Annotated in this window: 45 protein-coding genes (2 of these 45 only partly in view); 30 read left to right on the top strand and 15 right to left on the bottom strand. The window is 54.1% G+C overall.

The window, feature by feature from the left end; all coding sequences use genetic code 11:
• From CFELI_RS12520 to CFELI_RS12505, 4 genes are all read left to right on the top strand, one after another.
• Window positions 1–607 carry the 3' end of a DUF5979 domain-containing protein gene (locus tag CFELI_RS12520; protein WP_338078740.1) on the top strand. 2,444 nt of this gene lie to the left of the window's left edge, so the window shows 607 of its 3,051 coding nt (coding positions 2,445–3,051); the start codon falls outside the window, past its left edge; the stop codon is at window positions 605–607.
• A 173-nt stretch (window positions 608–780) separates the two neighbouring features.
• Entirely contained in the window at window positions 781–1,713 is a 933-nt protein-coding gene (locus CFELI_RS12515; protein ID WP_277105100.1) for a hypothetical protein, read from the top strand.
• Between the two features lie 577 nt (window positions 1,714–2,290).
• The gene (locus CFELI_RS12510) at window positions 2,291–2,629 is read left to right on the top strand and encodes a 6TM ABC transporter family protein (RefSeq protein ID WP_277105101.1); all 339 of its coding nucleotides are present in this window, start codon (window positions 2,291–2,293) and stop codon (window positions 2,627–2,629) included.
• 52 nt (window positions 2,630–2,681) lie between these two features.
• On the top strand, window positions 2,682–3,362 hold the full coding sequence (locus CFELI_RS12505; RefSeq protein WP_277105102.1) for an ATP-binding cassette domain-containing protein: 681 nt from the start codon (window positions 2,682–2,684) through the stop codon (window positions 3,360–3,362).
• Here CFELI_RS12505 and CFELI_RS12500 read toward each other — a convergent pair.
• Window positions 3,325–3,867 (bottom strand): phosphatase PAP2 family protein, encoded by a 543-nt coding sequence (locus tag CFELI_RS12500; RefSeq protein WP_277105103.1) that lies wholly within the window; start codon window positions 3,865–3,867, stop codon window positions 3,325–3,327. The genes CFELI_RS12505 and CFELI_RS12500 overlap by 38 nt on opposite strands.
• A gap of 226 nt (window positions 3,868–4,093) precedes the next feature.
• Between CFELI_RS12500 and CFELI_RS12495 the strand changes: the two genes are divergently transcribed.
• On the top strand, window positions 4,094–4,576 hold the full coding sequence (locus CFELI_RS12495) for a hypothetical protein (protein WP_290258973.1): 483 nt from the start codon (window positions 4,094–4,096) through the stop codon (window positions 4,574–4,576).
• Window positions 4,577–4,620: 44 nt separating this feature from the next.
• Complete coding sequence (locus tag CFELI_RS12490; protein WP_290259046.1) at window positions 4,621–5,670, top strand: IS3 family transposase; 1,050 nt, start codon at window positions 4,621–4,623, stop codon at window positions 5,668–5,670.
• Window positions 5,671–6,117: 447 nt separating this feature from the next.
• On the opposite strand, the gene CFELI_RS12485 is transcribed toward CFELI_RS12490, so the two are convergent.
• Both CFELI_RS12485 and CFELI_RS12480 read right to left on the bottom strand, forming a co-directional pair.
• Entirely contained in the window at window positions 6,118–6,531 is a 414-nt protein-coding gene (locus CFELI_RS12485) for a group II intron maturase-specific domain-containing protein (protein WP_277104785.1), read from the bottom strand.
• A 159-nt stretch (window positions 6,532–6,690) separates the two neighbouring features.
• A complete protein-coding gene (locus tag CFELI_RS12480; RefSeq protein ID WP_290259044.1) occupies window positions 6,691–7,017 on the bottom strand; it encodes a reverse transcriptase domain-containing protein in 327 nt (108 codons plus the stop codon).
• Window positions 7,018–7,526: 509 nt separating this feature from the next.
• Here CFELI_RS12480 and CFELI_RS12475 point away from each other — a divergent pair.
• Window positions 7,527–8,006: a hypothetical protein gene (locus tag CFELI_RS12475; protein WP_277104787.1), complete on the top strand. Its 480-nt coding sequence runs from the start codon at window positions 7,527–7,529 to the stop codon at window positions 8,004–8,006.
• A gap of 79 nt (window positions 8,007–8,085) precedes the next feature.
• Here the strand turns inward: CFELI_RS12475 and CFELI_RS12470 are convergent, their stop codons facing one another.
• The 3 genes from CFELI_RS12470 to CFELI_RS12460 form a co-directional block, all read right to left on the bottom strand.
• Window positions 8,086–8,382, bottom strand: coding sequence for a hypothetical protein (locus CFELI_RS12470; RefSeq protein WP_277104788.1), 297 nt, complete (start codon window positions 8,380–8,382; stop codon window positions 8,086–8,088).
• 138 nt (window positions 8,383–8,520) lie between these two features.
• The gene (gene glf, locus CFELI_RS12465) at window positions 8,521–9,684 is read right to left on the bottom strand and encodes a UDP-galactopyranose mutase (RefSeq protein ID WP_277104789.1); all 1,164 of its coding nucleotides are present in this window, start codon (window positions 9,682–9,684) and stop codon (window positions 8,521–8,523) included.
• Complete coding sequence (locus tag CFELI_RS12460; protein WP_277104790.1) at window positions 9,677–9,856, bottom strand: hypothetical protein; 180 nt, start codon at window positions 9,854–9,856, stop codon at window positions 9,677–9,679. Before CFELI_RS12460 ends, glf begins: the two co-directional genes overlap by 8 nt.
• A 283-nt stretch (window positions 9,857–10,139) precedes the next feature.
• On the opposite strand from CFELI_RS12460, the gene CFELI_RS12455 reads away from it, so the two are divergent.
• Complete coding sequence (locus tag CFELI_RS12455; RefSeq protein WP_277104791.1) at window positions 10,140–12,071, top strand: N-acetylmuramoyl-L-alanine amidase; 1,932 nt, start codon at window positions 10,140–10,142, stop codon at window positions 12,069–12,071.
• A gap of 990 nt (window positions 12,072–13,061) precedes the next feature.
• Here the strand turns inward: CFELI_RS12455 and CFELI_RS12450 are convergent.
• A complete protein-coding gene (locus CFELI_RS12450; RefSeq protein ID WP_290258967.1) occupies window positions 13,062–14,615 on the bottom strand; it encodes an IS1380 family transposase in 1,554 nt (517 codons plus the stop codon).
• A gap of 75 nt (window positions 14,616–14,690) precedes the next feature.
• Complete coding sequence (locus CFELI_RS12445; protein WP_277105183.1) at window positions 14,691–15,992, bottom strand: DUF7926 domain-containing protein; 1,302 nt, start codon at window positions 15,990–15,992, stop codon at window positions 14,691–14,693.
• 1,072 nt (window positions 15,993–17,064) lie between these two features.
• Here CFELI_RS12445 and CFELI_RS12440 point away from each other — a divergent pair.
• The 4 genes from CFELI_RS12440 to CFELI_RS12425 all read left to right on the top strand — a co-directional run bounded on the left by CFELI_RS12440 (window position 17,065) and on the right by CFELI_RS12425 (window position 21,294).
• Window positions 17,065–19,008 carry a glycosyltransferase gene (locus CFELI_RS12440; protein WP_277105182.1) on the top strand — a complete coding sequence of 648 codons (1,944 nt, stop codon included), beginning with the start codon at window positions 17,065–17,067 and terminating at the stop codon, window positions 19,006–19,008.
• Between the two features lie 61 nt (window positions 19,009–19,069).
• On the top strand, window positions 19,070–19,546 hold the full coding sequence (locus tag CFELI_RS12435; RefSeq protein WP_277105186.1) for a phosphatase PAP2 family protein: 477 nt from the start codon (window positions 19,070–19,072) through the stop codon (window positions 19,544–19,546).
• The gene (locus CFELI_RS12430) at window positions 19,530–20,510 is read left to right on the top strand and encodes a decaprenyl-phosphate phosphoribosyltransferase (protein ID WP_277105181.1); all 981 of its coding nucleotides are present in this window, start codon (window positions 19,530–19,532) and stop codon (window positions 20,508–20,510) included. The genes CFELI_RS12435 and CFELI_RS12430 overlap by 17 nt, the downstream gene beginning before the upstream one ends.
• Window positions 20,511–21,039: 529 nt before the next feature.
• Window positions 21,040–21,294 (top strand): helix-turn-helix transcriptional regulator, encoded by a 255-nt coding sequence (locus CFELI_RS12425; protein WP_277105180.1) that lies wholly within the window; start codon window positions 21,040–21,042, stop codon window positions 21,292–21,294.
• Window positions 21,295–21,351: 57 nt separating this feature from the next.
• Here the strand turns inward: CFELI_RS12425 and CFELI_RS12420 are convergent, their stop codons facing one another.
• Window positions 21,352–21,819: a hypothetical protein gene (locus CFELI_RS12420; RefSeq protein WP_277105179.1), complete on the bottom strand. Its 468-nt coding sequence runs from the start codon at window positions 21,817–21,819 to the stop codon at window positions 21,352–21,354.
• A 283-nt stretch (window positions 21,820–22,102) separates the two neighbouring features.
• Here CFELI_RS12420 and CFELI_RS12415 point away from each other — a divergent pair, with 283 nt between their 5' ends.
• The 15 genes from CFELI_RS12415 (at window position 22,103) to CFELI_RS12345 (ending at window position 44,086) form a co-directional block, all read left to right on the top strand.
• Window positions 22,103–23,953, top strand: a complete 1,851-nt coding sequence (locus tag CFELI_RS12415) for an arabinofuranosyltransferase AftB family protein (protein WP_277105178.1) — start codon at window positions 22,103–22,105, stop codon at window positions 23,951–23,953.
• A gap of 454 nt (window positions 23,954–24,407) precedes the next feature.
• Entirely contained in the window at window positions 24,408–25,424 is a 1,017-nt protein-coding gene (locus tag CFELI_RS12410; RefSeq protein WP_277105177.1) for an alpha/beta hydrolase, read from the top strand.
• A gap of 715 nt (window positions 25,425–26,139) precedes the next feature.
• Entirely contained in the window at window positions 26,140–28,065 is a 1,926-nt protein-coding gene (locus CFELI_RS12405) for an alpha/beta hydrolase-fold protein (RefSeq protein WP_277105176.1), read from the top strand.
• Window positions 28,065–28,559, top strand: a complete 495-nt coding sequence (locus tag CFELI_RS12400; RefSeq protein WP_277105175.1) for a DUF732 domain-containing protein — start codon at window positions 28,065–28,067, stop codon at window positions 28,557–28,559. Before CFELI_RS12405 ends, CFELI_RS12400 begins: the two co-directional genes overlap by 1 nt.
• 6 nt (window positions 28,560–28,565) lie before the next feature.
• The gene (locus tag CFELI_RS12395) at window positions 28,566–29,477 is read left to right on the top strand and encodes a cutinase family protein (protein WP_277105174.1); all 912 of its coding nucleotides are present in this window, start codon (window positions 28,566–28,568) and stop codon (window positions 29,475–29,477) included.
• Between the two features lie 286 nt (window positions 29,478–29,763).
• Window positions 29,764–30,030, top strand: a complete 267-nt coding sequence (locus tag CFELI_RS12390) for a hypothetical protein (RefSeq protein WP_277105173.1) — start codon at window positions 29,764–29,766, stop codon at window positions 30,028–30,030.
• Between the two features lie 438 nt (window positions 30,031–30,468).
• Window positions 30,469–32,310, top strand: coding sequence for a FadD32-like long-chain-fatty-acid--AMP ligase (locus CFELI_RS12385; protein WP_277105172.1), 1,842 nt, complete (start codon window positions 30,469–30,471; stop codon window positions 32,308–32,310).
• Between the two features lie 764 nt (window positions 32,311–33,074).
• Window positions 33,075–37,904 carry a type I polyketide synthase gene (locus CFELI_RS12380; RefSeq protein WP_277105185.1) on the top strand — a complete coding sequence of 1,610 codons (4,830 nt, stop codon included), beginning with the start codon at window positions 33,075–33,077 and terminating at the stop codon, window positions 37,902–37,904.
• A 21-nt stretch (window positions 37,905–37,925) separates the two neighbouring features.
• A complete protein-coding gene (locus CFELI_RS12375; RefSeq protein WP_277105171.1) occupies window positions 37,926–39,479 on the top strand; it encodes an acyl-CoA carboxylase subunit beta in 1,554 nt (517 codons plus the stop codon).
• Window positions 39,479–39,895, top strand: a complete 417-nt coding sequence (locus CFELI_RS12370; protein WP_277105170.1) for an NUDIX hydrolase — start codon at window positions 39,479–39,481, stop codon at window positions 39,893–39,895. The genes CFELI_RS12375 and CFELI_RS12370 overlap by 1 nt, the downstream gene beginning before the upstream one ends.
• Window positions 39,888–40,118 carry a hypothetical protein gene (locus CFELI_RS12365; RefSeq protein ID WP_277105169.1) on the top strand — a complete coding sequence of 77 codons (231 nt, stop codon included), beginning with the start codon at window positions 39,888–39,890 and terminating at the stop codon, window positions 40,116–40,118. Before CFELI_RS12370 ends, CFELI_RS12365 begins: the two co-directional genes overlap by 8 nt.
• Before the next feature lie 385 nt (window positions 40,119–40,503).
• Window positions 40,504–42,231 carry an RNA-binding domain-containing protein gene (locus CFELI_RS12360; protein WP_277105168.1) on the top strand — a complete coding sequence of 576 codons (1,728 nt, stop codon included), beginning with the start codon at window positions 40,504–40,506 and terminating at the stop codon, window positions 42,229–42,231.
• 99 nt (window positions 42,232–42,330) lie between these two features.
• Window positions 42,331–42,819: an AlbA family DNA-binding domain-containing protein gene (locus CFELI_RS12355; protein WP_277105167.1), complete on the top strand. Its 489-nt coding sequence runs from the start codon at window positions 42,331–42,333 to the stop codon at window positions 42,817–42,819.
• Entirely contained in the window at window positions 42,816–43,043 is a 228-nt protein-coding gene (locus CFELI_RS12350; protein WP_277105166.1) for a DUF2283 domain-containing protein, read from the top strand. Before CFELI_RS12355 ends, CFELI_RS12350 begins: the two co-directional genes overlap by 4 nt.
• Window positions 43,040–44,086 carry an ADP-ribosylglycohydrolase family protein gene (locus tag CFELI_RS12345; RefSeq protein ID WP_277105165.1) on the top strand — a complete coding sequence of 349 codons (1,047 nt, stop codon included), beginning with the start codon at window positions 43,040–43,042 and terminating at the stop codon, window positions 44,084–44,086. Before CFELI_RS12350 ends, CFELI_RS12345 begins: the two co-directional genes overlap by 4 nt.
• On the opposite strand, the gene pepN is transcribed toward CFELI_RS12345, so the two are convergent.
• On the bottom strand, window positions 44,076–46,577 hold the full coding sequence (gene pepN, locus CFELI_RS12340; RefSeq protein WP_277105164.1) for an aminopeptidase N: 2,502 nt from the start codon (window positions 46,575–46,577) through the stop codon (window positions 44,076–44,078). The genes CFELI_RS12345 and pepN overlap by 11 nt on opposite strands.
• Before the next feature lie 1,151 nt (window positions 46,578–47,728).
• On the opposite strand from pepN, the gene CFELI_RS12335 reads away from it, so the two are divergent.
• The gene (locus CFELI_RS12335; RefSeq protein ID WP_277105163.1) at window positions 47,729–48,433 is read left to right on the top strand and encodes a DUF559 domain-containing protein; all 705 of its coding nucleotides are present in this window, start codon (window positions 47,729–47,731) and stop codon (window positions 48,431–48,433) included.
• A gap of 2 nt (window positions 48,434–48,435) precedes the next feature.
• Here the strand turns inward: CFELI_RS12335 and CFELI_RS12330 are convergent, their stop codons facing one another.
• The 5 genes from CFELI_RS12330 to trmB form a co-directional block, all read right to left on the bottom strand.
• A complete protein-coding gene (locus CFELI_RS12330; protein WP_277105162.1) occupies window positions 48,436–48,780 on the bottom strand; it encodes a DUF3054 domain-containing protein in 345 nt (114 codons plus the stop codon).
• A gap of 72 nt (window positions 48,781–48,852) precedes the next feature.
• Window positions 48,853–49,896: a lysylphosphatidylglycerol synthase transmembrane domain-containing protein gene (locus tag CFELI_RS12325; protein WP_277105161.1), complete on the bottom strand. Its 1,044-nt coding sequence runs from the start codon at window positions 49,894–49,896 to the stop codon at window positions 48,853–48,855.
• A complete protein-coding gene (locus CFELI_RS12320; protein WP_277105160.1) occupies window positions 49,886–52,519 on the bottom strand; it encodes an MMPL family transporter in 2,634 nt (877 codons plus the stop codon). The genes CFELI_RS12325 and CFELI_RS12320 overlap by 11 nt, the downstream gene beginning before the upstream one ends.
• Before the next feature lie 14 nt (window positions 52,520–52,533).
• Complete coding sequence (locus tag CFELI_RS12315) at window positions 52,534–53,223, bottom strand: NYN domain-containing protein (protein WP_277105159.1); 690 nt, start codon at window positions 53,221–53,223, stop codon at window positions 52,534–52,536.
• Window positions 53,223–53,996, bottom strand: coding sequence for a tRNA (guanosine(46)-N7)-methyltransferase TrmB (gene trmB / locus CFELI_RS12310; RefSeq protein ID WP_277105158.1), 774 nt, complete (start codon window positions 53,994–53,996; stop codon window positions 53,223–53,225). Before trmB ends, CFELI_RS12315 begins: the two co-directional genes overlap by 1 nt.
• Before the next feature lie 681 nt (window positions 53,997–54,677).
• Here trmB and CFELI_RS12305 point away from each other — a divergent pair.
• Together CFELI_RS12305 and CFELI_RS12300 are read left to right on the top strand one after the other, a co-directional pair.
• Window positions 54,678–56,522 (top strand): phosphoenolpyruvate carboxykinase (GTP), encoded by a 1,845-nt coding sequence (locus CFELI_RS12305; RefSeq protein WP_277105157.1) that lies wholly within the window; start codon window positions 54,678–54,680, stop codon window positions 56,520–56,522.
• A 277-nt stretch (window positions 56,523–56,799) separates the two neighbouring features.
• Window positions 56,800–57,671: the 5' portion of a GAF domain-containing protein gene (locus CFELI_RS12300; protein ID WP_277105156.1), read on the top strand. The gene runs 7 nt beyond the window's last position; only the first 872 of its 879 coding nucleotides appear in the window; its start codon is at window positions 56,800–56,802; the stop codon falls past the right edge of the window.

Raw genomic sequence — 57,671 nt, 5'->3', positions numbered from 1 at the left:
CTTTACTGTGACTGCTAAGTGGCAGGATAAGGGTGTTGAGGTTGTTCGTGAGCTCACGCTGGCTCCTGGCGTGGAGCAGGTGATTAACAATGTTCCGGTCGGCGCTGAGGTGATGTTTACTGAGCGTCTTCCTGAGAACACGGCTTTAGCTTCGTGGAACGTTCCTGAGTTCCTTGGTGGCGAGCAGGTGGTTGATCATAAGAACGGTTCTGCTGTTGTCCGTGTGACTGCGGGTAGTTTTGTTGAGGGGATCAAGGTGGAGCTGCGTAACACTGCGAATCCTCCGGCGTGGTGGTTGCTGCTCGGCGCGATTCCGCTGGTCGCTGCGGTTTCTCCACGTCTCCCTGTTCCTCCTGCTGTTTCCCCGCAGGCCCCGAACAGTGCGGTGGCGCCGCGTGGCCCACAAGGTTCTTACGTGGCTTCGCCGGAGTCCGCGCAGGTACTGGCGAAGACCCCTGAGCAGAAGGCGAAGGGTGTTGTGAAGGAACCTGCCGCGAAGAAGGGTCTTGCTAATACTGGCGCGAATGTGCTGTGGGTTCTGCTTGGCGGTCTGCTTCTTGCTGCGCTGGGTGGCATCCTGATTGCGTTGCGACGTCGGGAAAGCTAGTCTGCGAATAGCACCTGCTCATAGGTTGTGACTGCACCCCCCTTTTGGGTTTATTCCCTAGGGGGGTGCAGTTTTTTGCTTAAAAAGAACAAGCATTTAATGGTCATTATTTTCACTTTTTGGCACACTGGTAGGTACCAGATTTTATTGTGGATACAGAACGAAGGTGTGTGATGAAAAGTCGGCTTGTTTTTATTCTCACGCCCATGCTCGTCCTCATGGTGCTGAGCTGCCTGTGGGCTGCGATGATACTGCCTGGATTGCCGAGTAATGAGCGTGTATTTTTAGGCTCCGATGCTCGTATTGTTGTGGCGGTTTTCCTGCTCGCCCAGCTGATTAATCTGTTTTTGCTGTGGATTTTAGACCGCTTTGGTTTCTTGCGTAGTGCCCATGCCGGTTTCCATGGCGGTGGTGTGGTCTTTACTCAGGCAGTTTTGGCTTTCAGTTTGATATGGCTTTGCTATAGCCTTAAGCATTCCCTGCAGTTGGGTGCTAGTTCTGTGGTGATGGTCCTTGGCTTGGCTTTTCTGCTTGCGCTCGCGGTTTCCTACGCTAGTGCCGCCCTGGTGCCACGCGACACTCAGGATGCGGAAGCGTCTTTCGCCAGTGATGTTTCTCATGTGACCAGTTCTGCCACGCAGTGGGTGAGTTTTGCGGGGTTTTCCACCGCGATGGGCGTTTTCCTTTCCGTGTTCATGATCGGACTTTTTGTGTTCTCACTGGTACTAAACATTCCGTTTGTTACCGTCACCACGGTTCTGGTTGCCGTGATCCTTGTGGACTTGTCGTATTTTCATGTGCGCCTCGACGACACAGGTTTTCACTACCGCGCTTTGTTTGGTTTCCCCGCGAAGCATATTCCTTTATCGAAGATTCACAGGATTAGCCTCACCACTGTGCACATCGGCGATTGGGGCGGTTGGGGATTTCGAGGTATTGGAAAGAAAATCGGCTTAATCACGAGGGAGGGACAGGGTATTCAGCTGGATCATTCCGATGACCGCATCTTAGTTGTTTCCTGTGAGAATGCCAGCGACGCTGTTGCGGTTTTCCATAACCTCTCCTCCCCTTCCCCTTCCGATGAAGCTTCTTCCTCCCACCTTTAAATAACAACGTCTACGTAGCAGCCCCCTCGTGGATTTTACGTAGACGTTTTTCAGGGTTGGAAAATAAATTTACGGGCACTGAATTTTCTCATCGTCTCTGTGATGAAAACATACGACTGCCTTCGTGGCATGCAGCGTGGCGAACTCAACCCTCGCCCTCACACACCTTGGGGCATGGGCGCTTTGTTATGCATAAGAGAAATATTAATTCGACATAGAGCACGTGCTACATGTAAAACCGCAGGTCAATTTTTCACTTGTGTGCTGAAAGTCGAATCAGTATTTTTGAATCAATCCCCACGTATTCATAGGCATACTTATTAGCCACTGCGTACTGGACTTTTCACCCAATCACTTCACTTACGCCTCAACCCCGTACCCATTTCCCACACGCAGGGCATCAGGTGGTACCTGCAGCTTGCTTCTGTCGTTATAACGAAACAGGCAATGTATTGCCCAGACATGTTGGGAATTCCACACACGCAACAACCGGCCCCCACCATTTGGTGAGGGTAACCTAACCTTTTATTATTAGCTGGAAAAGTAGTATGCGCACCCCCAACAAGGAAAACTCACCATGCGTTTATCTGAGGTCCACCCATTCCTCCGCAGAATCGGCGTGTCACCAGTTCTTTTTCTACCAGCGGTAGTCCTCGGACTTCTCGCTACAGGCACCTCAATTGCAGTTGCCTTTCTCAGCGCTGCGGTGTTTCGCGCAATTTTAAATGAAGCAGAAATTGTGCACACCTTCTCCCTCATTGCAGGCCTTACCGCACTACTTCTTCTACGCCCTGTTACCGAGGCATTATCTTTAAGCACACAAAACCGGCTGGGAACCACTCTTAAACTTGCTCTGCGCGAAGCTATCACTCACGGGTGTAACGCAGCAGGCCCCATGCGCAGCCTCAGCTACTGATTGTCCACTGAGTTTTGAGCGTGTTGATTTTTCTTATGACTCATCGACGCTGGTGCTTGATGATTTTTCAATGGCGATCCAGCCACATGAAATCATTGGGGTGGTTGGTGCTTCTGGGGCTGGGAAAACGACGGTTGCTCGTTTAGCTTTACATTTTCTTGATCCTCGTGCTGGCCGGGTGTGTTTCCACGGTGCGGATATCCGGCAGTTCGATCCGGATACTTATCGCGACAATATTGCCCTTGTCCCCCAAGAAAGCTATGTTTTTGCAGGAAGCGTGGCTGAGAATTTAAGGATTGCTGCTCCTTTAGCTACTGATCAGCAGTGTTGGGAGGCATTGGAGGCAGCGGAATTAGCTGGGAAGATACGAGAGATTGGTGGGTTGGAGGCGCAGTTAGGCGACGCTAGTGACTCAACAACGGCACTGTCTGGGGGTGAAAAGCAGCGGTTGGGGATCGCCCGTGCTTTTATCCGCCAATGCCCGCTGGTGTTGTTGGATGAGCCTTTGGCGAATCTCGACCCCAGCCTGGAGCACTCCATTGCTGGGCAATTGCGGCGGTTGTGCGCGGATAGGACGGTTATGATCATTGCGCACCGATTGCACACAATTGCTATCGCGGATCGCATTGTGCTGTTAAAGGATGGGTCAGTGCTTGCTTCCGGCAGTTATGAGCAGATGCGCACCCACCCTGAGTTTATCCGCCTTTTTGCACGTCAGTTGGATGCCGAGTAGAAATTTTCCGCAGCACTGCGGCGGTGATGAGGGTGAAGGTTGCTCCTATAAGCGCACCGGCGATGACGTCGCTAAGCCAGTGCACTCCCACATACAGTCGGGAGGTGGCAATGCCTAACGCCAGCACCCCCGCCACTACACTCACCCAACGGTGCGCAGTGCCGCGCATACCTATCCACACCACCACCGCGCAGGCTGTTGCTGCCGCCGCATGCCCCGAGGGGAAGGAAAAGGTCGACACTTCCACCAGCCACCCGTCTTCCGGCGGGCGGGGGCGCTGGATCAACACTTTCACAAGTTCCGCCACAATGCTGGTGCCGATCACCGCCAGCGCAGGCAGCCCAGCGCGGGCAAAGGGTACACCGCGGACAAACAGAACAATGCTTGCAATCAGGCTGGCAGCGCTTAAAAACAGCGGGCGACACACGGTGGTGAGCATGACAATAACGGGGGTAAGCGTGTGGTGGCGCATCGACACCCACAGCTCGTACACAGCCTGATCCATGCCCCTTATGCTAACTCACCCCACCCTGCCTGCTCGGGGCCTCAATAACGTTGAGTATTGGGGTAAACCGAAGGTGCGATTCCACAAAAGCAAGCATTATAGCTTTCGAGTAACCGAACCATCAGAACTTTGAACTTCCACCGTGAAATCTCTTTTCCAAGTATGCGGTTCCAAACCTACCGCAATAATTGTCAGACTACTTGTGAATGGTTTCTAGGAAGGATTCATGAGTATGGAAGTTCATGTTGTGGCTTCGTCGTTTACCCCCGCGCAGCAGCGTGAGATTGCGTTGCGTTATGTCAAGCTACGGCGGGGTGAGAAGACTCCTTATGCTGAAAGTTTAGGGCTGCGTCCGCATGTGATTCGGAAGTGGATTTCTGCGTTGGCTGATGGTGATCTCGACAATGAGCGTTTTCCCCGTAAGACTGGGAGTATGACAAAGCGTGATATTTCAGAGGTACAACGACTCCGAGAGCTTTTAGCCCAGCAGCAAGCCCAAGCCGAGCGGGAACAGGAAAAGTTGGTTCGTAAGCTTGCTGAACATAGCGCTCAAGCTGAGCGTGATCGGAAAGAATTTGCCCGCCAACTTGCATTAAAAGATGCTGAGGCTAGTAAGTGGGAAAAGGCTGCTGATGCGTTGGGAAAAGCTATTGCCGTCTTGCACGATCTTGGCGAGCCACACGGCAAGGCGGAAAAATCCTCACAGTAGAACAACAAGAACGTTTCGATGCGTTCGTAACCGAAGATCTTTCCTTGTTCTACGCTTTGGTTGATTTGACCATACCAAAAACACGATGCCACAAGCTTACTGGGCTTGCGCCTTCTAGCCTGCATGAACGCCTTCATCCAGGCTATCGACGCAAGCACAACCCCACCCCGCATCGGTTGCGGCGTAAAGACGTGATGCTCACAGACCAGGAACGTACACTGATCTGCAAACAACTTGATGCCACACCAGAAGTACCCATCCAACAGGTGTACTACCAGCAGTGGGATCACGGGCAGGTCTTGGCAAGTTTAAGCAGCTACTACCGTATGTCAAAGACACCTACGTGTGTCAGCCGTGGACCTAAAACCACCGCTGTGCGTGTGAGTAAAACACCGCGGACAACCCCGCCACAGCTTGTTGCGACCAAACCGTATCAAACCCTGGTGTGGGATATCACCACACTGCCACTACTTACACGAGGGCACAATACGTATCTGCACTGTGTTGTGGACCTGTATTCACGCGCCATCGTCGGATGGGGTATTGATGACCAGCCCAACACCACTGTCGCCGAAGAAATCTTCACCCAGATCATCGCCACTGCTACCAAACAAGGCCATCAGGTTGAAATGATCCATTCCGATAACGGGACTTCAATGAAATCAAGAAAAATGCAGCAATTCTGCCAAACCCATGGCATTGTTCGATCACATTCACGCCCACGCATCAGTGACGATAACCCCCACGTGGAATCATCCTTTGCCACCTTGAAAAACGATCCCACCTACCCGAAAGTTTTCGAGGATAAAAACCACGCCCGAAACTGGATACGCACCTGGGTAGACTACTACAACACCACACGCGCGCATTCAGCACTCGAGTTTTTCACCCCACACCAAATACTAACCAACACCTGGAAAGGAACCTGGGCAATACGCAACTCCGCCAAACAACGGCTCTACGAACAAAACCCCACACGATTTAGACACCAACGCCCACGCGTACGCACGCCTGAACCTGAGGTCTACTTCAATCTCACCAACACCCCCGAGCACCAAGGAAACACAACCCTCATCAACGAATTAATGCAATAACACACACCTACAAAACACCCCCAACTACCCCCAATTTTCACAAGTAATTGACAATAAGCGCGGGTACACATACGTAATTCCACTTTTGGAATGCCACACGATAATTTTCACAATATTGCATTGAAGGAAAAATGTACGGTGACCATTGATACGCATGCGCACTTGGAGCCATTGTTAATGACGCACTAAAACACAAGAGCACACATACGACTACTTTTCTAAATGATATTGTCATGCAAATCACACTACTTTACCCAATGAGGTATCCGCAATAGTTATTGAGGTTTCTCACTAGGATTCGTTGTTGTTTAGGTGTAGGACTACTAGTACAGTCGTAACGAGCGCTGTGATGTTATGAGTGAATCTTGAGAAATCGAGTAGGGGGCGGGGTTGCCCCGCCTCCCTCTCACACCACCGTACGTGCGGTTCATCGCATACGGCGGTTCCTTATACCCGTTGATAAGAATAACTGTGTTTCCAGCGGAAGGTTTCCCATCGTTGGATAAAGGATTTCAAACCGTGGTCTTCCCAATACTGGTTAGTCAAAGAACGCGTCAGAATCCACGAGCCAGCAACACGCCAGTAGCCTTTGCTACTGTTGCCCCACTCGTAGGCTTTACTGCGCGGAATTCCTAGTGCCACTAGATTCCGTGTCCGTGTGCGCGGGCGTTTCCAGTGTTTCCACATAATCTGACGTAACCGCTTACGGGTATGTTCCAACAACTGTTGAAGAAATCGTTGCATATCCGCAAGATGGAAATATCCAATCCAACCAGTCATAAAACAATTGATACGATCAATCCGATATTCCATCGACACACTCCACCGACTTGAAGTTAACTCACGTAGGCGGGCTTTCACACGTTTAACAGACCGCGGGGCTAAGCGAAGGGCGTAGCCCCCACCTCTTTTGGGTAAAACGCATACCCTAAAAGTTCAGCCTTACACGCATGACGAATCGATGACTTTTCCTGATTCACCTTTAATTTCAATCTGCCCTCAAGAAACTTCGTCGCCTGCTCAAGAGCACGACCAGCCGCACGTTTCGATCGGACGAAGACCTAAAATATCATCGGCATAACGAACAAACCTCGTCTGCTTCGACCACATCCATTGGTCAAAATCATCCAACATAATATTGCTCAACAGCGGCGACAGTGGCGATCCCTGCGGAGTGCCTTCCGTTGACGCCGTCACAACACCATCAGCCAATACGCCCGCATTCAAATACGCCCGTATTAACTTCAAAACGCGCTTATCCCCGACAACACGAGCCACCCTGGCCATCAACATGTCATGATTGACCGTATCAAAATACTTCGATAGATCAACCTCAACAACCCACACAAAACCCTGATTAACAAGTGGGTTTTCTTGTCTGGGCTTGACGTAACACATCTATAAGAATGGCTTTTAGCAGAAACAACTTGAAGCGCTCCGTGGATATAACGACAGCCTTATGCCTTGAGAAACGTGTACATCACGCGCGATAGCAGCGATACTGGTTGCATCATAAAGACTGCTTCAGCGCATGATTGCTTGTGCCCAACAGGTTGCAACACGCTGGTGTGGACGGCGATCACGAGAGCCTACGGTGCACGTGAAGCCAAGCGGAGATAGTGCGGGCAGTAGAAATTGGGGCAAAAGTATGGTAGAAACGCAAGCACGCGGGACCTCCTCTCATAATAGTTTTCTCTGTCAATTACCATTCTGAGTAAGAACCCCTCCTGCTTCGCGTTGACGTTCCACCCACAAAAACACTATAATCACCGGCCAGCGTTTCATACACATTTTCCTGGTAACAAAAAACTCGCAGTATCCGGCATTTTAACCGATACAAAAAATTAGGGATATTATTGCCAAAAGGTACCGAGAGTGAGCCAGGAAACAACATAACAGCGAATACTTTTCCGCTACTGCGTCTTCGCCTGCTTCCCCCCAATCAAAGAAAGGTCACTGATCTGATGGAGCTACTTAAAATTCCTCTGTGGGAAATCCCTCATGATAGCACTCTTGATCAAGACCATTATTTTGTTCGGACTCGACTATTTAACGATACCGTGATCGCGGAGTTTGGCCTCCGGGAACTGCGAAGCTTCTTCGGAATCAAAAGCCTCAACTGTCTCAAACAGCAATTTCTCAAGTGGCATGAGATTGGAGCATATCAATGGAATGCGCAGGAGTTCATTCACGAAGAATTGAAACCCTTCAAGCACTATTTTGAAGCCTCCAAAATTGAAGAGTGTTATGCACCCCAACCCCTACCTGAACCAATTGACGGGGCAATTAGATGGGGTATGAAAAAATCCACACAATCGGATCCTCCAACCCAGTAAATTTCGAGTGGGTTTTTCCAGCAACGCTTCACCATCACCGATATACCGGTTTGTCAGCTTATGAAATTGTTCTCTTCCGTCAAGCGTAAGCTAACATATCGCTGCCGCGGGAAACTTCGCGGCACGGGTTTATTCCCGCAACCGCATTGAGAAGTTCATGAATGATGTGGTCTGCTTTTTCTTCCGCACCATCTGCGTCTGGTGCGGAAAAATTACATTCGAAAGACAATTGCCCTGGGCGTGCCGTGTGCTTGATTGTGGGAGACAACCCTGCAAAGTACGGCTGATTCAACACTGTGCGAAAATCCACAAGTGCTAGGTCGATATTCTCTGCCGGATCAATATACATAAAAGTTTGCAACGTGAACTGTTCCATCTTCGACCTAGCTCCTTTCTGGATCAAACAATCAATGTTGGTGTATCAGCGGATTACACGAAATACACCTTCACCGGGTCGCTTCCACCACCTTGGGGTGCGACTAGGCTCAAACAGCAGGTTGTCTCTCCACATTGATTAGCTCAACTCGTCGACAAGCTTGTTATCAAACATGCTCAACGCAGAGGCGATCGCCATGTGCATGTCCAAGTACTGGTAGGTGCCTAGGCGACCGCCAAAGTACACCTTATTGTTGGTGGTTTCGGCGTCGGCAAGCTCGCGATACTTCAGCAGCATCTCACGATCGCTTGGCGTATTAATTGGGTAATACGGCTCGTCGCCCTCCTCAGCGAAGCGGGAATACTCCTTCATAATCACCGTCTTGTCCTTCGGGTGGCGATCATCCCGCTCAGGATGGAAGTGACGGAACTCGTGGATGCGGGTGTAGGGGAACTCAGCATCGTTGTAGTTCATCACCGGGGTGCCCTGGAAATCGCCGGTGGGCAGCACCTCAGTCTCAAAATCGAGGGTGCGCCAGCCCAGCTTTCCTTCCGAATAATCAAAGTAGCGGTCCAGTGGGCCGGTGTACACGACAGGGGCATCGGGGTTTGCCGCACGAATCTCGTCGCGCACCTCAAACCAGTCAGTATTAAGGCGCACCTCAATATTTTCGTGCGCAGCCATGTTCTCCAGCCACTTCGCATAACCCTCGACTGGCAAGCCCTCGTAGGTGTCGTTGAAGTAGCGGTTGTCAAAGTTGTAGCGCACAGGCAGGCGAGTGATATTACCTGCTGGCAGCTCCTTGGGGTCGGTCTGCCACTGCTTGGCGGTGTAGTCGCGGATGAACGCCTCGTACAGTGGGCGTCCGATCAGCGAGATTGCCTTCTCCTCCAGGTTGGTGGCGTCCTCACTGTTGATCTCGCTTGCCTGCTCCGCGATCAGCGCACGCGCCTCATCAGGGCTGTAGTACTTACCGAAGAACTGGCAGATCAGCCCCAGGCCCATCGGGAACTGGTACGCCACACCCTTGTGCATTGCGAATACGCGGTGCTGGTAGCCGGTGAAGTCCGTGAACTGGTTCACGTACTCCCACACGCGCTGGTTGGAGGTGTGGAACAGGTGTGCACCATACTTGTGAATCTCGATGCCGGTTTCCGGCTCTGCCTCAGAATATGCGTTACCACCAAGATGGTTGCGGCGCTCAACAATGAGCACCTTCTTGTTCAGCTGGGAGGCGGCACGCTCAGCTACGGTAAGGCCGAAGAGGCCAGAACCTACCACGATCAGATCAAAGTCAGTCATAGAGTTCAGCGTAGCTTTTCTCGTGCACCAACGCATAGTCTTGGCCTTGTGTTGCACGCACAATCCCCTCTGCTTCCAGCAGCGAGCGTATCGACGCCGTGCACACCGGCGTCGATAAGCGCAGTGCTGTGATGGGTATAGCTGCGTTTTCCCGAAAACAGAGTGGGAGCAATTATCGCTAACACTTCTGCGACACGCCGGGGTGAAAGTTTTTTCGTCAGCTTGATGCGCAGGCCATAACAACTTTCACAATTATTTACAGTAAAAACATGCGATTCAATAGTTCCTCTAGCCCCATTAATGAACTATCGTGTTGAAGGATAACTCGCTGTCACACGGGCACCCTTGTGTCTCCAAAACCCTAAAGGTAAGGTTGAGGTTCAAGGAATGCTTGAATGCGTGACCTTATAAATCTTTTCCACAACTGTCTTCACTACCATGTTGGGAGATTTCACGTGAAGCAACGTCGCCGCTTAACAGCAGCTAAAACACGCCCCATTACAGCCACGGTGCTTGCCGCCGTGCTCGTTGCCGGAACCACCTTTGGTATTAGCAACTCCAAGATCCTTCAAACCCAGGGCGAAGGAATCGAACCCATCGATGCTGCCTTGGCAAGCCAAAGCTTCGACTCCGGCGAAAACGTCACCATCGACGACCCCGCCATCGAAATGCAAGGCGAAGGCGAAGCCGCGCGCACTGTCAAACAGTTCCACCGCGACCAAGAATTTTCCATGTTCGCACTGACCTGGCAGGGCTCGAAGGATCTCGCCGCTTTCGTCCGCGGCCAGCGCCCCGACGGCTCTTGGACCGAATGGTTCGACACCGAACCCCTCGACTACGGCTCCAGCGACCCTGACCACGTTGAAGGCACCGACCTCATCTTCGTCGAACCCACCAAGACTGTGCAGGTTTCTATCTCCGGCGTTGATTTCTTCAACCCCGAAGAAGCAAAGCAGCTCGACGCGATCTTCATCGACGGTGGCGAATCCGACATTGTGGAATCCGAAATCACCCTCGCTAACGACGCCAAGGGTCTGCCCAAAGTTATTTCCCGTAAGGGCTGGGGTGCTGACGAGTCTATCCGCTGCGGTTCCCCGCAGTACTCCGACGGCGTTGCTGGCATCGCGATCCACCACACCGCCGGTTCCAACAACTACACCCAAGCCCAGGCACCTGGCATTATGCGTGGCATTTACAAGTACCATGCCCAAACGCTGGGCTGGTGCGATATTGGATACCACGCCCTTGCCGATAAATACGGCAACCTGTACGAAGGTCGCTACGGTGGCCTGAACAAGGATGTGATTGGTGCGCACGCGGGTGGTTTCAACGAAAACACCTGGGCTATCTCCATGATCGGCAACTACCAGGTGGCACAGCCCACCGGTGCGATGATCAAGTCTGTGGGTGAGCTCGCCGGTTGGCGCGCCAAGGTTGAGGGCTTAAACCCTAGTGGTAAGAGCGCCCACTACTCTGAGGGCACGAAGTACACCCAGTACCCGAAGGGCACCCGCGTCGATCTGCCCAATATTTTCGCCCACCGCGATGTTGGCCTGACCGAATGCCCTGGCGATTACGCTTACGCGCAGATGGGCACGATCCGTTCGATCGCGCAAGCAAAGTACACCGCGCTGAATTTGGGCGTGGGCGATACGAATAACCAAAGCCCACTGGTTGACCCACCTGCAGCTAATAATTCCCCTGCGGGCGGCGCAAACACCACCACAGGTGGCGGCAATGCTGGCACGCTTTCCGACGCCGTGAAGCTGCTGACCAACCTGCAGGGGTTGAAGAATAACCAGAACTCCGCATCCATCGCCACCGCCGCTGTCTCCCTGATCGCACTGGCTATTGGCGTGGTCGCATCCTCGGGCAAGCTGTCTGGCCTTGTATCGAAGGTAGGCAACGTGGAGGTTGTCAAGGGCCTATCGCTCTCCTCCATCCCACCAATGCTGGACAAGCTGGCTGCCCTGTCGGGCGATTCGAAGCTGTCGCAGCTGTGGAAGACTCTCTCCCCTATCTTGGGTAAGGTTCGTTCCGGCGAGATTTCCTACACCAATGGCGACGGCCGCGATATCACCTACCAGCTGTTTGATAACGGCATCATTGTGGAGTCGGAAGAAACCGGCGCTCAGGCTCTCTGGGGTGTCATCGGTGATATGTGGGCTGCGCAAGGCTTCGATATGGGCCCACTGGGTCTGCCAGTGAACATGGAGTACAAGGTGGAGGATAAGATCCGCGTGGACTTCGAGGGGGGTTATATCACCTTCGACCCAGCCACCGGCGATGTTGATATCCAGGCCAAGGATGAGGCAATGCAGGCTGGTGTAGATACCCTCACCCAGCTTGCTGAAACCCCAGCAGCAGAGACTGCCCCCACTCCTTAAAAAGTAGTATCTCCCAACACCATAAAAGCACCCGCGCGTTCTTTCCTGCCATAGGAAAGAAAGCACGGGTGCTTTGCGTGTACAAAAGCAATAACTGCATCTTAAACAGTGCTTGTGGTGATAATAAGGTGGCTTTCCCCGCGAACAGACAAGGTATGCACACCCACACAGTCTCACACCTAAAAACACCATCGTGGTGCAGGATCTATCACACAGACGAATCAGTTCCTGTTGGCAGCTTCTCTCTCTGCCTTTTGCTCGAGAATTATTGAAAAGAGTTTCCACACAATCGGTATCATCACACAAGAACAACCCCAGCGATAGCAAGCTCAACGAAATTGCCTTGCGAAGGCATCTGCCAAGCAATCACCAAGGGTATGGAAAAACAACAACCGCCAACACACCCGCAATAACCGCAAACTGCTTTATCCGTCCAGCTTTTCCGCCCTTCTGGCAGCAAATACCAGCGCTGCGATAACGAACCCAACGATTACATATGCCATCGACATCACTACCCAAAACACCCGGCTTGAACTGCTCTTTCCGCAAGTCCACCAGCGATCACTAGGGGCAGCAAAGCCACTAATCGTGAGAATTTCACTGCTACAACAATGTGATTGTCCCGCATTTTTCTCCTTTGTTTTACATATCTAAAATACCTCCCCAGAAACTGCCTTCCGATGGCACATATACGCTACAGTCGTAAAGTACAAAAATATGAGCACCATTTCAGGTACATGAAAAACGCTAGTCTCCAACCGTTCATGAGGTCGGCCATATGCTTCTGGAAGGGCTTAACCCAGATTTTTCATGGGGTGGGTTTGGTGGTGGTGGGTTGGGGTGGTGTGTTTGTGGGGTTGGTTGGTTCACCTTCGCCCTTTGATTCGTGGTTTTTAGGGCAAGGTGTGCGTCCATAAAGTTGTGTGGGGTTTGGGGGTTGGGGTGTGCCTGCAGTGTGGCTGCCAGATCGCGTGTGTGGGCCTAGGGGTGTTAGGGTTTTCGTTTCTTCCAGCGTGGCTGTAGAAGGCTCTGGGTGTAGCCAATAAGCGTGACCAGTGTGTGGGTGTGGGGGTTGTGCTGGTCAAGCTGGAGGATGATGCGTCTGCTGCTTGTGGTGATTTTTGATGCAACCGCAACAAACCTTACACGGATAGTCTTCGGCACCCATGTCCACCAAGGCTTGCTTGTTTCTTGGTGTGAATGATCCTTGTGGTGGCAGGCGTCGATGAGTTTCGTCCAGGTAAGAAGTTGGTGGGATAGTGCAACGATCAAACACCAGATTTGGTTCGCCCCGAATTGTTTAAACGGCAGTTTACTAAGGCCTTGGTCTTTGGTGTCTTTGATGTGTTGTTCACATAAAGACCGATTACGGTAGCAGTAGTCAATGTGTTGAATATTCCCAATAAGGTTCGTTACGCACAGTTGGGCGCGAACACCATGTTGGTTGAAAAGACTGTGTTGGCACCCTGGGTGGGGTGGTTCGATTCGTGCGATAACACGCATATCCTCGGGGTAGTCAGCTAGAAGATTCACCAAAGGTTGGTGCTCATCTATATTTGCGGTGCGCAGTAGTCCGGTGATGTCTTCAAGGAAATGGTTCTCATCACAAACCAGATCCCCTGAAGCACGCACAATCGGCACCCGAGTATCCCACCGATCACAGTCTTTGCCTGTGTGAGCACTGGTTCCCAAGTGTTGTGTATCAGCGTTGGTTGTTTGTTGGGATTGAAGGTGATGGTCAAGGGTGATGCGCGCTGTCGGCGGGGCGGAATAACCCAGAACATACCCAAGGTTGTGATCGTTGAGGAAACTGATGAATTTCTTTGTCCCACCAGCACTGTCAGCACGGATGACTAATCGTTTGCCCCAGGGTTGACCATCACTGTGATCAGGCAGGGTGGCAAGAATCTCGTCAACAAGCTGGCAGTGATCACGAATTGTGTTTGCCCCGGCATTTCCTGGTCGAAGCAGGCAGTTAAGAAACTCCCCACCAGGCAGACCGATGCTGGTGTAATCAATAAAGGCACATAACGGGTGGAAACCAAAGCCTTTCTTATAGGTAGGCGTCGCGTTTTCCTTATCGGAATGTGCGGTAATCAACGTGGCATCAATATCGATAACCAGTGGTTGTTCAACTGTTGCCACCCGATGCGGAGCGTGATCACCTAACAAATCCCACACCCTAGTGCGAGCTTGTTTCGCTGCGTGGATAAACCCTTCTCGCACATGCTCGCTGGTATCTGCATATTCTGTGATCCGCCGCCATGCGGTTGTCACTGACGGTAACGATTTTGATGCTAACGCGGTTGAAACAGAAGAAAGCAAGGTGATGTCGTGGACATCATCCCCACCAGCAATCAACGATAAAGCCAGATTCACCCACACATCCCCTAACGTGTGCGTGAGCCCAGAACGCGGCAAAGCGGAATCAAGGCAGTCACTTATTCCCACCAATTCGGCTACGTGAGCAAACGGTAACACCCCCGCACCGGATACAAGATGAGAACAGCTAGCAACCCGTGGAATGTATGTGGTAGTCTTCACCTTGAAAGTGTTTCTTTCTGCCTAGATTATTGACTTCAAAACATCTCTATTCTAGCAGGTCAAGAAGCACTTTCTTTACTTTTTGCTCACCTTTTCACCCCACACCCATGAAAAATCCGGGTTAGAGTACTGGGCTGTTGCCTGATTATATATTCGCCAGACAGCTCGCGAAGTACCAGTACCTATTGAAATCTGGTTACCATATTTCAACTCAGAAGAATTTGTGTAGACGTAGTCTTGAACCACGTTATTTCGCACACGAGTATTCAATCCACCAAAGATGTACTCTCCTTCCTCATCGAAATCCGCTGTGATGTGGATCTTGATCTTGTTGTCTGAGTCTTCAACGCGTTCTACACGTACATCAAAAGGAACATCGACAGTTTCAGAATGACAAGTACTTCCTGCCCGATCATCTGCGTATTCATCAGCCGAACACACAGGATTTGTTCTGTGGTTGATCCTTTTCCGAAGGGTGAATGATTCACCAGTGAGATCTTCATCAGCAAAGTACAAAGCTGGGTCTTGCAAGGCGTCTTCAATAGTGAGCGTAAACTTCTCGGAAGAAGCTAACTTCGCAAGCGCTCCTGGATCGTTCTTCAGCTTATCTTTAATGCGCGCCCCACCAACCAAAAAATACCAATTCACCTTGGATTCTTTTCCGCGTGGTGAGTTATTAGATTTTTGGTAGGGGCGGTTGTAGTTGATTCCAAGCATGGCATCAATGCGTCCGTCAGGAAGAGGCAAGGGGACGGTCTGACCATTGACGGTGAAATCCAAAGATTCGGCCGTGACAGCACCAGCATTAGACGCAAGAACCTTGAAATCGCCTTTGAAATCGCGTTTTCCGTTTTTGTGCCATGCATCAACAGCCCGCTGGTCAAGGGCGCAGGTAATTTTTCGGTTCTGGCGTGGTCTCACTGGAGGATTGGATCCTTCATGATGGAAACGACACATACCGACAGCGGAACCATCTGCCAATTCCATGGGGAAATCTTTAGGAGGGGATTGATTGCGCCTCTTAAAGAAAATGAGCGGCTCAGGAAGCTCAATTTCGAACTTGCGCCCCACGACAGGAGCCGTCTCTTGCATGCCTGGATGGGTGTTACTCCATTTAAGGGTAAGCCATCCAGCGTGGCCATTTACCTCCAGTTTGCGGTTTTCAAACTTTGAGTGCTCAATGCTGTGAACATAAAGATCATTGGGGTTTTGCGCTGGGGGAATAACACCAGTAGTTACATCGGTAGCTGGATCTTGTGCAAACGACGGTGCGACATGAACCCCACCACAAGCAACAGCGACTGCAGAAAGGATGGCGACCACTCGGCTGCGCCTCTTTCGCAGTCGGGCAGTAACCGAATGGTTAAAGTCAGACATGTTGGAAAATCTCCTCACAATGGTGGGGGTGTCATGGCCTTAGCTGAACACACCCACCTGAAAAACGTTGAAAACATGAACCCTTGTGGGAAGAAAAGGGAACGCGGGAATACCACAACACCACATTCATAAAATTCTTAAAAAATGTGAGTTTTTCACAACCTTCTTCGCTTTGGTTCACTTAACCGACAAGGTAGCAAAAAAGTGTCCGCTGTACTGCATGAATTTTCTTGCATGAATTAAGTTGTCTAAGGCTTTCGATTCTTTGTCATCTCCTACTTTTAAGGTTACCCTATGGACTTCCCCTCAATTTTTTTGAAAAAGTACTGAGTGAGATTGAAGAATCTTTTCATCTTTTTTCTATTTTTGTGCGATCAAATTTTTGATATCAATACAGATTGATGGGGGTGGTTACCGTTTGTATTGAGGGATATTTGGAGTGGCTATGTGTGCTTAAAACTGGGGAAAGAGGTGTAAATATAGCACTTTTGATAATATGTTTATCCTGTTGAGCCATTGTTGATACTTTTCTAATTAATTGACCAACTCTCTTTCTCGACCACCCCCAAACTACCCCCACTCTTAAACCATGGTTGAGCTTTTGTAGTCGTGCGTGCCTTGTGCCATTCTGGCTGATACCGTGCATAAAAATTCCTCAAGCTAGACGCGTATGCGGCCGAGGGGATGAACGCAAGCAAGGAGGGGAAAGAACAAACACACACGATGCGCAGCTTATATCTCATGCGCGTGAAGGTGAAGAATATTGTGAAAAACAGCTTGAACTCACAATCCTCCTTTCCCTACTGTGCACCTGCCCTCCCGAATAAACAGGAACAGATATCGGCACACGAGGGAGAAAGAAATCACCCACGCCGCGTGTTGAGCACACAGGGGGGAAGGTGGCGTAACAACAAAGTGTGGGGAGGCCGCACGCGGGCTAGAAGGCGTGGTGGGGGCGTCGATAAGCAGAAGAAACACCAACACCAGCGTGGTCGAGATACTCATCCCGCACGTTGTTGAGTACCCTTAAACCCAAAGACTTTATATGTATGGAAAGGTCGACGTACAAAGTATGAAAGACAACCAGCTCCAGCGCTTCTTGCTGCCGCATCTGGGCGAACCGCACGACGTTCGCATGCTTTACCTCATCGAAAGCGAGCTTAATAAAGAACGCGCAACCTGGACCGACCGCACCTCGATCAGCATCCCCGCAGGTAGCGAACTGAGCTTCCTCACCTATTTCAATGCCTTCCCCGCCAGCTACTGGCGACGCTGGTCGCAGCTCGACTCCGTAATCCTGCGCGTCGAAGTGCACGGCACTGCCCGCATTGACGTCTACCGCTCTAAACTTGACGGTGCCCGCATCGGTATCGAAGGAAAAGTTGTCACCGACGGTGTCGCCGAGTTCGAACTCAGCCTCGCCCCCTTCGAAGTAGGCGGCTGGATGTGGTGGGAAATCACCACCGAAACCGACGTCACTGTCACTGAAGCAGGCTGGTACGCACCGCACGCGCCGAAACCCCAAATCATGCCCGACGGCACCGAAGTCGGACCCTTCCCCGCACGCGTCACCGTGGGTATCCCTACCTTCAACCGCCCCGCTGATGCCGTCGCCGCACTCGAAGCACTCGCCTCCGACCCCGCTGTCGACGCCGTCATCGACGCCGTGATCATGCCCGACCAAGGCACCAAACACCCCGCCGACGAACCCGGCTACGAGGACGCTGTCGCCCACTTCGGCAAGCGCTTCCACGAATTCCGCCAAGGCAACCTCGGCGGATCAGGCGGCTATTCCCGCATCATGTACGAAGCACTCGGCGACGGTGCAGCGGGCGCGGCGAAATCGCCCTACATCCTCTACATGGACGACGACATCGCGATCGAACCCGACTCCGTTCTGCGCGCGCTCGCAATAGCACGCTACGCGAAAAGCCCCATCCTAGTCGGCGGGCAAATGCTCAACCTGCAAGAACGCAGCCACCTGCACTCCATGGGTGAAGTGGTCAACCGCGGCGACTTCATGTGGACCGCTGCACCGCACGTGCACTACGACCACGACTTCGCCGCGCACCCCTTGTCTGATCGGGGCAAGTTCGGCGACAAGCCGGACGCCCCCAACTCCCGCGACCTGCACAGGCGTATCGACGTCGACTACAACGGCTGGTGGATGTGCATGATCCCCCGCGTGGTCGCCGAAGAAATCGGACAACCCCTCCCGCTGTTCATCAAGTGGGACGACGCCGAATACGGACTACGTGCCGGCCAGCACGGATACCCCACCGCCACCTGGCCAGGCATCGCCATCTGGCACATGGCATGGTCGGATAAAGATGACGCCATCGACTGGCAGGCATACTTCCACCTGCGCAACCGTCTCATCGTCGCCGCCATGCAGCACGACGGTGAGATCGACGGCATCATCCGCAGCATGCTCAAAGCAACCGTGAAGCACCTGCTGTGCCTCGAATACTCCACCGTGGCTATTCAGATCGAAGCGATCAAGGACTTTATGAAAGGCCCTGATCAGCTCTTCGACATTCTCGAAACCTCCCTGCCCCGCATTGCCGCAATCCGCAAGGAATACCCCGATGCGGTCATCCTGCCGTCGGCGGCGGAACTGCCACGCCCCACCGGCACCCCAGGTGTGCCAATCAAGGACATTGGCGGACGTCTAGCACCAGTGAAGAAAGCTGTCTGGCTGGCCAAGGGACTCAAGCATTCGCTTCGCCCCGCCAACCCCGCACACCACGATGTGCCGCAAGCCAACTTCGCACCGATCGAAGCTCGCTGGTTCAGCCTCTCGCGTGTCGACGGCGCAACCGTGGCCACCGCTGACGGTCGGGGAGTGGTCTACCGCAAGCGCGACCTCGACAAGGCCAAAGATCTGTTCAAGCAGACCCGCGACCTGCACAAGGAACTGAAAGCCAACTTCGACCAGTTGCGCACACAGTACCGCGCCGCCCACCCCGACCTTGTCAGCCGTGAAGCATGGAGCAAGGTGTTTGATAGTGAATAAGTCTGGAAACAACTGCTGCGTGCACAACTGTGAAGCAGACATCCTCGTCGCCGTTCAAAACATGGCCGGTTATCCGGGCGTGATCCCCACCGCACGCGCGCTAAGCCACTTCGGTGAGCACGCACTGGGCTGGATGGGACTAGGGCTTGTGGGCGTTTTAGTGGATAAGCGACGCCGCGCCGACTGGGTGCGGTTGTTTTTGGCGGCATTCTTCAGCCACGCCGCTTCCGTTGTGATCAAACGCATTGTGCGCCGCAAACGACCCCACGATGAGCGCATCGTCGTGGGTGTGGGGACTCCTTCAGATCTGAGTTTCCCCAGCTCGCATGCAACAAGCACCACGGCGGCACTGTGGACGCTGGCGAAAATCACCAAAAACCCACTCCCACTTCTCGGTGTGCCCGTCATGATGATTTCCCGTATGGTACTTGGTGTTCATTATCCGACCGACGTGCTCGCGGGCGCGGTTGTGGGTGCTGCAACGGCCGAAGCTGTTGCGCGGATTAGGAAGGCTAAAACAGGTGAGCGATCAAACTAGCATCTTGGGTTCCGAACCACATACCCAAGGCATTGACGTGGGTGCGAAAAAACGCCCACCGAAAAACCTTGCTGACGGCATGATCAAAGCACTACGCCCCAAGCAGTGGGTAAAAAACGTGCTCGTGCTCGCCGCACCACTCGCGGCTGGTGCGGATGAGCTTTTCGACGCCCGCACCCTGATCGACATCGCCATCGCGTTCGCAGTATTCTGCCTCGCAGCCTCCTCGATCTACCTCATCAACGACGCCAAAGACGTTGAGGCCGACCGCGCCCACCCCACCAAACGATTTAGGCCGATCGCAGCCGGCGTTTTGCCGGTCAGCCTTGCCTATATCATGGCCGTGGTCTTAATCGTTGCCTCCATTGGTATTAGCTACTTCTTTGCTTCCTCCGGCCATGGGCTTGCCATCGTGATGGCTGTCTACATTGCCTTGCAGCTTGGATACTGCTTCGGCTGGAAGCACCAGCCCGTGATCGATATCGCCCTAGTCTCCTCCGGATTCATGCTGCGCGCTATGGCCGGTGGCGTGGCGGCTGGCATCGGGCTTTCCCAGTGGTTCCTGCTGGTAGCAGCCTTCGGCTCACTGTTCATGGCCTCCGGCAAGCGCTATGCCGAAATCCTGCTGGCACAATCCTCCGGTGCGAAGATCCGCAAGTCCCTGGAAGGCTACACGCCTACCTACCTGCGTTTCGTATGGACCCTTGCTGCAACCGCTGTGGTGATGAGCTACGCACTGTGGGGCTTTGAAATGGCCCGCGTGGCCGCCGGTGCCGCTGGCGTGTGGTACCAGATTTCGATGGTGCCTTTTACCGTTGCGATCTTGCGTTACGCCGCCGACGTGGACCGCGGCGAAGGCGGTGCTCCCGATGAGCTCGCCTTAACTGACCGTACTTTGCAAGTGCTTGCACTCGCGTGGGTTGCCTGTGTGGTTGTTGCTGTGTACGTGGTGCCAGCGCTATAAAAACTCCGCGGTGAATGCACGCTGCCGCCCTGTGCCTTGAACAAAAGGTATGGGGCGGTATTTTCGTGAGCACACCATGCTGATGCCTTTGGTATTGCAGAGAGCTGTCATCGTGAGGAAACTATCAGTGAGAGATAGAACAAGTGCTTCTACTGAAGTCGCAGGTCGATTTTTGGCGGGTGTGATGAAACTCGAACTATTATTTTGAATCAATGCGCACGCATTTATATGCATGGCGCCCACTGGGTGTTTGCGATGGTTTCTGATATCCGTGCCCGTGTGTGGGGCAAGGTGTGGGGGAGTGGGGGTGGTAAAAATAGGGACTGAGCGGGGGCTGAGAAACCTTGCAAAAAAAATAAGCGAAAAACTGCGTGACAGACAACCTTTGCCACTATCCTAGTTATGGCTAGGGCGCTGGAAAATCAGGTGATTAAGCAGGTTAATCTTTTGAGTTGTCCATGATGTCTAGCGTTGCCACTATGGTGAGATTTTCTTAAGGATATGGATCGCAAAGGAGTTAGTGGGGTTCATGAAACCAATGATTATCGACGCGGATACCCAACGCGTTTTATGGCGAGTCGATGACTGTGCCGCTCACTGCGGAATCGTTTCGCGCACCTGGACCTCCTACTGCTCGGAGGGCCGAACCCCCAAAGCTGTTGCAATGCTTGGCAAAGGTTCACCATTATGGGATGCCGAAGAAGTAAAACACTGGCACGCTAACCGTAGCGGATCACCAGTGAAAAACCACCCCACCTCAACAGTGCGGAAACGCCAAAAATAGCAGAAACCACTGCGTAGACCACACTTGGGAGGGGTCTACGCAGAAGATGCAAAAGTTTTACTTGCCCAGTTTTCGGTCGCCTAGAGGCGCGTTAAGGGAAACGACAAGCGATGATATTGAACCGACCAAAATGCAGTGGTCAGATGCGCTGGGGATGGCGCCTTCATACACTTTAATTGTCACCGAATCGTCCGTTTCAGCCACCTGTGCGCGGTAACCGTAGCAATCCTGAGTGCCGGACGGGAAGAACACGCGAATCTTATTCCCATTATCAACCTCTTGATAGCCTGCCCACGCAATTTCTTTTTCATTGCTCAGATCATTGCGCGGCTGCACATCTGCCGGTTTCCTCTCCGTTGGAAGCATAACGCCCACTTTGCTGCTGAGCTGAGCGAGAACAAGCGAATCGGTGGTGATACCAAGAAGTGGGGTGAGAAGAGCGATAAGGCCAGCAAAAAACTTCCAAATCAATCCAGCTGATGAGGAAGAACCCCGAGACAGGGAAGAACCGTTCCATGAAGACATGAACATCACAGATCCTTTCGTGGTAATGCGGAAAATGAATGGGTGTTCTTCTGGCACGCTACGGTGCGAAGTGGAAGGTGCGCACAAACGCTGCGGATATGCCTAACCCTAACCCCTCTGAAGGCGCAGGGGAAGGGGGGACCAAGAGGGGGTAGAGTTTATGCTACCTACTTAAAATTTGGCGTTGCAGCACTTATCCCGTACGACCAAAGTACAGGTATGTACAAAAGCGCAGCTGGTGACAGACACGCTAAATACAGGGCACTTTGCTACCATTTCCCCTATGAATCAAGCCCGCCGAATCACTTTTCTCTCAGGATTCCTCTCCGCTATTGCGGTTGCCATCTTCGCCTTTTATGGCGGATGGCAACGCAAATGGATGAGTGACGACGGGCTTATCGTCCTGCGCACCGTGCGCAACCTGCTCGCCGGAAACGGCCCCGTCTTCAATGCAGGGGAGCGCGTCGAAGCCAACACCTCCATGCTGTGGCAATACATCATTTATCTCGGGGCGCGCATCGATGGTCACCGCCTAGAAACCATCGCCATGTGGGCAGCGCTGATATTCACCACGCTCGCAGTCTTTATCGCCACCATCGGCACAGCAACCCTCTATCGCGGTCGCCCCCTATGGCTTTTGCCCTTCGGCGGAATCATCTACCTCGCCCTCCCACCCGCCCGTGACTTCGCCACCTCCGGTCTGGAATGGGGACTGAGCCTCCTATGGATCGCAGTCCTGTGGTTCCTGCTCGCCACCTGGTCCACCCTGGCGAACAAAACCCAAGGAATAGTACCTACTGTTACTCTCTACACCCTTGCATTCTGGTGCGGAATCAGCTGGCTCGTCCGCCCTGAACTTGCCCTCTACGGCGGGCTCGTCGGGCTCATGCTTCTGATTATGCACCGAGCCAAGTGGTGGAAAATCCTCCTCGTTGCCATCCCCGCACCCTTGGCTTACCAAATCTTCCGCATGGGCTACTACGGCCTGCTCGTACCCCACACTGCGGTAGCCAAATCCGCCACCGGCGCACAATGGGCAAGCGGCTGGAACTACATCCGCGACTTCAACGATCCCTACTGGCTTATCGTCGCACTGCTCATTGCCGCCTTCGCCGGGGCACTGATGGTCGCACTAAGCAAGCAGACAGCTGGCGGCGTCGACAAGCGAACACCACTAGCGATTGGGGTAATCCTCGCCTGCGCAACATTGCACACCCTCTATGTTGTGCGCGTCGGCGGCGACTTCATGCACGGACGCATGCTGCTGCTGCCCCTCTTTACCCTCCTTCTGCCGGTCAGTGTGATCGGCATCGCCCGCAACCGCAGCGCCGCACTGCTCGGCGCAGGCATCTTCGGCGCCGGCCTGATCTGGTCCGCCACCGCAATTATCGGCGGACACCCCTACCAACTCCCCGAAGAAGGCGAAGAACTCGGCATCGTCGACGAGCGCACATTCTGGCAACTAGCCACCTACCGTGACGCGCCCACCTACTTCGCCGAAGACTTCCACACCGCCCGCAGCCTGCGCGACTACCCCGAACAGCTCGCCATCGCACAGCAGCGTAACGACGCCCACCTCGTCAGCTACCTAAAAAACCCAGACCCCATCGTGCTCAGCTGGATGCCCGTGCCCCGCACCACCCAAACAACCGGGCCGAATGCAGACCTCGCACAGATGCCGTTAAGTCTGACCATGATCAACCTCGGCATGACCAGCATGAACGCGCCACTTGATGTGCGCGTGCTCGACAACATGGGACTAGCCAACCCCATTGCCGCACGACAGCCCCGCATGCCTGATGCCCGCGTGGGGCACGACAAAAACCTGCCACTGTTCTGGCAAATGGCTGATTCCGGAGTCGCAATTGACGACATGCCCGACTGGGTGAATAAAAAAGACGCACAAGCCGCCCGGAAAGCGTTATACACAGATGAATTTAGGGTACTTTTCGAGTCCTACCGCTCCCCCATGAGCTGGGATCGTTTTATGTCCAACATTAAATTTAGCTTAACTTCTGGCAGGACATTGCAGTTCCACGAAGACCCCGAAAAATATGCAGATGCTGCAGTTTCAGTAGAAAAACCGCAGATTTACTGGCCCCAAGAAATCAACACTGCGGGGGATAGGAAGTAACAAAAGATTCCAAGTACGTTATAAACCTGTTATACAATGAGATGTCCGTAGACCTCATCGCACACTCCCAGTGTTTCGGAAGTCTACACGCCCTTACTACTGCGCACCCACGCTCAATCGCGTACAGCACAGCAGAAAGGGCGTCACGATATGTTCGCCCGAACAGATCAAAACACACCGCTTCAAGTACACACCGTGGCAATCACAACCGTGATTCCACCGCTGTGCTAGGGCGGATTGTAGCAGCAACGTGCTTCAAAGCGCACTGTCGGTCTTTGTGTATGCTTATGCCCTCACGCACAAAAGGGGGAGCCAAAGCATAGACAAAGCCCAGTAGTGCCCACAACGACAGCACACAGGGAGTGTGTGATCAGGCACCAGTGAAAATCGCCCACCTATTGGCGATGCTCATGATAAGCACGAAAGCTCACACCGCTTTTGAACTAGGAGAGGTATGAAAGTTTTGTCCCGAGCTCTCAAGAAAGTGACGGCGACTGTCACTGCGGTACTGACCGCGTGTGCACTTATGTTTGCAGGCCAAGGCGTTGCTCACGCCGGCAACCGCGACTGGCTTCGCCCAGACGCAACCGGCCGATGCGAATGGGATGCCGTGAAGTACTGGGTGCAGCGCTGCGACGTCTTCTCCCCAGCAAACGGACGCAATATCACCGTCCAAATCCAGCCTGCACAACGTGGCGGCAACGCTGGCTTCTACCTGCTCGACGGTGCACGCGCCACCGAGCATGCCAACGCCTGGACTGTGGATGCCAACGCCCCGGCTGTCTACGCTAACCACAACATCACGCTCGTGATGCCCGTTGGTGGCGCAGGCTCCTTCTATATGGACTGGTTGGCACCAGTGCATTACAACGGCACCGGCCCACACTTTAAATGGGAAACCTTCCTCACCCAAGAACTGCCTGTTTACCTCGAGCGTAACTTCGGTGTTGCCCGCAACAATAACTCCATTGCAGGACTGTCAATGGGCGGTACCGCTGCACTAAACCTTGCCTCCCGTCACCCAGGCCAGTTCCGCCAAGCACTGAGCTGGTCCGGTTACCCAGCAATGACCCTGCCTGGCATGCACTCCATGCTGCGCATTGCCATGCTTGACCTGGGTGGTTTCAACATTAACGCCATGTATGGAACCTTCTTCCACCCACAGCGTTTCCAAAACGATCCACTGTGGAATATGTCGGGCCTGCGCAACACGGATGTTTACGTTTCGGCAGCATCTGGTTTCTGGTCTGACTTTGATAACCAGCACGTGCGCTTCACCGACCGCATCAACGGTTCGATCCTTGAGTCCATCGCTTTGTACACCACCACCGTGTGGGAAACGAAGGCACGCGTCGAAGGTGTGCCAGTGACGGTTGATTACCCACTGGTGGGCATTCACAACTGGGCGCAGTGGCGTTACCAGCTGGACAAGACCAAGGGTCGTGTCCTCGACCGCATGAACGCTTGGTAAAAACGTGCGTGAAGGGAAGCTTCAGTACTGCATGAATGCAGTGGACAAGCTTCCCTTTGTGGCACAGTGGGGGTAATTTTCATCAAAGGGGTGCTAGGGGCTGAGGCTCTTTTCTCATGGGTGCCGTCTGGGCTTCGCTTCTTGGTGCGAGTAACGCCAGCTCGGCTGTGTGAGATGGTACTGTTGGGAGTCTTTTATGATCATGACTATCGGTGTGTCTGTAGAGAAAATCTAAAGTTAAACTTAAACTTGAGGTTGATCTTGCGTGACACGCTGCCTTGACCCCTCTTTCTGGTTACTCCACGGGGTAGCCATCGTGCTTTTGTCCCTATGCTTTGCGTCGCACCGGCACCCACATGCTGAGGCGAAACAACGTCGGTGGAAGAAAGTACAGCTGCTACACAGTAGTGGCGGGGGTGAGGGTGAACTGCATGAGGGATATCTCTTTTATAAGAAAGTGACTACCCTTGTGGGTGTTCATGAAAGAATGGCACTGAAAAAGTCAACACTTTTTCACCAGGCAGTGGTTTAAGTGTAGTGAAGTACTACTTAAACTGTTGGAGCCGGAGGAGGGGAACCTTCGGAACACAAGGTGAAATGCATGTGGGATGATTTTGGTCCTGAGCGGAGTATGCCTATGTGCACTTTGCTTCATTTTCGGTGCCTTTGTTTTATTACTGAAAGTTTTCGCTTCAACACGAGAAGGAATTATTTTATGCGCGACACCGCATCTCGTTTCCAGCGTCGTTCCCACTGGATGCTTGCGATTCCAGTAGCCCTCAGCGTGGGCTTGGCACTCGCATCGCCAGCGACGGCATTTGCTCAATCCTCCGGTTCTTCTTTTGTACAGGGGCTGACTGATTATTTGGAGCCTCAAGGAACTGAGCGCACTCCAATTCGTGTCGATGAGGCACCAAAGATCCAAGGCCTGCCAGAGGGCGTATCCGTTCAGCGGGTTCGTTGGATTACTGAGCGCCGCATTGAGCTGCAGATCCAGTCGAAGGTCATGCCTGGTGATCCGATCCGCGTGCAAATGTTGCTTGCCCGCGACTGGCATTCCGCGCCTAGCCGTAGTTTCCCTGAGGTGTGGGCGCTTGATGGCATGCGTGCCACCGATGTGGAGTCCGGTTGGACCGCTGAGACGAATATCGAGCAGGTTTTTGCCGATAAGAACGTGAATGTGATTATGCCTATTGGTGGCCAGTCGTCCTTCTATGCGGACTGGTTGCAACCAAGCAATGGTAAGCACTACATGTGGGAGTCGTTCCTGACCAAGGAACTGGTTCCGATTTTGTCTAATGGCTACCGTTCGAATGGTGAGCGTGCGGTCTTTGGTTTGTCCATGGGTGGTACTGCCGCGATCAACTTGGGTGAGCGTCACCCAGATATGTTCAAGTTTGTGGGTTCTTTCTCCGGCTACTTAGATACCACCAGCACGGGTATGCCGATGGCGATTCGTGCCGCCCAGCAGGATGCTGGCGGTTTTGATACCACCGCTATGTGGGGTGAGGATGGTTCTCAGGCATGGATTGATCACGATCCTAAGCTTGGCATTGATGCTCTGCGTGGCAAGAAGGTCTACGTTTCTGCAGGCTCCGGCCGTGATGATTTCGGACAGCCCGGTTCGGTTGCGAAGAACCCTGCGAATTCCGCTGGTGTTGGTTTGGAAGTTCTTTCCCGCATGACCACCCAGACGTTTGTTGATTACGCTAAGCGTGCCGGTGTTGAGGTTGTGGCTGTGTTCCGTCCTTCCGGTGTGCATGACTGGCCTTATTGGCAGTTTGAGCTGGGTCAGGCGTGGCCACACATGGCTTCTGCTTTGGGCTTGTCGGCTTCTGATCGTGGTGCCGACTGCACCCCGATTGGTGCTATCGCTGAGGTGACTGCTGCTGGTGTGATCGGTACTTGTGTGAATAATGAGTACGATGTGCCAGGCGGTAAGGCTGAAGATTTCACTTCCGGTCGCGCGTACTGGTCGCCAAAGACGGGTGCGTTTGCCCTGTACGGCAAGATTAATGCGCTGTACACCGAGATGGGTGGTCCTGGTTCATGGTTGGGCTTCCCCACTAGTTCTGAGCGCACCCTGGTCAATGGTGGTCGCTATGTGGCGTTTGAGAACGGCAATATTTACTGGACTCATAAGTTGGGTGCGGTTGCTGTTCCGCGTGACATTGTGGCGAAGTGGGGCGAGCTGAAGTGGGAGAATGGCGATTTGGGCTATCCGACTGCTGAGGCTACCAAGATCGGTGAGGGCTTTGTTCAGTCCTTTGAGCGCGGTTTCGTGGCGCGTACTCCGAATGGTGCGAATCACTGGGTGCGTGGTGCGATTGCGGCGAAGTACGCCGAGTTGGGCACCGCGAAGTCGCAGTTGGGCTTCCCAACCTCCGATGAGATGCTGATTAATGGTGGTGCGTTTCAGCGTTTCGACAAGGGCAATATTTACTGGTCGCCGCAGACTGGTGCGCATGTGATCTACTATGGTGACATTTTTGATGCGTGGGGTGCGAAGCGTTGGGAGCAGGGTGAATTTGGTTTCCCTGTTGCTGATCATTCCAAGATCCCTGCTGGTGGCGAGGTTGTGAAGTTCCAGCGTGGCACGATCAGCCAGATCAACGGCGCTATCCGTGAGGAGAAAAACTAGTGAAGCGCTTCGGAGCTGTCGTTGCTGTAGCTTCGGCTGCGTGCGTGCTGGTGTCCTGCGGGAGTTCTGAGGTCAGTGACGAGTCCTCGTCGCAGACGATTGCACCGTTGACTCGTTCGGCTTCGCCTTCTGTTTCTGCTGCTTCGTCGAGTGCTGTGGCAACGAAGGAGGAGGGGCGTAGTGGTTCTGCTGCTGCGCCGAATCGCCCGTTGCCAACAGACGAGGGTGCGCGGGAAGTGACCGAAGTTCCTACACCTGAGCTGCAGCTTTCCGACGCCGATAAGGCGTATCTGGATGAGTTGAAGTATGCTGGGATCAAGGTTGAGGGTGTGGAGAACCAGATGATTGGTGCCGCCCAGGTGGTGTGTGGGGAGCAGTTCCCTGCAGCTATCCATGCGGTAGCTGGTCAGCTCATTGAGCAGCAGCGCACATCCTTGTCCCCGGAGCAGGCTACTGCGGTGTTGGAGCAAGCCGCCCGTAAATCGTATTGCTAGGAACGCATGAAGAAATTTTTGACGGCTGTTGTTGCTGCCATTGTTGTGGTGGTGATTGCTAGTGGTGTGGTGCATTGGATGAGTACGTCTGATGTGGCTGGCCCTGATGCGCCACCAACCGATGGACCGTCAACTCCTGTGCAGCCTGATCATTGCCCGCGTGTGGAGTTTATTGCCGCACCGGGCACGTGGGAGTCTGCCAAGGGTGATGATCCGTTTAATCCGACGGCGAATCCGATGTCGTTTATGTTGAGCATTACTCGCCCATTGCAGGAGCGTTATCCTGCTAATGAGGTGAAGGTGTGGACTTTGCCGTATACGGCACAGTTTAAGAACATTAATGCCCAGGATCAGATGAGCTATGACGAGTCGCGCGAGGAGGGTATTTCTACCCTTGAGCACGAGTTGATTTCTATGCATCAAGAATGCCCGCAGACTGATTTTATTCTGGCTGGGTTTTCTCAGGGCGCTGTGATTGCTGGCGATATTGCTAACAAGATTGGTGCTGATGGTGGTGTTATTCCTGCGGAGCGTATCAGGGGTGTCGCCTTGATCGCTGACGGTCGCCGTGAGCCTGGTGTGGGCCAGGCTGTGGGCAACGGTGTTGCAGGTGTGGGTGCGGAAGTATCTTTGGCACCGCTGAATTTGGTGGTGCAGCCGATTGTTCCTGGTGCAACGATGCGCGGGCCTCGTGTCGGAGGTTTCGGCTCTTTGCAGGATCGAGTGTTTGATATTTGCGCCCCTGATGATTCCATTTGTGATGCTCCCTTTAATGTGGGCAATGCCCTTGGTCGTGCGCGTGGATTGGTGGAGTCCAATGGCGTGCACGCTATGTATGCCACTAATCCGAATGTGATTCCTGGGACCACCGCAAACCAGTGGGTTGTGGAGTGGGCTCAGGGGCTCATCAACGGTTAGAGCAACACCCCTTGTTCCCACCAGTTCATGCGTGGGGCCAAGGGGTGTTGTGGTGTGTGGATGCTTTCACCAGTGCATACCTGCGTTGAGGGGGGTGGGGGTGAACATTGTTTAGGGCCTGTGGGGGTTTTCAGTACTGTGGCGTGTGAGTTATCCACGTGTGGGTTTTATCTACACCATGTGTCTTTTTGAGGAATTGATTTTTTCGGTTTCATCAGTTTCGCCACAATGCACAGTGGGTATACAGCATTGTCGCAGTATCTTTACGCAACTAGGAGGGATTTTCGTGCCGAATATCCTTGTAAAACTGGCCTCAGCAGCGCTTTGTATCTCGGGGATTGTATCGATCTATAACGGGCATTATGGCTATGGCATCGCACTGATTGGGTTCGGAATCTGGGGTTTTGTTTTCTCCTTGAAGAAGGATCAGAGCGATCTCATTGATTCCTCCCAGCCGATTCCTCCTGCCCATGAAATTAAGCAGTATCGCAAGCAGCATCCCGGAACATCGATTGCTCAAGCTATTGCGGCTTTGCAAAAGAGTGAGTCCTAGCATTTTCATGCTCAGAAGGCAGCTCCCAGCTCATGCGCGCGCGGTGCGATAAGCCTGCGTGTGTGGCTGGCGGGTGCGGGGCTGTGAGTGTGGGCTTGCCGGAATAGTGAGGCGATAAGGGTGAGTGAACCTTCAATTAAAAAGTAGCACACGTGCTTACCTTGGGGGTGGTGTGGGGTTTTGTGCTGGTAATGAACGCAAGTTCACTTATGGGGTGGGGGATAGTGTGAAAAACTCTTTAATTTTGCTTATGAAGTAATACACTGAAGTGAACTTACGATGTAGTAACCACAAGAGCGTGGGCACTCAGAACTTTGAACACACGATGAAGTTGCGAGTGATTTTTCATGCTCATCATGGTCACTACCGCGTAATGCCCCCCAGAGTTTTGTCTAGGTAGGGGGCAGAATGCTCACACACTTAAACGCTAGGAGAATTATGGATCTGCATGCAGTCATTGGCCAGTTCTTTAACGAAAAGGGCGAAATCGTCCTCCGCCCCGAAATTACCTTGGCTGGTATGTGCGAAGTCTTCTACCAAACCGAGAAGCAGGCGGGCACCACTGGCCGCAATTGTCTGCGCTTCTGGGACTTCTCCCAGTCCCGTGAAGGTGAAGCCAAAGATTACAGCCGCGATCAGATTAATACCCGCATCAAAGCTGTAGCCGCACGCCTTCAGCAAACCGGCACCATCGGCGACCGCGTTGTTATTTTGGCCAACAACTCCCCTGAGTACATCTTCGCCATGCTTGGTGCCATGTATGCAGGCATGGTGCCAATCCCGCTCTATGATCCAAACGAGCCTGGGCATGCAGATCATCTCAAAGCTGTGATCGGCGACTCCCATCCGAAGGCAGTACTGACCAACACCTCCTCGGCGGCGGCAGTGCGCGCATTCTTCGCTGATCTGCCTGGCGCTGAGCGTCCACGCGTACTCGCCGTTGATTCCCTGCCAGATTCTTTGGCGGAGAGCTTCGTCAATCCTATGACCACCGATCAGGCACGCCAGATGCTGGCTATGAGCCAAAAGGCCCCGATCGATCTCCCAGCATTCTTGCAGTACACCTCCGGCTCCACCCGCGTTCCAGCTGGTGTGATGCTGACCAACCGCTCCATTTTGACCAACGTGCTGCAGATCTTCACCGCAGCTCGCCTGAAGACCCCACTGCGTCTTGTATCCTGGCTGCCACTGCACCACGACATGGGCATTATTCTGGCTACCTTCGTCACCATCTTGGGCCTGGATATGGAGCTGATGGCTCCACGCGACTTCATTCAGCAGCCTTCGCGCTGGATCAAGCAGCTCAACCGTCGCGAAAACGACACCAACGTGTACACCGTTGTTCCGAACTTCGCACTGGAATTGGCGGTACGTTACGCCAAGCCAGCTGAGGGTGAAACCCTCGACCTATCTGCTGTCGACGGCCTGATTGTCGGATCCGAGCCGGTCACCGAAAAGGCAGTGGAAGCATTCAAGGAAGCATTCACCCCGTACGGCTTGGTTGAATCAGTCATTCGCCCATCCTACGGCTTGGCTGAGGCCTCCTTGCTGGTGACCACCCCGCAGACCCCGAACCGCCCAATTATTACCCACTTCGACCGTGAAAAGCTGGCCGAAGGCGTGGCGGTTGTGGTGGACAAGAGCGACGCATCCGTGGCCTTTGCATCCTGTGGCCAAGTGGTTCGCCCACAGCAGCTGGTGATTGTGGACCCTGAAACCAAGTCGGAGCTGGCCGATGGCACCGTTGGCGAACTGTGGTGCCACGGCGACAACATGGCCGCAGGCTACCTTGATCGCCCTGAAGAAACCATGGAAACCTTCCGCAACACCCTTGTGACCCGTCTGCCGGAGAACTCCCGCGCCGAAGGTGCCCCTGAGGATGATCGCTGGATGGCAACCGGTGACCTTGCGGTGATCGTGGACAACGAAGTGTACATTACTGGCCGTTTGAAGGACCTGATCATTATCGCCGGTCGTAACCACTACCCACAGGACATCGAGTTCACCGTGGATACTGCAACTGAGCACGTGCGCCCCGCAGCGGTGGCGGCCTTTGCGATCGAAGGTGACGACGTCGAAAAGCTCATCATTTTGGCAGAGCGCGACCTGGACAAGACCGAAGACGGCGACGCAGCTGCGATCGAAGCTATTCGCGCCGCAGTGACCGACGCCCACGGTGTGGTACCAAGCGATATCCGCATCGTTGCCCCAGACGAGATTGCCCGTTCCTCTTCCGGCAAGATTGCTCGCCGCGTGAATAAGAAGAAGTACCTCGGCTAAACGCACCACAACCACCAAGCACTATCCCTCACCTTATATGCAACGCTGCATGTGAAAAGGGGGCGGGGATGGTGCTTGTGGCATTTTGTTGCAGCCTTAGTTTCCTGCCTGATTTCATAGCTAAAGGGCTATGCGGGGGTGTGCAGCTGGGGGTGCTGTGGCCCAATGAGGGCAGAGTCTACTCTTAGCAAAATATCAGTTAGAGATAGAGCGAGTGCTACCGCTAAAACCGCAGGTCAATTTTTCGCCTACGCGCTGAAACTCTAACTATTATTTTTGAATCAATAAACTTGGCATTGATAGGTACTTTTCCCGGTGTGTGGCTAGACGCTACCTGCCCTATCCCCGCCGAAATTCCCAAGCATCACAAGCTGCACCTTAAGCCCCACCACCCCCAACAGCCAGCCCCACCGCGCGTGGCCACACAACAGGGAAACCCTCTCATGCGCACTGGCGAAGATGAGCGCAGTGACGAATAAAGAGGAGGTGGGGGAAGAGTGAAACAAATACAGCCAAGCGCACGATATAAAATGGGACAATTACATCAATAAACAATGAGCATCTGCTGTGTGCACGCTGCACACGATAGGGGCTTAACCCTCCATACAGTGCAAACCATCAGTGCTTTTACTGTGCGCGTGGTGAGTTTTTACTGGGGTGGTGTTTACACACGAGTGCCTTGAACAATGCGGGCGCCTGAAGAAACGAAGGTTTGAGGAATTTTGACGAGTCACAACGGTTCGCAGCACTCCAACGAAGCGGCAATGAGCGTCGAGCAGCTTGCCGGCTGGCTGCGGGAGTGGGTGATGAAAACCACCGGTTTGCCGAAAGAAGAAATTACCGACGATAAACCGATGCAATCCTTCGGTCTCTCCTCCCGCGATGTTGTCATCTTGTCCGGGGAGCTCGAAAACCTCCTCAACGTTCAGCTCGATGCCACCATCGCCTACGAATACCCCACCATTGCGGGGCTTTCACGCCGCATCATCGAAGGAGAACCCGCCCACCGCACAGGTGCGCAGCGTGCATCTAGCCGCAGCCACACTCCACTGCAGGCATCCAGCCCAGAAACCCACGATATTGCTATCGTCGGTGTCGCAGCCCGCTACCCTGGTGCGAATAATGTGGACGAAATGTGGTCCATGCTCGTCGAGGGCCGCGATGGTCTCGGCCCGCTGCCCTTGGGGCGCTGGTCGGAATACGCAGGCGATGAAGTCACCGCTAAGCGCATGGAAAGCCTCAACCTGACTGGCGGCTACCTGGATGATATCGCTTCTTTCGACGCCGAGTTCTTCGGCCTTTCCCCACTAGAGGCAGTCAATGTTGATCCGCAGCAGCGCATCATTCTTGAGCTGACGTGGGAAGCACTCGAACACGCCCACATCCCCGCCAACACGCTTAAAGGCAGCAACGTGGGTGTGTACATGGGCTCGTCGAATAACGATTACGGGATGCTGATCACCTCTGATCCTGCTGAGGCTCACCCCTACGCGCTGACGGGTACTGCCAGCTCGATCATTGCTAACCGTGTGTCTTATGCCTTCGATTTCCGTGGCCCCTCCATCAACGTGGATACTGCCTGCTCTTCCTCGCTTGTGTCGCTGCACCATGCGGTGCGGGATTTGCGTGAGGGCGCAGCTGATGTGGCTGTGGCTGGTGGTGTGAATATTTTGGCTGCGCCGTTTGTCTCTACCGCCTTCGGTGAGCTGGGTGTGTTTAGTCCGACTGGTAAGATTCATGCGTTTTCCGATGATGCGGACGGTTTTGTGCGCTCCGACGGTGCTGGTGTGCTGGTGTTGAAGCGGGTCGGCGATGCGATCGCTGACGGCGACACCATTCTGGCCGTGATTAAGGGTTCGGCCACCAACTCTGACGGTCACTCCAATGGGCTGACCGCGCCGAACCCGGAGGCGCAGGTTGATGTGCTCTACCGCGCCTATGCGGATGCTGGCGTTGATCCAGTACAGGTGGATTATGTGGAAGCGCACGGCACCGGCACGATCTTGGGTGACCCGATTGAAGCGACCGCGATCGGGCAGGTTCTTGGGGCTGGCCGCAGCAATGCGACCCCTACTCTTTTGGGTTCGGCGAAGACAAACTTTGGTCATACCGAATCCGCTGCCGGTGCTGCTGGTGTGATCAAGGTGGTGTTGAGCATGATCAACAACACGCTGCCCCCATCGCTGCACTTTAGCGCCCCTAACCGCTACGTTGATTTCGATGCTGAGCATATTGAGGTTGTGCAAGACCCCCGCGAGTGGCCGGAATATTCCGGCAAGAAGCTTGCTGGTGTGTCCGGCTTCGGCTTTGGTGGCACGAATGCGCACGTGGTGTTGTCCTCCTTCGACCCTGCTGACTATGAGGTTGAACAGGAAATTACTGCCCCTGAGCTTGTCGACGCCGCTATCGCGCTGCCGGTATCGGGACTGTTGCCGTCACGACGTCGTCAAGCAGCCGCTGCTCTCGCTGACTTCCTCGACGGGCGCAGCGACGATGACTTAAAGAAAGTGGCGCGTTCTCTTGCCAAGCGCAACCATGGCCGCTCCCGCGCCGTGGTGCTTAGCCGCAGCGTCGACGATGCTGTCAAGCGCCTGCGCCTTATTGCCGACGGCAAGGTCACCCAAAATGTTGCGGTCGCAGACAGCCCTGCCACAAACGGGCCTGTGTTCGTGTATTCCGGTTTCGGCTCCCAGCACCGCAAGATGGCCAAAGACCTAGTCGCCGCCGCCCCATTCTTCGCGAAGCGCCTTGCTGAGCTGGATCAGATCGTCGGATACGAATCTGGCTGGTCCATCCTCGATATCGTCAACGACGATGAGCAAACCTACGACACCGAAACAGCGCAGGTCGCAATCACCGCCATCCAAATCGCGCTCACCGACTACCTTGCACACTTAGGTGCGAAGCCTGCCGCAGTAATGGGCATGTCCATGGGTGAGATCGCCGCAGCCTATGCCGCAGGTGGTCTTAGCGCCGACGACGCCATGCTCATTGCCTGCCACCGTTCCAGGCTCATGGGCGAGGGCGAAAAATCCCTCCCCGAAGACCAACTCGGCGCCATGGCCGTGGTGGAATTCAGCGTGGAAGCACTTGATACATTCATCGCCGAAAACCCTGAATTCGCTGGCATCGAACCCGCCGTGTATGCCGCACCAGGCATGACCACCGTGGGTGGACCACGCGAGGCAGTGGTTGCCCTCGTGGAAAAGCTGGAGGCGGAAGAAAAATTTGCCCGCTTGCTTAACGTCAGGGGTGCCGGCCACACCAGCGCGGTAGAACCACTGCTCGGTGAACTCGCCTTTGAAACCTCTGCGGTGACCCCGCTGCCACTGAAGCTGCCACTGTTTAGCTCCGTGGATCGCGGCATGGTGTACCAGCCAGGCGCAATTATCCACGACTCTGAATACTGGACTCGCTGCACCCGCCAATCCGTGTGGTTCCAAGACGCCACCGAACAAGCCTTCGCTGCCGGCCACACCACCTTGGTGGAAATCTCCCCGAACCCCGTGTCCATGATTGCACTGATGAACACCGCTTTCAGCGTGGGCAAGCCAGATGCACAACTGCTGTTCGCACTCAAGCGCAAGGTGGAAGCCACCGACTCGATCCCCGAACTTCTAGCCAAGCTGTATGTTGCCGGTGCCCCCATCAACTTCGACCTGCTCTACGGCGCAGGCCAGCGCATCGACGCCCCCACAATTCCGTGGAAGAAGCAACGCTATTGGACCAACGCGCGTCCGAGCTCAGGGCGTTCCCAAGGCATGCTGGGTGCACACGTCACCCTCCCGGGCGGGCAGGTCGCATTCCAAGCCCGTGCGGAAGATATCCCAGCACCACTATTGCTGGTTGAAGCCGTGGTGGCGCAACTGAACCCGCAGGCCAGCGTGGTTGCCATGGAAGAAAAAGGCACCCTGCCTGTCACCGGCGAATTAAGCGTGCTGGCGCAGCACAGCCTCGGCGGCATTTCGATCAGCGTCTATTCTGTCGACGGCACAGAAACCACCCTGCTCGCCGAAGGCTTCGCCACCACCCTCGGTGCCAGCAGCGAAGCACTGCTTGATGGCCCAGCCCTTGCCCCCGCCGAGGATGTCCCAGCCTTGAGCTTCACCGAAAACACCGGTGCTGATCCAGCAGGCAAGTGGGATCCGAACAGTGGCGAAACGGTCGAAGATCGCATGCGCACCATCGTGTCCGAAGCCATGGGCTATGACGTCGAAGACCTGCCCAAAGAACTCCCACTGATCGACCTCGGACTCGACTCGCTGATGGGCATGCGCATTAAAAACCGCATCGAGCACGACTTCGATATCCCGAACCTGCAGGTCCAAGCACTACGGGATGCCTCTGTGGCTGACGCAGTTGCTCTGGTGGAAGCGCAGGTCGCTGACCGCCTTGGGGGCTTAACTACCGCGAGCACAACCCCAGCCGCTGACACCAGTGCCGATGATGAGGTGGCAGATGCCAGCGTCGATACGCACGATGCTGCAGCAACTGCCCAGAAGGGCGAAGGTGTGGGCGTTGCCCCACGTGACGCCTCCGAACGTCTTGTCTTTGGCACCTGGGCCGGCATTATCGGCACCGCAGCAGCCGGTGTGACCTCGCCGCTTCCAGTAATCAGCGATGAGCAAGCACAGGCAATAGCAGAGCGACTCACCGAACGCTCCGGCGCTACCATCACGGAGGAAGACGTGAAGCAGGCGGAGAGCTTAGAAGCTCTTGCCAACATGGTGCGCGAGGCTTTTGAAACCGATGTTGAGGGCAACATTCGCGTGCTGCGCGCCCGCCCCGAAGGATCGAGGGCACCAGCTGTATTCATGTTCCACCCAGCCGGCGGATCGTCGGTGGTATACCAGCCGCTGATGCGCCGACTGCCCGCCGATGTGCCGGTTTACGGTGTGGAGCGACTGGAGGGAAGCCTCGAAGACCGCGCCGCAGCCTACCTCGATGAAATCAAGCAGTACTCCGACGGCCTACCCATTGTGCTGGGTGGCTGGAGCTTCGGCGGTGTGCTGGCCTACGAAGTTGCCTACCAGCTGCGCAACACCGATGTTGAAGTTGCCACGATTGCGCTGCTCGACACCGTGCAGCCAGCCAACCCTGTGCCAGACACCCTGGAAGAAACCAAGAAGCGTTGGGAGCGCTACTCCGCTTTCGCGAAGAAGACCTACGACCTGGACTTCCCAGTTCCTTATGAGCTGCTGGAAACCGCAGGCGAGGATGCGCTGCTTGCCATGATGGCAGACTTCCTGACCAACACCGACGCCTCTGAGCATGGGCTTTCCGCCGGTGTGCTGGAGCATCAGCGCGCATCGTTTGTGGATAACCGCATTTTGGACAAGATCGACATGCACCGCTGGGCGGATGTTGAGGTGCCCGTGATGCTATTCCGCGCCGAGAAGATGCACGATGGTGCTATCGAGTTGGAGCCAGCCTATGCGGAGATTGCCTACGACGGGGGTTGGTCGAGTATCGTAAATGATTTGGAAATTGTGCAGCTTTCCGGCGATCACCTCGCGGTGGTTGATGAGCCGGAGATTGGCAAGGTGGGCATAGCGCTCACTCAGCGCATCAGCGTGCTGCAGGCAACACACTAAAAGGTCATGAGGGAATAAGGGATGAGTCTCGATACTACAGCTGCCAAGCTGGCGGATTTACGCGAACGTCTTGAAAAAGCTCAAGACCCCGGCAGTGAACGCGCCCGCGCCAAGCGTGATGAGGCGGGGCGTACCACCCCACGCCAGCGCATTCATCGTCTGCTTGATCCAGGCTCTTTCGTGGAGATCGGTGCGTTAGGTCGCACCCCTGATGAGAAGGACGCCCCTTATTCCGACGGTGTGGTCACAGGCTATGGCCGCATCGATGGCCGCCCTGTGGTGGTTTATGCCCACGATAAGACTGTGTATGGCGGTAGTGTGGGCGTGACCTTCGGCCGTAAGGTCTGTGAGGTCATGGATATGGCCATTAAGATCGGTTGCCCTGTGATCGGTATTCAGGATTCCGGTGGTGCCCGCATCCAAGACGCCGTGACTTCGCTGGCAATGTACTCGGAGATTGCACGCCGCCAACTCCCATTGTCGGGTCGCAGCCCCCAGATTTCGATCATGATGGGTAAGTCCGCCGGTGGCGCAGTGTATGCCCCTGTGACCACTGACTTTGTGATCGCGGTGGAGGGTGAAGCAGAAATGTATGTCACCGGCCCTGCGGTGATTAAGGAAGTTACCGGTGAGGTGATTACTTCCGCGGAGCTTGGTGGTGCCCGCCAGCAGGAGAAGAACGGCAACGTTTCGTATGTGGCTACGGATGAGGAGGATGCGTTTAATTATGTGCATGATCTCCTCGATCGCCTGCCGTTGACCTGCATGGATGCAGGCCCTGTGTTTGAGGCTCCTTCTGATGAGGACGTGGAAAACGCTACGCATCTGGATAGTTTTATGCCGGATGATACGAATGCTGCCTACGATATGCATGATCTGCTCACTGAGCTTTTCGATGATGATGATATTCAGGAAGTGCAGCCTGGCTACGCCCCGAATATTATTACTGCTTTCGCTCGCGTGGATGGCAAGTCGGTGGGTGTGATTGCGAATCAGCCACTGGAGTTTGCTGGTTGTATTGATGCTGATGCTGCGGATAAGGCTGCGCGTTTTATCCGTATTTGCGATGCCTATAATATTCCGCTGGTGTTCGTGGTGGATACCCCTGGTTATTTGCCTGGTGTGCAGCAGGAAGAGGTGGGTTTGATCCACCGCGGCGCGAAGCTGGCGTTTGCGCTGGTTGAGGCTACTGTGCCGAAGGTGTCGTTGATTGTGCGTAAGGCCTATGGTGGCGCATATGCGGTGATGGGTTCGAAGAATTTGTCGGGTGATATTAACTTGGCGTGGCCAACTGCGCAGATTGCTGTGATGGGTGCGGCGGCTGCTGTGGTGATGATTCAGGGTAAGCAGTTGAATGCTATTGAGGACCCGGCGCAGCGTGCGTACATGAAGAAGATTTTCATGGATTTCTATGATGAGAATATGACGAGTCCGTATGTTGCGGCTGAGCGTGGCTTTATTGATCAGATGATTGAGCCGAATCAGTCGCGGATTGCGTTGCGTCGCGCGCTGCGTCAGCTTGAGACGAAGATTGAGACTGATCTTCCAAAGAAGCATACGATTGCGCCTATGTGATGCAGCAGTCTTCCTATGACCACGTTGTTGTGGTGAGTGCTGTGCTGCTTATCGACGCCGCGGGGCGTATCCTCACTGTGCGCAAGCAGGGCACGCAGCGTTTCATGCTGCCTGGCGGCAAGCTTGAGCCGGGTGAATCACCCAAGCAGGCAGCGCTGCGTGAGACTCAGGAAGAAATTGGTGTGGATCTTGACCCTGAACAGGTGGAGTTTATGGGCGAGTTTCTTGCCGATGCTGCCAACGAGTCGGGGTGGGGTGTCAAGGCCTATGTGTTTTGGCACCGTGGGATTCCTGAGTTTCGTTTGAATAATGAGATTGCGCAGTCGCGTATTCTTGATCCGAATGATCCATTGCCTGATGATCTTGCGCCCTTGCTTGAAGATGTACTTCTTCCAGCATTAGGGGCGAGTGCGTAGCTTTCTTCCGGAAGGGGGTTGTGGCATTGCAGCTGTAGCTTTGTGGATTATTACTGCTGTGTGTGCGGTCGCTGCGCTTGCCGCCCAGACTCCGTGGGCAGTGGAGCACACGGTGGGGGCGAATATTGGTGCGGGTCTTGTGGGCCTTGTTAGCTTTGGCACCTGTGTTCTTGCCCTGATCACTTCTGCTGTTTACTTAACTATGAAGCTCTGGCGACGCTAAACAACGCTGCAACAACGTCAAACAACTGTGTTTTATGCTCTGAACTGGCATTTTTTGTTGTATGGGGTGGGGAAGTTGGTGGTGAGTTGTTTCAAGTTGTTTGAAACAACTTCCTGCGGAAATGCTCAAGCCTGGAGACCATAAAGCGAGTGACGGCATTGTAAAAAATGGTCGTGGCCTGCTCTTTTTCGCTTTAGAGGATGTGGGGAGTGTTTGGCTGCCGAGTGTGTGCTGCTGTGGGTGGGGCGTTAGTTGTTAACAACTTCAAACAACTGTGTTTTATACCCTGAGCTGGCTTTTCTTGTTTCGTTGGGTGGGGAATTTGTTGGTGAGTTGTTTTAAGTTGTTTGAAACAACTTCCTGCGGAAATGCTAAAGTGGGCGACATGGCTACACAAGGATTTGGTTCACAGCATGAGACGATCATTCTTGATGCTCTAAAAAAGATTGAACAAGGCGCGACAGCCGATTCTGTAGAGTCAGAATTCTTGGAGTTTAAAGAAGACCGAGCCCATGACCCACAGGCTAAAAACTCACGCGCGGATCTGATTGAAAAAGTCATCGACGAGGTCGTCTGTTTCGCCAATAGCGACCATGCGTGGGGCTACGTTGTCATTGGAGTAGCCGACAAAGTTCCAGGCAGGGAAGCTTTTACTGGCACGGATATGGACGAGACTGATGTGCGCGACAAAGTCTTTGCTAGAACTAAGCCCAATTTGCGAGTCGAAGTCGAACCACTCGTGTTTGCTGAGAAACGCCTCTTAATAGTGACAATTCCTGAGGCACTCACACTCTATACCCGCGCTAAAGGACAAGCGTCAAAGAGAGTAGGGACTAGGTGTGTACCACTGTCGCAAGAAGAAAGACAAGCAATTGTCTATGCGCGTGCAAATCCGGACTACATGGCGAAGAACTCCACTCATACGGTCGAAGAAATTAGCCTCGACGTTGTTAATGAGGCGCGACGGCTACTGGCTAACCGCCGAAAGGCAAGCGGCATTGATCCAGCAGTACCTGAAACAGCACGTGGGCTCTTGCGTGAACTGGGTCTGATCAATCAAAATGAAAGGCTGCGTAAAGCAGCAGACATACTCCTTCTTCCGCCGCCACCACCACTTATCACTGTTCGACACCTGTGGCGACCTTTTCCTGGTGCAGACCCGCACGTCACCGAAATAGCTGAGCCGATCATTAGTGCTCTGCCACACATACAACGGTTGATCGCACGCTATTCGGAACAAGACGTGAAAAGAGTGCGTCTTGACGGAGGGCAAGAAATCGCAATACCCCGGCTACCAAAAGAAGCGGTTGACGAGATAATTACCAATGCCCTCGTGCATCGTGATTGGCTCAGCAGCCAACCAATTGTGGTCGATCAATCACCACGCGTGCTCAAAGTATGGTCGCCTGGTTCTTTGCCGGTGGGAGTCGATAAAGATCGCCTCCTCACTACGCAATCGGTGCCACGTAATGCCACATTGATGGCTGCAATGCGAGCGTTGGGGCTAGTGGAGGAATCATCGCGAGGATTCGATCGTGTCTGGGCATCAATGATTCGTACTGGGCGTGATGTTCCAGAGGTCGACGTGACGGATGTTTCAGTAGAAGTGATAATTCCATCAGGAACACCTGATACCGATTTTGTTGCTGCACTGCTTCGCTTTGATGAAGAATTCGGCGAAATGATGAACAGTGTCAATGTGCTCATTGTGCTGTGGCATTTGTGGGAAGCACCAATTATCACCGAAAAGCAAGTCATGGAGAAAACGCAAACAGCAAAAACTGAAGCTAAAGAACTGATGGCAGCTTTATGCGAGTACGGACTGACGCAACAAATCCGCGATGCACGCGAGTGGGTACTCAGTGAAAAAAGCCGAAGGATAATGGGGAAGACGGAAGGAAAAACCCTAGCAAGCGTCTCTATTGGAGAATGGCTTCTTTCCCAGCTCAGCGATGGAGCTTCAATAAGTGCTGCCGAGGCAGCAGAAGAAATCGGTGTTGATCGGAAAGAGATCACAGAACACCTGCGTTATTTGCGCACCCTTGGTCGAGCACGCATTGATCCCCATGGCCCGCAAAGGGGTTCGGCAACGCGATGGATTGCGGGAAGCTAACACGCGTTCACCACTGCGCCCAGCCCAACGCTGCTGAAGCTGGGGGAGGTGCGGTGGCGGCGTCGTCACGCATAAAAAAATCGCAGTACTGTGGGGGCTATGTCAGCAGCATCCCGCAAGCACACCTGCCCCAAACCCGTGTGGGCTGCACTTGAAGCAATCAGGCGGGGTGAAACCGCGGACGCCACCGAATCAGAAACACTCGAATTCAAAGAAGACCCCACCTTCAACCCCCGCTCCACAAACCCCCAACAAGCTGTCATCGACAAAATCATCGAAGCCGCAGTCTGCCTCGCCAACGGCACACACGCACCCACCTACATCGTGGTTGGAGTCGCCGACAAAATCCCCGGAGTCACCGCAATCAAAGGCACCGACATCAACCCCACACAGCTACACCACACAATCGCCAACAAAACCCAACCCCCACTCACAGTGCACATACAGCCACTCAACTACTGCGACCGACGCCTACTCATCATCGAAATACCAGCCACCACCAGCTGCCACAGCACCACAGAAGGGAAAATACTCCGCCGCGAAGGCAAACAATGCATCCGCCTCAACAACAACGAAGACAAACAATGAACTACCGTGACGAACGAAAAAGCTTAAGATTTACCTTCGACCCCGAAGCCGACGCCTCCTACCTCTACCTCACCAATGAAGGCACAGCGGCGAGTCAAACGGTCATCGACACCGACCGCGGCATAGTAATTCTCGACCACGACAAACACGGGCGCATTCTCGGCATCGAAATTCTCGGCGCAACCGCCATGCTCCCTGAAGAATGGGAACTCACACAGCAATGAACACCACAGCACAAACCGCACACAACGCCACCAGCACGGACACTGATACTGACGCCGCCACCCAGGATCGCTGCGTAGGGGCGCTAGTCGGACTCGCAGTCGGCGATGCACTCGGCGCACCCGTCGAATTCATGCACCGCGACCGCTTCCCCGCAATCACCGGAATGACCAGCGGCGGAAAATTCAACCTCCCCGCCGGAACCTGGACCGACGACACCTCCATGGCACTATGCATCGCACGCAGCCTCATCGAAACCTCCACATTCGACCTAGCCAACCAACTCGACCGCTACCTCGCATGGCGCGACGAAGGATACCTCAGCAGCACCGGACGATGCTTCGGCATCGGGCAGCAAACACTTAAAGCACTCGGCGACTACCACCTCAACCGCACAATACACCGCAACCCACACAAAAACTGGCGCTCCGGCAACGGCTCCCTCATGCGCCTAGCACCCGTGGCCATGGCCTACCACCCCAACCTTGGGGAAACCGCACGCACCTGCGCGGCAAGCTCTATAACCACCCACCCCGCCCGTGACTGCATTGAAGCCTGCGCCACCTACGGCGTCCTCATCGCCGGAGCAATCCACGGCTGGGACAAAAACACCCTCTTAACTACCGCACACCACCTCGCCACACACGTACATACCAGCGAACTTGCAACCATCCTGCGCGGTAGCTACGCCACAAAACCACGCGCCGAAATCTCCTCCTCCGGCTACGTCCTGCACACCCTCGAAGCCGCACTCTGGGCCTTTGCCCACACCAACACCTTCGAAGAAGGAGCCTGCGCCGCAGCAAACCTCGGCGACGACGCCGACACAGTCACAGCCGTCTACGGCCAACTCGCCGGTGCACACTACGGGGCCCACACCATCCCCACCAGCTGGACACACCAACTACACAACCACCAACTGATCCGCACAACAGCCCACGAACTCTCCCAACTGGCAGGAAAAATACCAGTGGCCACAAGCTCCAAAGAACACTGTGGCCACATCAACTGGGACTTAAACCAGATACCTCAAACTACGCATTAAACCGCTGCGCACGCACACTCCGGCGCAGATGATCCTGACACTCCAACAACACACGCGAAAGCGCGCCGGGTAGCGGGCGGGCAAGCAATTGTTCGCACAGCTGATCAGACTCCGGTTGCTTCGGGAACAACCCCCGAATCAGTCGGTTAGCAATCTCAATAGGATGCTGCGACCAGATGGTTTCCACCCACTGGAAAAAGCGGGCACAATGATCCACCTCAGCATCAGCGACAGGGGCGTTATACGCAGAAATCAACGCATCCACCTCATCATTGGAATAAGCGCCAGGCTGCATCACAAGATCAAAAATCTCATCCTTGACCCCCAGCTCAGGCACACTATAGCGCGCCTGAAGATAACGCACCTGCCCATCCAACGTATGATCAGCCACACGCTCCTGATCCAGCTCATCCACACTGCACTGGCCCATCGCCGACAAAGCAATAAACACACGCCAACGCACATCAGCATCCACCGTCACACCGGCCACCGCGCCGGAAAGAACACCGCGCAGATCCGAAGCGAACTGCTCGCCAGCCACAGTAGCCGCCGCAATAAAAGCACGCAGCAGCACAAGCTGAACATCAGAACCAGGGTGAGAGCTATGCACCAACGCCCACAACTTTGCAGCAAGATCCGCACACACAGGCCCACGGGCAGCAGGAGGCAAAAAATTACTAGCGGCAAAAACCGCATTGCCAAAAATCTGGGTAGAAATACTCGGATTAGACTCAGCCGCACCGTGATCAACCGCGATCTGCACAAAGCGTGCAACATCCAACTGCGCATCACGAGTCATATTCCACAGCGACGTCCACACCACAGCCCGCGAAAGCTCATCACTGATCTCCGAAAGACATTCAGCAAGAGTATCCAGCGAACGGGCATCAAAACCAACAACAGCATAAGTGTGGTCATAATCATTCACCAACACCACATCAGGGGCAACACACCCTGTGGCCTCAGCAACCAACGCACCCTGCCCATGCACAGTCACATCGAATTCCTGCGAACGCAACAACTGGGAGCCATGCTTATTCCACAACGAAACAGTCAACCGATGCGGGCGAGGAGTATCCGCCACCTGATCGATATGCAGCGAGTGGATATAGCCGTCGACAAGCTCAATGCGCGGCGATAAACGATCAGGGCCACACGTAAGCAACCACTTACGCGCCCACTCATCCAAATCATGCTCCGAAAACTTCTTCACAATCTGCAAAAAATCATCGAAAGTTGCGCACGAAAACGCATACGTGCGGAAATACTCGCGGGCAGCCGCGTAAAAATTATCGCGCCCCACAAAATGCACCAACTGCTTCAACACAGCCGCACCCTTAGCGTAAGTAATGCCATCAAAATTCTGGCGGGCAGCATCCACATCAGGGATATCCGCCTTAATAGGGTGCGTCGTGGGCAACTGATCCTGCATATACGCCCAGTTTTTGCGCACACCAGCAAAATTCACCCAAGCAGAACGGAAACGGGTCGCAGCCACAGAAGCATCAGCCCCCATGAACTCAGCAAACGACTCCTTCAACCACAAATCATCCCACCAGCGTGGGGTAACAAGATCACCGAACCACATATGGCTCATTTCGTGCAGAATCGTATTCGCACGACCAGCATGCTGCGCATCAGTAGCATGAGAACGGAAAATATAGGACTCAGTGAACGTGACCAGACCAGGGTTTTCCATCGCACCAAGATTGTATTCGGGAACGAAAATGGAATCGTACTTACCCCACGGATATTCAAAACCATAGTGGGCATCGAAGAAATCCATGCCCTGCTTGGTAATTTCTAAAATTTCAGCATCCACAAACTCCGCCATGGAAGCACGCACCCACACCCCAAGCTCCACAGAAAGCCCAGCCGGTGACGTCCACGTATCATAAGTAGCAACATAAGGACCTGCCGCAAAAGCAGTCAGGTAAGTCGACAGCGGTGGGGTCGGGGCGAAGAAATGAGTGTGCGCCTTGACATGAGTTTCTGGTTGATTACTTAACGCCACCCACCCGTCAGGAACTGTCATCGACACATGAAAACGCGCCTTAAGATCCGGCTGATCAAAACACGGGAAAACCCGCCGCGCATCAGAGGGCTCGAGGTGGGAATACACATAGGTGGCATTGTCGCTGGGGTCGGTGAAACGGTGCAAACCCTGACCCGAACGCGAGTAGGAAGAATGCCCACTGACCTTCACAACATAGGTGGTGTCAGGATCATGGTCGGGCAAGGTAAGGCGGATATGCGCACCATCAAAATCAACGCTGTGCGCAACCCCCTGAACCTCGACCGTATCCACGGATTCACCGAGGTAGTCGAGCACAATATCGCAGCTGGTGCTACGCACAGTGATGGTCGACGTTGCTTGGAATGTAGGTGAGTTTTCCGCCTCACTGATATCGAGGTGAATGCTGTGGGAATCAACCGTGAGCGCCTGGGTGCGCGCCTGTGCATGAAGATACGTTAAGTTCGCGTTGCTCATAGCGCACAAGCTTAAAAGATCACTCGCGCATTATCTGAATCACAGGGGGAAGAAGTGGGCGAGTGTAGTGCAAAAAGTTTAGTTCTCTTGCCTACAACTATTTGCTTGTCGACGCCCCAACAGCGTGAACGGTTTCCATATAGGTTGTCGTGATCCCCACGAGCCCCACACTTCGTTTCGATGTGACCTGCCGCGAGGTAACTCGACTGATCCGCACTCAAACCGCGAATATACGAACCTTGGGATCTAGTAAGTCGAGGTACCTCCAATTTTCATGGGGTGCAATAGCCTCCCGTGCCTAGGAACATATGAGCTTTCTCGACCTTTGTGTGAATACACCAATGAATCTGCATCCCATAATGGGGAAAAGTCGAGTTGTCTTGACTCACCTGGGTCGTGCACCCTGCTTGAAGGAAGCCACCCGCGAGGTAACTCGACTGATTGACGACTCCCCATTGGCCCCAAGGCTTTCCTGAGGCAAAGAGTCGAGTTACTTGTAAGCGCTACAGGGCGTACTACGCACCTAGCATGAGCTGCGTGTGAGGTATCTCGACCTTTCTTTGGAGAACGGTCCAACTCCCTTCGCTGAGGACAGAAAGGTCGAGTTGCTTGATTCGTGTGAGCCCTTGAATCTTGCCTTGAGCGAACCTGCCACAGGGTAACTCGACCAAATTACGTAAAAGCTACGGGTACTCGCCCTAAAGGTAGGAAAAGTCGAGTTATCGACATGCTGTTGCTGTTGGTGTTTGTGGCTAGGCAAAGTTGTCCACAGCTAGGGGATTTAAGGGGATATCAACATCGCGGCGTGGGAACATTGTTCCCTTCGAGATGCGAACTTGCTACAGGTGTGTTCTGATGAAAAGTATGAACACTAATACCTACACCATTACTCGCGGCCTGAATATCTCTCTACCGCTTCATGCTTTAAAAAACCTGCGGAAAAACCCACAAGGTATGCGGGTAAAAATCAGAAAACTCGCCTGTACCCAAGCAATTGATTCCGAGGTGTTTCAGCGCCTTCCTCCTAGCTCACGCAACCTCATGCGCTGTTATGCAGTAGCTTCAACATCTCGTACTGCTGTACTTGTTGGTAGGGCAGCTGCCTGTTTTTAGGTATTCCTTTTATCTCTAACACCACAGATTTTGCTACCGTGCATGTCGCACTGCCTGGGAGGATGAAACCTCCGGCGAAAAACCAGCGCAGTCCCTATGTCTCATACACTTCTAGGCTGTTGCCGGAAGAGGACATTGTGGAAGAAAACGGTGTCCGTGTGACAAAAATTTCCCGTACATTCGTGGATCTGGTAGCTAAAGAAGAAGACGAAGATATCGCCATAACTTTTATCGAGGCAGCGTTTACACAAGGGCGTATCACGAAAATCCAAGCCTATGCCGACATCAAATCTATGCCGAGCATCGCGGGTAAACCCCGAGCCTTGGAGTTGTTGAAAACCGCGAAAGAAGGAAGTGAAAGCCTTTATGAGACTAAAGCCCGCCGGTTGATTGAACGTGTACTTGACCGCATTCCAGAAATAACCAGCGTAGAAATTCAAGTACCTGTTAATCAATACCGGATCGATATTGTGGTTAACGGTTTCATAGGGATAGAAATCGACGGGCGGGCTAAGACCCGTAACAACTACCATGCGCTTGAAGATGAACGTTATCGGGAAAAAATTATCCAAAACCTCGGCTACATCATCATGCGCTTCCGACCAGAGGAAGTAGATCCCAGCCTGAGTAGAGCCGATATCCCCAACCTTGATCCCCTTGATCACCCGATGATCTATCAGCTACGAACACTATTAAAAAACCACCACAAACGTGCGGCGCACCTAGCGGTAAAACAAAGGTAGATTTAGGTCCTTTTGGCAAGGAGTCTTTCCACCCCACGCCAGCCAAGAATCAGCAGGCCGGACATGATGGTTGCGACGATGATGAAGGAAATGTGGGGGATTTCGCCGTGGCGAAACGCCCAGATTTTCAAGCCCACCACAGCGCAAAGACCCCACACAATCACACCGGAACGCCAGGTGGTGCCATCGTGGCCAAATGCGAAAATAACAGCGCCGGCTGCGAGTGCGCCAAGGGCAAAAGGCCACCAGGTGTCCAGCACTGCGGGAACACTGAGCCCGCCGTGGGCAAGTCGGGCGAGAACGGCAAAGACGAAGGTGGCCAGGATGTCTTTAAACAGTGTTTTCATGAAGAAAAGTCCTTATAGAGTGAAAGATACACGCGCAGCACACGTGCACAGACAAAAGTCTCACCTTCAAGCTTAGGCTTCTTGAGCCCGCATTCCACCGCGGGCGACGGAGACGAAGTACCACAGCCACCCAATGATGGTGATAAAGGCGAAGGAAATAATCCGGTACACAAATACTACGCCGAAGGCACTGGAAGCGGTCATACCGACAGCCACGAGGCTTGCGGTCATGGCGGCTTCCACAGGGCCCACGCCAGCAGGGGTGATTTGGGCGGAGCCAACGATTTTTGCGGTGACAAACGCAAGAGTGATGCCAAGGACGGTGGTGTGGTTTTCCGGCCACTCAAAGGCAGGGTAGATGCCGGTGACTGCACCCACGCACAACCAGAGGGCGAGGATATCGAGTACCCAGTTAGATAGCGAAAGCAGTGCCACAATGAGGAATTGGGTGGGGCTTAGCCGAACGGCGTCGAGCTGAAAAAAGTGCTTCTTGAGGGATTCTTGCTGAGCTGAGAAGTCCTTGCGCAGCACTTTCCCTGCACCGTGGAGAATACGGATTACGAAGCGGGAAGAGGGCTGTGGATTATTGGCAGCCCACCATACGAGGAGTGCCAACCCGATGAGGATGATGGCCGAGCCGATCAGGGGTGTGAGGGAAAAACTTGCACCAAGAAAGAAAATGGAGATTAATCCGAGAGCGATCAGCCACACGGTTGACAGTGCGCCAGACAGCATGATGAACCAGGAACTGACCATCACGGACACAGCCCAGGTGCGCATGGTGCGGAACTGGTAGACGGTGGAAATCGCTGCCCCGCCGGGGAAGGTGGAAGACCACGAGTTGGCGATGAAGGTCAGGGCGAGAGTGTCTACTGGTTTGATGGCGTACCCGCCGGCGTTGAGCAGGCGACGCATCACTTCGGCCATGGCCCACATGCTCAGCGCAACGGCGATGAAGGAGGCGATGAGTCCGCCGGGGCGTGCGCGTAGCATTTCGGACATGCCGGTGGCCAGGAAGGGCATTTTGTCGCGTAGGAGAAAGGCCGCCAGCGCCATGATGGCGAGCGGCCCGAAAAACCTGACCCATTTATTGCCAAGCAGGGTTTTATCCTTCATCCTTGAGGCGTTTGAGCAGTTCGGCGAAGGGAACGAGCTCGTTGTCTTCCGCGGCTAGGCGTCCGCTGCGTCCTGCGGCGCGGGGGTCGATAATGTTGGCCTCGTGAATCGGGGTTTCGTCGTCCACTGGGATTTCCTTAGCTGTTGCGTCGGCAACGTTGGGGGTCATCGCGTTTGAGGAGTCCATCTTAGTCGCGGGTGCAGGGGCGGGAACAACTAAAGTAACGGGGCTAACATTTTCAGCGCGCTGTGGCTGTTTCTCATCGGCGAGGCTGTGTGTGCGGTTGTCGATGCTGGGGAACAAGGCCATGGTGACAGTACTTGCGTCCTTGTCCCTTATGCTGCCGTGCTGCGTATCGACGCCGTTAACAGGTGCAGACACGGTGTCGGCGTCGTCACGGCGTGGGGTGCTGGGAACGGAGTGCGCGTCAGTTGGTGCGGAGTTGTGCCCAAGGAGTGCGGATGCGCGTGTGATAAAGTTCGGTGCCCACCAGTTGTCTTCGCGGAGAAGATGCATCACGGCGGGCACGAGCAGCATGCGGATGATGGTGGCGTCGAAGATGAGGGCGAAAATCATGCCGAAGGCAATGTATTTCATCATGATGATGTCGGAGAAACCGAAGGCCCCACAGACCACGATCATGATGAGTGCGGCGGCAGTGATGATGCCGCCGGTGTGGGCGGTGCCTGCTTTAATTGCCTCGTCTGTGCTTGCGCCGTGATCGCGGGCTTCGACCATGCGCGAGACTAAGAACACTTCGTAGTCGGTGCTGAGCCCGTACACAATTGCCATGATCAACACCAGTACGGGGCTCATCAGTGGGCCGGGGGTGAAGTGGAAAAGTTCGGCGCCGATGCCGTCGACGAACATGGCGGTGAGAATGCCCAAGGTTGCGCCCATGCCCAGAATTGTCATAATGATTGCCTTGGCGGGAAGAATCAGCGAACCGAAGACTAGGGCCATCAGCAGGAATGTTGCCAGCACAATGTATAGGGCCATCCAGGGGAGCTTGGCAAACAGTGCCTCAATTGACTCCACCTCCAGCGCTGGGGTGCCGCCGATATACAGGTTCACACCTTCAGGGGCGTTAATGGTGCGCAGCTGGTCAACGACTTCCTCATGCAAGCTGCGGTCGCTGATACCCGCTGAGAGTACTGTAGTGCCATCGCTGGTGGGGGAGGAAGGGGCGAAACGTGAACTGAGCCCTGTGATGTGGTTGGCTTGCTGGAAAATAGCGACGAGCTGATCGTTCGTCGCACCCGTGACCACCAGTTTGATGGGTTCGGTGCGAAACTCTGGGAACTGCTCGTTGAATGTGGTTTGGGCGCTGCGTACCTCATGCGATGGGGGGAGGTAGGTTTCGTTGATGCCACCAAATTTCACTCCCGCGAGTGGCAGCGTTAGCGCGAGTAAACCGGCCACCAAGGCGATGGTGACCAGACCCGCGCGTTTCATGGCGAAGGCAGGAATCCGGTACCACCAGGTGGATTCGATGCTGCGGGCGCGGCGGCTGCTGCGGCGAATGGTGAGGAAATCAATCTTCGTGCCCAACAGTGCGAACAAGGCGGGCAGCAGGGTCACCGAAAGCAGTGCAGCCAAGCCCACAGCGCTAATGGCACCATAAGCAACAGACTTGAGGAATGCTTGGGGGAAGATCAAAAGCCCTGACAATGCGACGGCGACCATTGCGGCGGAAAAGACCACGGTTTTACCGGCCGTGGCGGTGGTGATACGCACCGCGTTGCGGATATCTTCCGTGCTTAGGGCCTGCGTGGGTGCGCTGGCGCGATCATCGACTGCGGTGGCGCTGATGCGGTCGAGTTCTTCGCGGAAGCGCGAGACCATGAACAATCCGTAGTCGATGGCAAGACCTAAGCCCAGCAAAGTCACCACAGACTGGGCAAAGACGTTTACTTGGGTGAAACCAGCCAGAATTGCCAGCATGGACAGCGAACCGAGGATTGACAGTCCGCCCACGATCAGCGGCATGGCGGCGGCCACGACGGAGCCGAAAACAAACAGCAGCATTAAGCCCACGGCGGGCAGGGCGTAGAGCTCAGCGCGTTTAATGTCACCTGCCATGCCGGCGTCCAGCGCATCAGCTACTGCGGTCGCCCCGGCGATCTCAACGTCAATGTCGCTGTGCAGTAACTTCGCTTCAAGCAGGGAGGGCTGGATGGTGCGGAAGTCTTTGAGGGTTTGCTCACTGTCGCCTTTGAGTGCGATCGCGGCAAAAGCGGTGGTGCTGTCTGCAGATTTCAGCTTCGGGTTGCGCTTATCAAAAAAACTGGTCACCGAATCAATCTGATCCGGATACTGCTCTTTGAGCGCTGTGAGAAAACCCTGGATTTCGGCAAAATGGGGAGATTGTTCAATCCCGCCGGGGTTGGTGGTGTCACTAAACAGCATGATCACATCGCCGGAGTTGTCACGTCCGAAGGTGTCGAGTTCGATCTTTGCTGCTTGAGTGGAGGAAGAACCGGGATCGTCCCAGCCTTCCTGGCTCATCTTGTCCGCAAGCGTGACCCCGAACATGAGATGGAGACCTACGATGGCGGCCAGAATCACAAGGGGCAGAATTTTGCGGAAGCGAAAAGCCCCATCACCCAGGCGGTTAAACATTGAACAATCCTTCCCTAACTGCGCGAAGAAAGCAGCGCAGACAGTGGGCGGAACGGCTGCAACCAAGCACCGGATTCCGGCAAACTATCCAGCGAAATACGAGGAAGCGGCTCGCGGAATACGCCAGGAATTTCTTCCAGATCGACGAAGTTCAGCAGCTCACTGGTCGTAGCCCAGGAGGCGTGCTCGTGGAAACCTAAAACGGTGACCGCAACGCCTTCGGCGGCGAGCTCTTCTAAGGTTTCGCGGAAATTCTGGCCGTCGGCGGAGGCAACAACGACACCTTGCAAAACACCTTCAGCGTGTCGACGTCGGATATGCTCCAGCATGTCCGGATCGACATCCGTTTCCTCAGTCTTTTTTGGCTTCGCGAACACCGCGAAACCCACGTTACGCAGCGCTTCAACCCAGGGGCGCACGTTATCGGCGCCACCGGAGGTGACGTTGGTGAACACGGTTGCTTCTGCCTCAACGCGCGTGCCACGCTGGTGGCTGAGCTCGCCGGCGCGTGCCAAAAGCCAGCGGCCGATGGCGTCAAAGCGTGGGCGGTGGGCGGCATTGGGGCGGCCACCAAGGATGGCGCCGAGACCCATGTCGAGGTTGGGGGCATCCCAGATCAGCAGCAGGGTGTCTTTGGTTGCGGGAATGGCCGCGCCGGGGGCGAAGGCGGTGTCGAATTCAAAGGAGGGGTCGAGGGTTTCCATTATTTTTTCCTCCAGAGGAATTCGGTGATCACGTGATCTTTTTTCAGACCCTTGCCTTCAAACTTGGTGATCACTTGGCGATCCACAAGTTGTGGGCATTGTTCCCATGGCCAGCCCATGTATTCCAGCATGGGTTCGACCTCGACGAGTTCGTTGATCCATTCGGCGTAGTCGGCGTGGTCGGTAGCAACATGCAGCACGCCGCCTTTTTTCAGGCGGGTGGCGATCAGGTTGAGTACACCTGATTGGATGATGCGGCGCTTGTGGTGACGAGCTTTGGGCCAGGGGTCAGGGAAGAAGATGCGCACACCGTCGAGGGATTCTTCGGCGAACATGCGGGTCAGTACTTCCACACCGTCGCCGCGGATCATGCGGATGTTGCTGAGTTCGCCGCGCACGGCTGCGCCGAGAAGTTTGGCCAAACCTGGTTTGTACAGTTCGCAGGCGATGATGTTGGTGTCAGCTTCGAGTGGCGCCATGGCTGCGGTGGAGGTGCCGGTGCCAGAGCCAATTTCTAAAATGGTGGGGTGGCCTTCGCGACCGAACCATTCGGTGAGGTTGATCTGTTCGTCGGAGAGCACTGTGCCGAGTTGTGGCCAGTGCTGTTCCCACAGTGCTTCTTGGTTTTCGGTGAGCGTTCCGCGGCGGAAGCTGACCGTGCCAAGGCGTGGGTAGTCGAGATCGTTATTGAATTCGGTGTTGAAATCGGTTTGGAGGGGACGCCCCTTGGGGAGCTCGCCCACCTTCTTTTCGGAATTATCAGTAGTAGACATCCTTTCTATTGTGCCTTCTTAGGGGGTGAAAACTCAATATTTTGCAGTTGGTGATGCGTCTGCATCTGCCCAGTTGCGGCGCTATTCCTTTCGGATTGGGCTCACTGTTGTGCTGCTGTATCACCTGCGTTGTGTGCAGTAAGGCGGGTGTGGGGGTGGCGGTCGGGAAGGTATGACAGGTGGGGTCACTGGATATTACCAGACAGGGTTAGTGTGAAAAAGTACACAAGTGTGATCTGTGTCTGTGAAATTTTTGATATCAGTGGTGGCGAAAACTGGGGATGAAGAGTACGGGGCTGAGCTTGTCGACGTCGCTCCGTGTGGGCGGTGATGGCACTCGTGGCAGGCTAGAAAGATATCTGCTGACCTAGTACTTAGTGCTTCACGGGTAGTGAAATGTGTAACTGCATAAGCGCGACGAATGGTGCTTCTTGCCCCCGTTTGAGGGGGATTTTCGCTTATTGAAAAAAGTCACAGTACCCCCAAAGGGGGAAAGTTGTTTCTGTTTGAGCCAGTATTTTTGCAGGCTGCGCATGTGTGGACAGGGGGTAGTTTCTGTGAGGCTGATTCACTGTGAGATTGCTAACTTGGATCGGCTCCGCGAAGCGGGGTGGATTCTGGCTAGGCTTTATTTTTGGAAACACCGTAAAAAAGGCACGTGAACAAACGTCAGGAGAAACGATGTCCAACGTGGTAATCAAGGGACTTGTAGGCGAGGCCCCAACTAAGAATGAGAAGCTGCTGCAGTGGATCGCTGAGAACGTTGAGATGTTCCAGCCGGATCGTGTGGTCTTTGCTGATGGTTCCGATGAAGAGTGGGGCCGCATGACCTCCGAGCTTGTTGAAGCTGGCACTCTGATTCGTCTGAACCCTGAGAAGCGACCAAATTCCTTCCTGGCTCGCTCTAACCCTAGCGACGTCGCTCGCGTGGAGTCTCGCACCTTCATCTGCTCGGAGACCGAGGATGGTGCTGGTCCTACCAACAACTGGTACGACCCTGCGAAGATGAAGGCGGAGTTGACGCAGCGTTTCACCGGCGCCATGAAGGGCCGGACCATGTACGTTGTGCCTTTCGCGATGGGTCCTTTGTCTGCTGATGAGCCAAAGATTGGTATTCAGCTGACTGATTCCCCTTATGTTGTTTTGTCCATGCGAATCATGACCCGCATGGGCCAGGCAGCGCTGGATCGTTTGGGCGATAAGGATTTCGTCCGCTGCCTGCACTCGGTGGGTCACCCACTGGCTGAGGGTGAGGAAGATGTTGCATGGCCTTGCAACGATGAGAAGTACATCACCCACTTCCCTGAGACCAAGGAGATTTGGTCTTATGGTTCCGGCTACGGCGGTAACGCAATTTTGGCGAAGAAGTGCTTCGCGCTGCGTATCGCTTCCGTGATGGCGAAGGAAGAGGGCTGGATGGCTGAGCACATGCTCATTCTGAAGCTGACCAGCCCTGAGGGTAAGAACTACAATGTTGCTGCGGCTTTCCCTTCTGCTTGCGGTAAGACCAACCTTGCGATGATCACCCCCACCATTCCTGGTTGGAGTGCTGAGGTTGTTGGTGACGATATTGCGTGGATTCAGTTCGGTGAGGACGGCCACCTGTACGCGTTCAACCCTGAGAATGGTTTCTTCGGTGTTGCGCCTGGTACTAACTACCAGTCGAACCCCATGGCTATGAAGACCATGGAGCCCGGTAACACCATTTTCACCAACGTTGCGTTGACTGATGATGGCGATGTGTGGTGGGAAGGCATGACTGATCAGCCTCCTGCGCATCTGATTGACTGGCATGGCCATGACTGGACTCCTGAGTCTGGCGTTGAGGCTGCTCACCCGAACTCTCGTTACGCTGTGCCGATTGTTCAGTGCCCAATTGCTGCACCTGAGGTTGATGATCCTAAGGGTGTTCGCATTGATGCGATCCTGTTCGGTGGCCGTCGCCCTGACACTGTTCCTTTGGTCACTGAGTCTCATTCGTGGAACCATGGCACGATGATTGGTTCGCTGCTGGCGTCTGGTCAGACTGCTGCTGCTGAGGGTGTTGTTGGTGCGCTGCGCCATGACCCAATGGCTATGCTGCCGTTCATTGGCTACAACGCTGGCGAGTACTTGCAGCACTGGATTGATATGGGTGCTAAGGGTGGCGAGAAGATGCCGAAGATCTTCCTCGTGAACTGGTTCCGTAAGGGCAAGGATGGCCGTTTCTTGTGGCCTGGCTTCGGCGATAACTCTCGCGTGTTGAAGTGGATTGTTGACCGCATTGAGGGTCGCGTTGGTGCTCGTGAGACTGTGGTTGGCTACACCGCGAATGTTGAGGATCTGGACCTGGAAGGCCTGGAGGGCTACTCGGTTGAGGATGTTCGTGAGGCGTTGACTGCTCCTGCCTCGAACTGGGCGAATGATTTGGATGAGAACGAGGCTTACCTGAAGTCTTTGGGCAAGCATGTTCCTGCCGAGATTTTTGAGGAGTTCGCTGCTTTACGTAAGCGCGTGAATGCCGCTATTGCTAAGCGCGAGCGCTAAAGAGCGTAGAGCTTTATGAGCTAACGGGCTGGTTTTCTTCAAAGGAAACCAGCCCGTTTATCAATGAATGAGTCGCATGAGCGATCCTCGGGGATGAGGTGAGGGGCTCATGTCTTGTGCTTGTGATATCACGCTCATGATGGAGCCATTTTGTTTGAGAAAGCCCTGCGTGGATTCATGGAGAATTGTTATCATTCATGGAGTGAGCATTTACGCGTTCCGACTCAATAATGCTCGCTGTGGTTGCAATATAATTGAGTGAATGTCGGGGGACGTTGTGGCTGATAGCGATAATAAGTTTTTCTATGAAACTGGCCTCCAAAAATTTTTTACAGACCCTCCCGCACTTGTGAAACACCCCGTTGGGAGCATTCTTCTCCCTGTAAGTTTGGCTGTATTACCGGCCATCCATCCGCATGTAACTACTGGATGGTTTGTCTGTGCTTGTATCGTTTTTGTGCTCATAGTACTGCTCCATTTAGCCTTCCTGCTCGGTGAGCAGTGGAGGAAAAAGAAGGCGGCAGAGATGGAGAAAAATGCATTAATAGAATTGCAAAAGAATTATGAATTAGAGATTTCCAAACTTCTCGATGAGCTCAATATAAGCCTGGTGCAAGTACTGGATGTGGGTAATAGAGCCGATAAGAAGCGAAATCATGATGCTTTCGTCGGAGCAAGAAAGGCCATTGTGGTGTTGGTGCGCAACCAGCTTGGATCAACCAATGGGGTTCGGGTGAATCACTTTGAAGTCGACCAGACACAAACAAAGTTGATTCCTGTAAGTAATCGTTCTTCGGTGGGCGGTGAACGGATTTCGACGAGAATATTCACAGAAAACGACGAAACCTTTAATCTGGCGTGCAAAGGCCAGAGCCGACTGGAAACAGACACCAGTAATCTTGATGAAGATGAATTGCCCTACGAAACCTTTGTTACGGCACCAATCATCGCCGGAAATCGACTTTATGGTTTACTGACGGTTGATTCAGAAAAGAAAGGCGACCTTGGTGAATTTGATAAAAGCCTTCTCATCCATTTTGCGAGCCAAATGGCAGTCACGTACACCTACGAAAGTTCGCAAGCGTTCTACATTGAGTTGAACGGCCATGGTACTATCGAGAGCGAACACACCACACACCAAGGGGACCT

The organism is Corynebacterium felinum, assembly GCF_030408755.1.
GTDB lineage: Bacteria > Actinomycetota > Actinomycetes > Mycobacteriales > Mycobacteriaceae > Corynebacterium > Corynebacterium felinum.
The sequence above is the reverse complement of the archived record's forward strand: the minus strand, read 5'-3'. Positions and strand labels throughout refer to the sequence as shown.

Bases quoted from the DNA above. Each gene is read 5' to 3' on its own strand.
- CFELI_RS12515 (WP_277105100.1), top strand. From the start codon at position 781: ATGAAAAGTCGGCTTGTTTTTATTCTCACGCCCATGCTCGTCCTCATG.
- CFELI_RS12510 (WP_277105101.1), top strand. From the start codon at position 2,291: ATGCGTTTATCTGAGGTCCACCCATTCCTCCGCAGAATCGGCGTGTCA.
- CFELI_RS12500 (WP_277105103.1), bottom strand. From the start codon at position 3,867: ATGGATCAGGCTGTGTACGAGCTGTGGGTGTCGATGCGCCACCACACG.
- CFELI_RS12495 (WP_290258973.1), top strand. From the start codon at position 4,094: ATGAGTATGGAAGTTCATGTTGTGGCTTCGTCGTTTACCCCCGCGCAG.
- CFELI_RS12470 (WP_277104788.1), bottom strand. From the start codon at position 8,382: ATGGAACAGTTCACGTTGCAAACTTTTATGTATATTGATCCGGCAGAG.
- glf (WP_277104789.1), bottom strand. From the start codon at position 9,684: ATGACTGACTTTGATCTGATCGTGGTAGGTTCTGGCCTCTTCGGCCTT.
- CFELI_RS12445 (WP_277105183.1), bottom strand. From the start codon at position 15,992: ATGTCTGACTTTAACCATTCGGTTACTGCCCGACTGCGAAAGAGGCGC.
- CFELI_RS12440 (WP_277105182.1), top strand. From the start codon at position 17,065: ATGAAAGACAACCAGCTCCAGCGCTTCTTGCTGCCGCATCTGGGCGAA.
- CFELI_RS12435 (WP_277105186.1), top strand. From the start codon at position 19,070: ATGGCCGGTTATCCGGGCGTGATCCCCACCGCACGCGCGCTAAGCCAC.
- CFELI_RS12425 (WP_277105180.1), top strand. From the start codon at position 21,040: ATGAAACCAATGATTATCGACGCGGATACCCAACGCGTTTTATGGCGA.
- CFELI_RS12420 (WP_277105179.1), bottom strand. From the start codon at position 21,819: ATGTCTTCATGGAACGGTTCTTCCCTGTCTCGGGGTTCTTCCTCATCA.
- CFELI_RS12415 (WP_277105178.1), top strand. From the start codon at position 22,103: ATGAATCAAGCCCGCCGAATCACTTTTCTCTCAGGATTCCTCTCCGCT.
- CFELI_RS12410 (WP_277105177.1), top strand. From the start codon at position 24,408: ATGAAAGTTTTGTCCCGAGCTCTCAAGAAAGTGACGGCGACTGTCACT.
- CFELI_RS12405 (WP_277105176.1), top strand. From the start codon at position 26,140: ATGCGCGACACCGCATCTCGTTTCCAGCGTCGTTCCCACTGGATGCTT.
- CFELI_RS12395 (WP_277105174.1), top strand. From the start codon at position 28,566: ATGAAGAAATTTTTGACGGCTGTTGTTGCTGCCATTGTTGTGGTGGTG.
- CFELI_RS12385 (WP_277105172.1), top strand. From the start codon at position 30,469: ATGGATCTGCATGCAGTCATTGGCCAGTTCTTTAACGAAAAGGGCGAA.
- CFELI_RS12380 (WP_277105185.1), top strand. From the start codon at position 33,075: ATGAGCGTCGAGCAGCTTGCCGGCTGGCTGCGGGAGTGGGTGATGAAA.
- CFELI_RS12375 (WP_277105171.1), top strand. From the start codon at position 37,926: ATGAGTCTCGATACTACAGCTGCCAAGCTGGCGGATTTACGCGAACGT.
- CFELI_RS12370 (WP_277105170.1), top strand. From the start codon at position 39,479: ATGCAGCAGTCTTCCTATGACCACGTTGTTGTGGTGAGTGCTGTGCTG.
- CFELI_RS12360 (WP_277105168.1), top strand. From the start codon at position 40,504: ATGGCTACACAAGGATTTGGTTCACAGCATGAGACGATCATTCTTGAT.
- CFELI_RS12355 (WP_277105167.1), top strand. From the start codon at position 42,331: ATGTCAGCAGCATCCCGCAAGCACACCTGCCCCAAACCCGTGTGGGCT.
- CFELI_RS12350 (WP_277105166.1), top strand. From the start codon at position 42,816: ATGAACTACCGTGACGAACGAAAAAGCTTAAGATTTACCTTCGACCCC.
- CFELI_RS12345 (WP_277105165.1), top strand. From the start codon at position 43,040: ATGAACACCACAGCACAAACCGCACACAACGCCACCAGCACGGACACT.
- pepN (WP_277105164.1), bottom strand. From the start codon at position 46,577: ATGAGCAACGCGAACTTAACGTATCTTCATGCACAGGCGCGCACCCAG.
- CFELI_RS12330 (WP_277105162.1), bottom strand. From the start codon at position 48,780: ATGAAAACACTGTTTAAAGACATCCTGGCCACCTTCGTCTTTGCCGTT.
- CFELI_RS12325 (WP_277105161.1), bottom strand. From the start codon at position 49,896: ATGAAGGATAAAACCCTGCTTGGCAATAAATGGGTCAGGTTTTTCGGG.
- CFELI_RS12320 (WP_277105160.1), bottom strand. From the start codon at position 52,519: ATGTTTAACCGCCTGGGTGATGGGGCTTTTCGCTTCCGCAAAATTCTG.
- CFELI_RS12315 (WP_277105159.1), bottom strand. From the start codon at position 53,223: ATGGAAACCCTCGACCCCTCCTTTGAATTCGACACCGCCTTCGCCCCC.
- trmB (WP_277105158.1), bottom strand. From the start codon at position 53,996: ATGTCTACTACTGATAATTCCGAAAAGAAGGTGGGCGAGCTCCCCAAG.
- CFELI_RS12305 (WP_277105157.1), top strand. From the start codon at position 54,678: ATGTCCAACGTGGTAATCAAGGGACTTGTAGGCGAGGCCCCAACTAAG.